The organism is Micromonospora sp. C31 (assembly GCF_018070575.1).
Lineage (GTDB): Bacteria > Actinomycetota > Actinomycetes > Mycobacteriales > Micromonosporaceae > Micromonospora.
Window position 1 is genome coordinate 173,015 of sequence record NZ_JAGPXN010000010.1, and the last position, 56,962, is coordinate 229,976.

The following is a 56,962-nucleotide window of genomic DNA, read 5'->3' on the forward strand; positions in this document are numbered from 1 at the left end:
CCAGGCCGGCCAGTCGTGCATCGCCGTGCAGCGGGTCTACGTGCACGAATGGCTCTACGACGCGTTCCTGCCCCGGCTCGTCGCGGCGGTGCAGGAACTGCGCGTCGGCGACCCGTCCGACCCGCTCACCGACGTCGGCCCGCTGATCTCCGTCGACGCCGCCGAACGGGTCGAGGCGTGGGTGGACGAGGCGGTCACCGCCGGCGCCACCATCGAGGTGGGCGGCCGGCGCGAGGGCACGACCTATCCGCCGACCGTGCTCTCCGGCGTGCCGGCGGACGCCAGGGTAAGCACCGAGGAGATCTTCGGGCCGGTGCTGGTGGTCGCCCGCGTCGCCCACGACCGGGCCGCCTTCGCCGCCGTCAACGACTCGGCGTACGGGTTGCAGGCGGGCGTCTTCACCCACCGCCTCGACACGGCCTTCGCGGCGCACCGCACGCTGGAGGTCGGCGGGGTGATCGTCGGTGACGTGCCGTCGTACCGGGCCGACCAGATGCCGTACGGCGGGGTGAAGGGCAGCGGCGTCGGGCGCGAGGGCCTGCGCAGCGCCATGGACGACTACACGGAGCCCCGGGTCATGGTGCTGACCGGCCTGACGCTGTAGGCGCTCGCCGGGCGCCGCCCGCTCACCAGGTGCCGTCGTCGCGTACGCGGGCCGGCGCCCGGCCGAGCAGCAGGGTGGTCAGCGCGGTGTCGATGTCCTCGCCGAGGAACCACTCGCCGGCCTGGTCCAACGCGAACACCCGACCCCGCTCGTCCACGGCGAAGATGCTGTCACCGTGCTCGGACCCGGCGGGAAAGAGTCTCGCCCCGAGTACGGCGGTGAAGTCGGCGAGCGTGTCGGCCGAGTGCGCGCTCCGGAGCGGATTTGTCGTGAACCGACTGATCCACACCTGCTCGCCGGGACCCCGGCGGCTGCTCACGATCGCGGGGAAGGCGGTCAGCGCCCGCTCGGCCGCAGGGAAGGACTCGTGGCGGTGTCGCTGGCCGGCAACCTCGCACGTCTCCCGAATCGCCCCAGCGGCTAGGGCGGAGTTGAACTCGCTGTCTTCCCAGCCGGCATCCATGAGCGCGTCACCGACTGGGGACGGGAAGCGGCCCGGTTGATGCGAGCGCTGCGGCTGCGGGTGCCATTCCGAGGTGAAGGCCAGGTCCGCCCAGGACAACGCGTTGAAGTGGACCAGGAAGTTGAGGCACGAGTCGCAGGCTCTCTCCGCTCTGCCGCCACAGGGATCGCCCGGCTCCCGTATTCGGAACACCTCGAAGCGGGCGCCGCCCAGCAGCCTCTCAGCGTCGGCCATGCCGAGTGGCGCGATCCCCTCGGCGGCGCGGCGGTGGTCGTAGTGGTGCAGGACGTCGGAGACGACGATGAGCTCGGCATGCCGGTCGCCGCCGCGCACCAGGTGCCCCGGGGGCAGCTCGTCCAGATAGGACCGCACCAACGGGTGATGGTTCAGCGCGATGTCGCCCTTGGCGCCCTGCGCGCGGAACAGCCGCCCCTCGACCGTCAGGTGCGCCGCCGTGTTGGGCGTCGGCAGGCGGCGGAGCTCGCGGAGCAGTTGGCCCGCCGGATCGACCGTGCGGGGAGCGGCCGGACCCGCCGGCCGGCTGCGACGGTACATCTGCGCGACCGCGTCTACCGGCACGCGCGGCCACGTGGTCACCTCGCCGGTCAGCTTGTCCACCACGGTGGTCGGCAGATCACCGGGCACCGTCCTCGCCTCGACGGGCACGGTGGACGTGAAGACGTAGCCGAGGTCAAACTCGTCGACGCTCGAGTGACAGTCGTGTCCCAGGCGCTGTGACTCGCGGCGGGCCCACACGGCGGCGAGTTGCTCGGCCTGCTGGCGGTCGATCACGGCTTGAAAGTACCGGACCCCACGGATTCGTGGCGCCCGGTATGGTTCGCCCTACCGACGGTAACCGGGGGAGGGTGGCGTTGGCCGAGAGTGTGGACCGGGACGCCAATCACGCGCTGCGGGCGCGGTTCGACGAGGTGTACGGGGACTACCGGCGACTGAGGTCCGGTCTGGACGAGTTGCAGGGGCGGCTCGCCGAGGTGCGGGTGACCGAGCGCTCCGAGGACGGTCGGGTGACCGCCATCGCCGGTCCCCGGGGTGAGGTGATCTCGGTGGAGCTGCACCCGTCCGTCTTCCACGACCGGGACGCGAAGGCGTTGAGTCGGCAGATAACCGCCACCGTCCACCGGGCCAGCGCCGCGGCGGTCGCTGCCACCCAGGAACTCGTGGCCGGCTACCTGCCCGCCGGCTCCGGGGCGTCGGACTTCCTGCGTACGGGTGACTTCGGTTCGTTGCTGGGCCGGGCCGACGCCGTGCTGCGGCGGAGCGAGTGATGGACGGTCAGCTCTGGCTCGACCCGCAGCGTGCCCGGCGCGGGGGCGTCGACCTCTCGCTGTCCGGCGCGGCGATCACGGCCCGTCGCCGCCAGGCGGGCGGCGCGATCGCGGCAGCGAGCGACCGGTCGCCGTGGGGCAAGGACGACATCGGGGCCGCGTTCGAGCAGAACTACCGCGGCTTCGAGGAGCTGGTCCTGCGCACGTGGGAGGGCGTCGGCCGGCACCTGGAGGGTCTCGGCGCCGACGTGGTCCGGTCGGTGGGGGCCAACCTGCGGACGGACGCGGCGAGCGCGGGCCGGCTCGGCCGCGTCGGCGACCGGCACCAGCAGCGCTGATCCGCTGAGGAGACCCGGATGAGTCTGTTGCCGAGCCCCATCCCGCACCCGCTCGACTACTCGCCCTGGCAGTTGCCCGGCTGGGTCTACGAGGCCCTCGACTGGGTCATCGGTGTCGAGTGGCCGGAGGGGAACGAGCGCGCGGTCTGGGACCTCGCCGACCAGTGGTACGCGGTGGCCACCGCCCTGGCCGGGCCACGGGCCGACGCCGTTGCCGCCGCTGGCGAGGTGCGTGGTGGCTACGGCGGCGTCGGCGCGGTCGCTGCCGCCTTCGACACCGCCTGGCGACGGGTGGCGGAGGGCGACGAGGCGCCGCTGCCGGTGCTGCTCGCCGTCAGCACCGAGTTGGGTCGGCTGGTGGAGGAGTGCGGCTGCGACATCGAGGGCGCCAAGCTCGAGGTCTGGATCGAGCTGGGCATCCTGGTGGTCGAGCTGCTGGCACTGGCCGTCGCGACCGTGCTCACCGCGGGCGCGGCCTCGCCCGCCGCCGGGGCGGCGATCATGGCCACCAGACTTGTCGTGCAGCAGATCTTCAAGCGGCTGATGGCGCAGCTGGCCCGCAAGTCGCTCAAGCAGGGGCTCAAGGAGGCCGGCGAGCGGGCGGTCAAGGAGGTCACCGAGGGCGGCGTGCGAGGGTTCAGCCGCCGCGCGGCGCTCAGCGGTGTCTCCGAGGCGGCCGAGGAGAGCGGCATCAACCTCGCCACCCAGGCTTACCAGAACTCGACGGGCCGCCGGCACGGGCTGGACGTGACGGAGTTGGGCACCACGGCGCTCGGGGGCCTGGCTGGCGGGGCGGTGGCGCCGCTGGCCGGTCTCGGGCGGCACGCCACCGGCCGGGGCGCCCGGATCGGGGAGCACCTCGGCCGCGAGATGACCGGCGAGGTGATGGCCGACCAGGCCGCGAGTCTCGCCACCGGCCAGGGACTCATCTCGGTGGAGGACGCGGCCCGCGCAGCCGCGTCCGGTGCCCGGGGCTCCGCCACCGCGCAGGCCGACGCGGCGTTGCAGGCACGGCTAAACGGCCAGCTCAGCGCCCTGGCCGGGATGCCTTTCACTCCGCTGGACGGTGGGGCTTCCGCGCAGCCCTCAACCCCGATCACCGGCTCGACCCCAGGCATGGAGGCGTCCCGACACCCACACTCGATGCCAGACGTTGCTGCGCCTCGGTCGGTCCCTGCCTTCGGTAACGATGGCGCGTCGGTCGAGCCCAGGGCGGCGACGGGGACGTCTGCGTTCCCCGATACAGGAACATCCGATTCTGGCAGCGGCTTTACCGAGCAGCGCGGGACGCCGTCCAGCACACCGTCCCCGGCTGTCGACGCCGTCCAGGTGGTCGGCCCGGTAGTTGAGGGTGGGCTCGCGGAAGCACCAAGCGCTCCAACGCCCGCCCCTGGGATCGACCCCGGGGAAAGGTCCGTATCCCCGGATCCGCAGGTCGACGCGTCGAGGGCTCCGCTCGATCCGACGCTCTCCTCCGTCGCGCAGGCGGCACCGTTGACGGCTGCTCCGGCCGCGTCGACCGTCCCTGGCCCCGTCAGCGAATCCGCATCCAATGCAGGGCCGGCCGCGCAGCACACGGGCGCCATAGCAACCGCTCCGCCGACGAACGGCGGGCCTGTCCCCTATGGTTCAGCGGCCAACTCGTCGCTTGCCACCAGCCCGGCGCAGGCCTCCTCGGCGGCCATCACGAGGCCGGCGGAGTCAGGCAAAACGGTGGCGGGAACGGCCGGCCCACCAGTGGGATCCCCGTTCAATCCGAACGAGACGCGAGGCGTAGCCGCAGACCGGTCATCGACTGACCGAACGGCCGAGGAGGCACCACACACGTCAGAAGTTGCGGGGCAGCCAACTCCGCGTCCGCGCAGCCCGGAGTGGTACGCCGCCAGATGGGCCGCGGACCAGGACGCGTTCGAACGGCGTCGTTACCGGGGGCACTTCGAGTTTCAGCGCACGAATCATGAGCAGAATCGCCGTCTGGACAGCGCGGCGCGACTACGCCAGGCCGCAGAACGGAGTTATGACGAAGCCCGGTGGCTGGTCGGCGAGGGCCGTCGTCTGGCACAGGCCGGGCAGCGCGCTGCCGCAGAGCATTACTTCTTGGGCGCCCGTGCCCGGGAGCGCTGGTATCACCAGCAGAACGACATGGCGGAGAAGGTCCTCGCCGGGGTGGCCACTCCAGGCGTCGTTGCCGTCGGTGGTGCGGACTTCCGGCGGATCAACGACGACGTCGGCGACCTGGCGTACGGTGCCGTGGAGACCGCCGACCGTTCGGCGTTGACGGGCGACGACCATCCGCCGCCGGTCGACCGGTCACGAAGCTACGGACGGCCCGGCGGTCTGCGTCCGCCGCTTGCCCTGCACCAGACCGACATCGAACGGCAGGTGCCCCGGGAGCCCGACGGAAGCGTGCGGCGGAACGCCGACCCGCGAGTGGGTAGCTGGTTCGGTTTGGTCAACGACGGCGGACCGCAGGCCGACCCGACCCGCGGCATCAACTGCATCGACTGCACCCTGTCGCTGTTCGACACCTGGACGCACGCCCGCCCCCGCGTCGCCGCGCCCCGCACCTTCGACGCCTACGTCGCGGGCGACGTAACACGCCCCATCAACGGTGAACACGACGGCATCGGGCGGGTGGAGGACATCACAGGGGGACGCTTCCAGCGCCTTTGTCAGCCGACCCAGGACATCCAGGGTGTCGAGCGGCAGCGGGCGATCGACACGGGGTACCGCAACCTCCACGACCAGCTCCGCCTCGGCGGCCACGGCAGCTTCGCCTTCGTCATCAACAACTGGGAGCAGGGCGGTTCCCACATCTGGGTCGCTCTCAACCAGAACGGCACCATTCTCTACCTCGATCCGCAGACCGGGGCCGTGTCGACCGCGCCCCTTTACCGGCACCACGGCGTCCCGCATCCGCACAACGCCGTCGACACCGAGGTCCTGGTGATCGGCCCGGACGGCAGACCAATGCCGCTGGGTGGGCTGCGGCGGGGGCGGTTCAGCCAGCGACCGGACCTGCCGGAGTACCCACCCGTCGAGACCGACCAGGGGTACGGCGAACTGTTCCTCAACCGCATGCACCTGCTGGACGGAACGGGCACTGCGCCCCAGGGAGCGGAACAGACGGGCACGCCTTCGGGCTCGGCGACTCGCGATGTCGACGAGCCCGATCCGGAATGGAACCGGGCTGAGGCGTTGCTCCCGTGTGATGATTCCGGGTACAGAATTCAACGCCGGGACTGCGAGTTTCTGGGATTGACGCCTGACGCCGTAGTCGGGTGGGCGGAAAGACGCGCTCCACTCGGCCTGACACCGCCGGCCTTCGAGCAGATGGCGGCGGCATTATTCGACGCTCTGGAGGCAGACGGCGTCCGTCATGATCAGGTCGACATCAGGCTCCAGGGTTCTTCGTCGAACTTCTTTTCCGGAGCGCACAAGAGGTTGCCCACGGAGGAACAGATTTCCGATCATCCAGAGGCAGTCGAGCGAATGAGAGCATGGAGGGGCGGCGGTGTGCTGCCGGTGCGCCGGCCCTTCGACTCGATGTACAAGCTGGGTTTGGAAGAGCCCAGTGATTTCGACTTCCAAATCTCATCAGACGTTATGGTTGAAAGAGCTGTCGCCGTCGGCAATAGCGACTTTCCTGACCTTTGCGTAGTCAACAAGAGTTATGGTTTTGTCACCAAGAAGGTTGCAAGGAAGTGCTTCCCCGCGCTCTTCGCCTGGGCGGAAGAATATAGCAAGCTGTCGGGTCGTGAGGTGGTTCCAGCGGTGTTTCCTGGGGTTGGTCCGCCGAACCGATCAGCTGACGGTGTATCGTCCCACTTCAGGCCGGCGGACTGGATCATTGAGGACAATCGTGACCGATAGTTGGGTGTTGAAAGTGTCCGGAACTATTGACGGTCACACGCTTGATCGACTGCGAGCGGAGCTTGGTCTGAGCCGGCTCGGTCGACTGGCAGACGATTGGGACGAGCTGTTCGGAGAAGTGGCGTGGGAGGTTCAGGGGCAGGCGGTCCGGATCGAGTTGTGGCGTGATGTCGACTCGCTGGAGTGGCGCCTCGATCTGGAAGCTCCGGCCCCGCTGGCGGAGGCTGTGAGCGCAAGCGTGTTGGCGCGAGTCGAAGCCGCATTGCGGTCGACGGGGCTCGGAGTAGCTTCCGTGTTCAAGCGCCCTTGAGTGTCAGCCTGACCACGCCACCGCTGCCCCTCCAGCCCTGAGCCGAACTGCGCCTCCTGCTCCGAGGTCGACCGGCAGTCGCCGTCGTGGAGATCGCGGAATCCGGGCGGGTTGTCGGGCTCGAATATCATGGCGAAATGGCTGAATCAGACACCGGGCAGAAGCCATCCGGCCCGGGGAGGTGGCAGGCCAACGCCTGGGCGTGGCCGGTCGGCCTCATGCTCGGCCTGGTCGTTGGCCTGGCAGCCCTGGATGGGGCCGCCGGCGTGGGCGTCGGCATCGCCATGGGCGTGGCCTTCGCCGTCGCCCTGGGAGCCGGCAGCACCCAGGACACCGACAGCGATGACGAGGACGACGACAGCGCCAGCGATGCGGCCGACAGCAAGGGCCTCGACAGCGAGGACGCCGTCGGCCGGAACGCCGCCAGCAGGGGCGTCGAAAACTGGGAACAGGCCGTCCAGGACACCGGCAGCCCTGGCTCCGGCGGGCAGGGCGCGCACGGGCAGGACGCGCACGGGCAGGACGCGCACGGGCGACGCACCGACCGGTCGTCGTGACGTCGGGGGGACCGCTCGACGTGCTGGTGGAAGGGCCCGGGGCGTCGGACGCCCGGATGGTCGTGCCCGGCAGCGTGGCGGAGGCGTTGGCCGTACAGGAGCGGTTGCGGCCACTGGTGGACCTGGTCGGGCCCGGCCCGGCCGAGCCCGCGACGGTGGCCGGCCTGGACGTGGCGTACGCCGAGGGCGGTGACCGGCTCGCGGCGGCCGTGACGGTGCTCGATGCCCGCACTCTCGCGGTGGTCGACTCGGCGGTGAGCGTGGGCCGGCCGGCCTTCGAGTACGTCCCCGGGCTCTTCGCCTTCCGTGAACTACCCGCGCTGCTCGACGCGCTCGACCGGCTCACCGTGCGGCCCGATCTGCTGGTCTGCGATGGTCACGGGCTGGCCCACCCACGCCGCTTCGGGCTCGCCTGCCACCTGGGCGTGGTGACCGGCCTGCCGGCGATCGGCGTGGGCAAGACGCCGCTGCTGGGCGAGTGGACGCCGCCGGCCGACCGCCGGGGCGCGTGGGCGCCGCTGCGTGACGGGCACGAGATCGTGGGCCGGGTGCTGCGTACGCGCGACGGCGTCAAGCCGGTGTTCGTCAGCGTCGGCCACCGGACGAGTCTCGACGGGGCGACCGCACGGGTGCTGGCGTTGACGCCGCGCTACCGGCTGCCGGAGACCACCCGTACCGCCGATCGGCTCTGCCGCGACGCCCTGGCCGCCGCCGGACCGACCGCCCGCGTCCACCCGAGGTCGCCGGTTCGGTGAACCCGGGCAGCGCCCGCGCCGCCTGAGGCCGCCGATTCGGCAGCCCGGACAGCGCCCGCGCCACCCGGGGCCGCCGCCGGTCCGGTGACCCGGACCAGCGGGATCGCCGGATGGGGCCGCCGCCGGTGGGTGGCCCCCGACCAGCGGGCTTGCTACGGTCCCGACCGGCCAGGTCGGTCGACCGGGCCGCGGGGTAATACGGCGCACATCCGGAGCGCTCGATGACCTGGCCCTGACAGGCCCCGGTAGTAGCCTGACCGGCGGACCCCCGTCGGGGGAGGAACGGCGAGGTGATCATGGCGGTACGTCGGCACGCGGCGCGGCTCGCGACGGTATGCGCGTTGCTGGGCGGCCTGGTGGCGCTCGGCGCGACGCCGGCGCTGGCCGCTGGCGACTCGGTGCGGGTGCGTTCGGCGGGCAGCTTCACCGCCGGCGGTCCCGCCGGGGGTGTCTCGATCGAGGTGCGCAAACGCAGCGACGGCTGCGTGCTGCTGCGTACCGCACTTGGGTTGCGCCTGGCCGGCCTGCGCGCCGACCAGGCCAGCGTGCAGGTCAACGTGGGCGGCCGCTGGTTCCCGGTGCCGCTCTCGGGAAGGTCCGGCAGCGCGGCCACGTCGGCCACCTCGCCGCTGAAGCCGAGGCTCTGCAAGGGTAAGGCCATCACCGTGCGCTACCGGGTGGCGTTCGCGGCGGAGGCGTCGGGCGGCCGGCTGACCGTGAGCGGCGTGGCCAGCGACGCGCTCGGGCGGGCCCTGGGCCGGGGCGCGGAGGCGTCCCGGGTGGTCGGCGGCCGGGCCACGGCCTCGCCGACGCCGAAGCCGTCGAAGAAGCCGTCACCCACCCCGAGCGCGGCCGCCACCGAGGTGCGGGCCGGCGCGGCGGACCCGAGCCTGGACGCCGGCCAGGGCGCCGGCGCCGTCAGCAACGCCGCCGAGGAGGAGTCCTCCGGCGGCTCGGTGGTCATGTTCTTCGGCATCGCCATGGTCGCCGTCGGGATCCTGCTCATCGTGCTGCTGTTCCGCCGCTCGCGGGCGGACAAGGAGCCGGTTGACCCGGGCCAGGTCCCGCTGCCCCGCAACCCCGGTGGCACCACCTACCGCTCCGGGCAGGGCCCGGCCGCCGCCCCCGGCCCGCCCGGCCAGATGTACGGGCAGCAGCCGCCCGCCCCCGGCCTGTACGGTGGCACGCCCGCGCCCCGCCCGGCGGGCGGCGTGTACGGCAGCCGCCCGGCGCCGGAGGCCACCCAGGTGGTGCCCGGTGCGCCCGCCGCCCCGCCCGTCTCGGCCCCGCCCGCCAGCCCGAGGTCGGCACCCCCGGCACCCGGGCAGTACGGGCCGCCCCCGGCACCCGGGCAGTACGGGCCGCCGCCGTCCGTGCCGCCCGCCGGGGGTAGGCCCGGCGACCCGCCGCCGGAGGGCGGCGGCGGCGACCACACCGTCTTCATGCCCCGGCTCCCTGGCTGAGCCGGGCCGCGCGGTACCCCTCCGATACGCTCAGGCCGTTGAGGACCTGCGGCGCGAGGAGCGAGACCGGTGTCTGATCTGTCCCAGATCGTGAAGGCCTACGACGTCCGTGGGACGGTGCCGGACCAGTGGGACGAGCGCACCGCCGAGGCGCTCGGCGCGGCCTTCGCGCAGGTGCTCAACGGCTTCGGTGAACGGGACGAGGCGGTGCTCGTCGCGCACGACATGCGTGCCACCGGTCCGGCTCTGGCTGCCGCCTTCGCCGACGGCGTACGCGCGGAGGGGCGCGCGGTCGTCGAGTTGGGCCTCGCCTCGACCGACATGCTCTACTACGCCTCCGGCGAGCTGGGGCTGCCCGGCGCGATGTTCACCGCCAGCCACAACCCGGCCCAGTACAACGGCATCAAGATGTGCCGCTCCGGGGCCCGCCCGATCGGTCAGGACAGCGGGCTGGCCGACATCCGCGAGCGGGCGCAGGCCCTGCTGGACAGGGGCGAGGACCGCCGGGCCGACCCGTCGGCCGCGCCGGCCGAGCGCCGCGACCTGCTGGCCGACTACGCGGCGTACCTGCGGCAGTTGGTCGACCTGTCCGGCATCCGTCCGCTGAAGGTGGTCGTCGACGCCGGCAACGGCATGGGCGGCTACACCGTCCCGGCCGTGCTCGGCGACGCCGTCCTGCCGGCGCTGCCGTTGGAGATCGTGCCGCTCTACTTCGAGCTGGACGGCACCTTCCCCAACCACGAGGCCAACCCGTTGGACCCGGCCAACCTGGTCGACCTCCAGCGCGCGGTGCTCGAGCACGGCGCCGAGATCGGCCTGGCGTTCGACGGCGACGCCGACCGCTGTTTCGTGGTCGACGAGCGGGGCGAGCCGGTCTCGCCGTCGGCGATCACCGCCCTGGTGGCGGCCCGTGAGCTGGCCAAGCACCCCGGCTCGACGGTGATCCACGGCCTGATCACCTCCAGGGCGGTGCCGGAGATCATCCGCGAGCACGGCGGCGAGCCGGTCGTCGCCCGGGTCGGGCACTCCTTCGTCAAGGCGGAGATGGCCCGGACGAACGCGATCTTCGGTGGCGAGCACTCGGCCCACTACTACTTCCGGGACTTCTGGTTCGCCGACACCGGCATGCTCGCCGCGCTGCACACGCTGGCCGCCCTGGGCGAGCAGTCGCTGCCGCTGTCCGTGCTGGCCGGCGAGTACGAGCGGTACGTCGCCTCGGGCGAGATCAACTCGACGGTGACCGACCAGGCCGCCAAGGTGGCCGAGGTGCGGGCCGCGTACCCGCAGGCCGACGCCGACGAGATGGACGGGCTGACCCTGCGCTTCCCGGACGGCGCGTGGTTCAATCTGCGCGCCTCCAACACCGAGCCGCTGCTGCGGCTCAACGTCGAGGCCCCGACGCGGGAGCGGATGGCCGCCCTCCGTGACGAGGTGCTCGACCGGGTTCGCCGATAGGATCGCCTGCGCCGGTCGGCACCGTCGATCGGTGAGACCGCATACGTGGAAGGAGCCGCGCCGTGGCCCTGGACCCGCAGTTGCTGGAAATCCTCGCCTGTCCGGACACGCATCACGCCCCGCTCGACTACGACGCGCAGGCGCAGACGCTGACCTGTACCGAGTGCGGCCGGATCTTCGAGGTCCGCGACGACGTGCCGGTGCTGCTGCTGGACGAGGCGCGCGGCCCCGCGGAGCAGTCATGATCGACGGTACGGCCGGGGTCAGCGGCCGTCGCGAGCCCGCCGAGGCACTCCTCGACGACCCGGCCGCGCTGGCCGAGCACGACCCGGGCGGCATGCTGCGGCACACCGCCTCCGCCGGGGCGCAGGTCCGCGAGACGGCCGCCCTGGCCGCCGAGGCCAACCTCCAGGTGCTCGCCGACGAGGGCCGCCCCCGCGCGGTCGTCATCGCCGGCATCGGCACCGCCGGGCGTACGGGCGACGTGCTGGCCACCGTCGCCGGGCCGCGCTGCCCGGTGCCGGTCATTCCGCACCGCAGCGCCGGCGTGCCCGGCTGGGTGGGCGCCGCCGACGTGGTCATCGCCGTCAGCGCCTCCGGTCGCAGCCCCGAGGCGCTGGGCGCCGCCGAGGCCGCGCACCGGCGGGGGGCCCGACTGGTCGCCGTCGGCGCGCCCGACTCGCAGTTGCAGTCCGTGGCCGAGCGGGCCCGGGCGCCGTTCATCCCGGTGCCGCGGCGCGCCCCGGCCCGGGCCAGCCTCTGGGCGCTCACCGTGCCGGTCCTGCTCGCCGCCCGTACGCTCGGCCTCGTGAAGGTCAACGAGGCGGACCTGGCGGAGACCGCGGCCCGGCTGGACGCGGACGCCGACCGCTGCCGCCCGACGGCCGAGTCCTTCGTCAACCCGGCGAAGTCGCTGGCCCTGGGCCTGGCCGGCTCGGTGCCGATCGTGTGGGGCTCGTCGCCACTGGCCACCGTCGCGGCCCGTCGCTTCGGCGACACCCTCTCCGCCAACGCCCGCTACCCGGTGGTCAGCGGGGCGCTCGGCGAGGCGGGCCGCGGTCGGGTGGGTCTGCTCGACGGCGTCTTCGGCGGCCTGGCCGAGGGGGAGCGGGACATCTTCGCCGACCCCGACGAGGAGGAGCCGTCGGGCACCCGGCTGCGGTTGGTGCTGCTGCGCGACGGCGGGCTGAACCCGGAGGACGACGCCGACGAGCCGCTCGACGTCGAGGAGCGTCGCGCGGACGCCGTGCAGACCCTCGCCGAGCGGCGGGGTGTGCGCTGCGACGTGGTGACCGCCGAGGGCGGCTCCGCGTTGGAGCGGCTCGCCTCGCTGGTCGCCGTGCCGGACTTCGCCTCGATCTACCTCGCCCTGGCACACGGACTGGACCCGATGGCCGTGCCGGCCATCACCGAGATGAAGGAGCTGGCAAACCAGTGAGCGCAAGCAGGGAGCGGGTCGAGCGGCGTGCCGCGTCGAGGCCCGATGGTGCCGTGCGACCCGACGGAGCGACGGCGTGAGCGCCAACGGTGGTACGAAGGCGATCGTCGCCGCCCTGCTGGCCAACACCGGCATCGCCGTCACCAAGTTCGTCGCGTTCCTGCTGACCGGATCCTCGTCGATGCTGGCCGAGTCGGTCCACTCGGTCGCCGACGCCGGCAACCAGGGGCTGCTGCTGCTCGGCGGGCGGCGGGCCAAGCGCGCGGCCACCCCCCAGCACCCCTTCGGCTACGGCCGCGAGCGCTACATCTACGCGTTCATCGTGTCGATCGTGCTGTTCAGTGTCGGCGGCCTGTTCGCCCTCTACGAGGCGTACCACAAGTGGTCGCACGCCGAGGGCATCACCTCGTGGCACTGGGTGCCGGTCGCCGTGCTGGTGGCCGCGATCGTCATGGAGGTCTTCTCCTTCCGCACCGCCATCCAGGAGTCCAACCTCGTCCGGGGCAACCAGTCCTGGGTGCGGTTCGTCCGGCGGGCCAAGGCGCCCGAGCTGCCGGTGGTGCTGTTGGAGGACCTGGGTGCGCTGGTCGGTCTGGTCTTCGCGCTCTTCGGCGTCGGCATGACGCTGATCACCGGCAACGGCCGCTGGGACGCGGCCGGCACCGCGATGATCGGTGTGCTGTTGGTGGTGATCGCGATCATCCTGGCCATCGAGACCAAGAGCCTGCTGCTCGGTGAGGGTGCCGAGGCGCAGGAGGTCGCGGCGATCGAGAAGGCGGTCACCGACGGTCCCGAGTTCGAGCGGATCATCCACATGAAGACGCTCTACCTCGGCCCCGAGGAGCTGATGGTGGCCGCGAAGGTCGCCGTGCCGGCCGGCGACAACGCGGAGGCGCTGGCCCGCAGCATCAACACCGTCGAGACCCGGATCCGCGCCGCCGTGCCGACCGCCCGGGTGATCTACCTGGAGCCGGACATCTACAGCGTCGCCGCCGAGCGGGCGGGCGCCGGGGTCGCGTCGCCCGCCGCCAAGCCCGGATCCGAGCTGAACGAGGCCGCCGGGCGGCCCGGGAGCTGACCGGTGGAGCTGCTGCACGGCCCGATCCGCGACTACGCCTGGGGCTCCCGCTCGGCCATCGCCGAGTTGCAGGGGCGGCCGGTGCCGAGCGACGGCCCGGAGGCCGAACTGTGGCTGGGCGCCCACCCGGGCGGTCCGGCCGCCGTCGACCGCGACGGCGCCCGGGTGAGCCTGACCGACCTGCTGCTCGCCGAGCCGCACCACTGGCTCGGCGAGCGGCTGGTCGGCCGGTTCGGCACCCGGCTGCCGTTCCTGCTCAAGGTGCTCGCCGCCGACGCCCCGCTGAGCCTCCAGGCGCATCCGGACGCCGAGCAGGCCCGCGCCGGGCACGCCGCCGACGCCGCCCGCCCCGACGGGCAGCGCAACTACGTCGATCCGTACCACAAGCCGGAGCTGCTGGTGGCGCTCTCGCCGATGGAGGCGCTCTGCGGTTTCCGGGATCCGGCGGCCTCGGCGGCGGCGCTGGCCGGCTTCGGCGTACCCGCGCTGGAGCCGGTGCTGACGGCGCTGCGTACCGGGCCGGCGGGCCTGCGTGACGCCGTACGGCTGCTGCTGACCTGGCCGGCCGACCGGCGCGACGCGCTGGTGGCGGCCGTGGCGTCGGCGCCGGTCGCGGGGCCGGACGCGGAGCTGGCCCGGGACCTGGCCGCCGCCTACCCGGGCGATCCGGGGGTGCTGGTGGCGATGCTGCTCAACCGGGTGCGGCTGGCGCCCGGCGAGGCGATCTGGATGCCCGCCGGCAACCTGCACGCCTACCTGCGCGGCACCGGTGTGGAGATCATGGCGGCCAGCGACAACGTGCTGCGTGGCGGGCTGACGCCGAAGCGGGTGGACGTCGAGGAGTTGCTGCGGGTGCTGCGCTTCGAGGTGCTGCGCGACCCGGTCGTGCCGCCGCTGGAGGTGGCCCCGGGCGTGGTCACCTGGCCGGTGCCGGTCGAGGACTTCTCGCTGCACCGGGTGACGGTGGGTGCCGGGCGGCCGCGGGTGACGGTCGAGGTGCCCGGGCCCCGGGTGGTGCTCTGCCGCGCCGGTGAGGTCTCGGTCGACGACGGGGCCGGCGCGGTGACGCTCGGGCCGGGGCAGGCGGCCGTCGGCGGCGCCGCCGCCGGAGCGCTGCGGGTGGGGGGCGCGGGGGAGGCGTACGTCGCGAGCTGCGGCCTGCGCTGACCGGCGCGCTGACCGGCGCGGGGCACAGCGCGCTGACCGGCGCGTGGAATGGCGCGCGGGACGGCGACACAAGTCCGACTTTTCCGTAATGGCTTGACTCCGCCCTGCCCCAGTGTGACTCTATGGGTACGCAGCGTTATCGCGACGACGGTCCGAGAACGCGCGAGGGGGAACCAAACCGGGGGGATGCACGGGGCGGGCGGCTGGTGGGCGGAACTCCGTCCACGACCGACCGCCCCGTGCGCTGTCGTGCTGTCTTCGTGCCCTCTTCACCGGCCGGTCCGCACGAAGGCGGCCCGCGAGCGTAAGGTGAATGGTCGCGCAGCACATCGTCCGACAGGAGACTTCATGACCAGCACCCTCCCGGCGTCCGCCAACGGCACGCCGTCCGAGGTCCGGCAGAGCACGCTCGCCGAGGGCGACTACAAGGTGGCGGATCTGTCGCTCGCCGAGTTCGGGCGCAAGGAGATCCAGCTCGCCGAGCACGAGATGCCCGGCCTGATGGCGATCCGTCGTGAGTTCGCCGACGCCCAGCCGCTCGCCGGTGCCCGGATCACCGGGTCGCTGCACATGACCATCCAGACCGCCGTCCTGATCGAGACCCTGGTCGCGCTCGGCGCGCAGGTCCGCTGGGCGTCCTGCAACATCTTCTCCACCCAGGACCACGCGGCCGCCGCGATCGTGGTCGGCCCGGACGGCACGACCGAGGCCCCGGCCGGCGTCCCGGTCTACGCCTGGAAGGGCGAGAGCCTCGAGGAATACTGGTGGTGCACCGAGCAGGTGCTCGCCTGGCCCGGCGGGCAGGGCCCGAACATGATCCTCGACGACGGCGGCGACGCCACCCTGCTGGTGCACAAGGGCGCCGAGTTCGAGAAGGCCGGCGCCGTGCCGCCGGTCGAGTCCGCCGACTCCGAGGAGTACGCGGTCATCCTCGGCGTGCTGCACCGCTCGCTCGCGGAGGACGGCCAGCGGTGGACCCGGATCGCCGCCGGCATCAAGGGCGTCACCGAGGAGACCACCACCGGCGTGCACCGGCTCTACGAGATGCACCGTGCCGGCACCCTGCTCTTCCCCGCCATCAACGTCAACGACTCGGTCACGAAGAGCAAGTTCGACAACAAGTACGGCTGCCGCCACTCCCTGATCGACGGCATCAACCGCGCCACCGACGTGCTGATCGGCGGCAAGATGGCGGTCGTGCTCGGCTACGGCGACGTCGGCAAGGGCTGCGCGGAGTCGCTGCGCGGCCAGGGCGCCCGGGTCGTGGTGACCGAGGTCGACCCGATCTGCGCCCTCCAGGCGGCGATGGACGGCTACCAGGTCGCCACCCTGGACGACGTGGTCGAGCAGGCCGACATCTTCATCACCGCCACCGGCTGCTTCGACGTCATCACCAACGAGCACATGGCCCGGATGAAGCACCAGGCCATCGTCGGCAACATCGGCCACTTCGACAACGAGATCGACATGGCCGGCCTGATGAAGCGTCCCGACGTGGAGCGGGTCAACATCAAGCCGCAGGTCGACCTCTGGAAGTTCGCCGACGGGCACGCCATCATCGTGCTGTCGGAGGGCCGCCTGCTGAACCTGGGCAACGCCACCGGCCACCCGAGCTTCGTCATGTCGAACTCGTTCGCCAACCAGACGATCGCCCAGATCGAGCTGTTCACCAAGACCGAGGAATACCCGATCGGCGTCTACGTGCTGCCCAAGCACCTCGACGAGAAGGTCGCCCGGCTGCACCTGGCGGCGCTCGGCGCCAAGCTGAGCACCCTCACCAAGGAGCAGGCCGACTACCTCGGCATCTCCGTGGAGGGCCCGTTCAAGCCCGAGCACTACCGGTACTGACACCCGTTGCGCCGACGGGCCGACCGCTCACTGCCAGCGGCCGGCCCGTCGGCGTTTCCGGGGCGGGCGTGCACCGCGCGCCGACCCGGTCGGCGTGCTCGTCCGGGCCCAGGGGCAGGCACGACGGCCGGCGCGGGTCGTCGTGCGGTCAGTCCCGGCGGACGCGGCGGCGGGCGGGGCGGACCCAGCTCCACACACACCAGACGAGCCAGGCCACCGAGACCACGGCGGCCAGCGCGCGCAGGCCCAGCGCGTCGAGCAGCAGCACCACGGCGAGGACGGCCAGCCACGGCCCGAACGCCCTCACGACCGCCACCGGCCGAGCACCATCCGGCGGACCAGCGGTGGAGCGATCCACGACCAGACGCAGAAGAGCATCCAAGCCAGGGCGAACAGGCCGCCGAGCAGGTTCAGGCCGGCGGCCGTGAGCAGCACGATCACGCCCACCGCGAGCAGCCAGGTGCGGAAGATCCCCAGCCGGTGGAGCGGGCGCAACGGCAGCAGCAGCGGATGCGCGTACACCCGGGTCTCCCAGGCGGCGTCGGCGTAGTCGGCGTCGGTCGGGTCGTGGGCCGCCGCCTGCCCGAAGGCGCGGTGCGCGGTGCCCACCCGACCGCGCTGGGCGGCGGCGACGCCGTGCAGCGCGAGCGCCACCGGATTGCCCGGCCACGCACCGACGAACTCCCGGGCGACCCGCTCGGCCGCCCGGTCGTCCCCCCGGGCGTACGCGAGCTGGAACCGTGCGGCGAAGACTGCCGGCGCTTCCGGCGCGACCGCCGCCGCGCGGGCCACCAGGCGTTCCGCCTTGTCCGTCTGGCCGACGGCCGAGCAGAGGTCGGCGTACTGGCAGAGCAGCCACGGGTGCTGCGGCTCGATGGCGAGCGCGTCGAGCAGCGCCCGCTCGGCGAGGGCGTGCTCGCGACGGTGGCGCAGCGCCAGGCCGAGCCGGCCCAGCAGTTCGGCGTCCGGGCCGTGCTCGGCGAGCCCCTGCCGGGCCACGGCCACCACGTCGTCCCAGCGGTCGAGCACGGTCAGCGCGCCCGCCCGCAGCCGGAACGCGAGCGGGCTGGTGGCCAGCGGGGCGGGCAGCCGGTCGACCTCCGTCAGGGCCTGCTCCGGGCGGTTCACCTCCAGCAGCTGGGCCACCCGGGCGAGCTGCCTCTCCGGGGCGGTCACGCGCCCGCCACCAGGAAGACCAGGACGGTCTCGGCGAAGCCGAGCAGGAGCACCGCGGTGAGGCCGGGCAGCCACAGCGACGCGGGCCGGCCGCCGCGCAGCTCGTACGCCCGGAACGGACGCTTCTGCGTGGCGGCGGCCGCGAGCCAGACCAGCCCGCCGGCCAGCGCCCCGACCAGCCGTACGGGCCGGTCAGCCTCCTCGTCGAAGATCGCGAGCGTGATGGTCAGCCGGGCGACCAGCCCGGCCAGCCCGGCGCCGAGCATCGCCAGCTGGGCCGGGCGGGACACCCCGAGCCGACGCCCGTTGACCAGGGCCAGCACGGTGACGGCCGCCGGACCGCCGAACACGGCGGGAAAGATCAGCGACTGGGGCCGCCAGGGCGGGCGTCGCGCCTCGTACGCCGCCGGCGCGATCGTGGGGGTGAACAGGTCGTCGGCCACGGTGATCCTGTCTCGGTAGGGGCGAGCCGGATCCTGCCACAGCCGGCGCCCGGCCCGCCTGCCCGGCCACCGCTCAACTACCGGGCGGTGGGCCCACGCCGGCCGGCGCGGGCCGACCCGGCACCAGCTCGGGCCAGAGTGTCGCGGCGGCCGTCCGGCCGAGCCCCAGCCGGTAGCGCGCCCGCCGGTGCCGCTCGCCGAGGACCGCGGCCAGGTAGACCGACTCGGGCATGCCCGCGGGCGGGGGCGGCGCGATCACCGCGGCGACCTCGGCCCACAGGCCGCGCCCCAGCCGCCCGCGCGCCGGCTCCGCGAGCTGGTGCACCCGGGCCAGGTACTGCCGGGCGGCCAACGCCAGGTCGTCGTCCAACCGGCTCAGGTCCACCGTGCACGCCCAGCCGGCCAGCGCGGGCACCGCCGTCGGGACCGGCCGCCAGGCGGTCGCCGCCCGGGTGTGCACTACCAGCGTGCCCGCGACCAGGTCGCCGAGCCGACGCCCGCGCCGGTCGGTCACCATCACCGTCACCCCGGCCACCCAGCTCAACAGCGGCAGTACCAGGCCGGGCCACTCCACGGCCACGCCGACCAGCGCCCGGGTCAGCGACTGCCGCGCCGCGACCGGTGCGCCGTCGGCGCTGACCACCCGCAGCCCCACCGCCATCTTGCCCAGCGTGCGGCCGTGGTTGAGCCGCTCGCACAGCACCGGGTAGCCGACCAGCACCAGGATCAGGCCCACCGTCGCGAGCCCGCCGGCCAGGGCGCCGTCGACCAGCCCCTCCGGCAGGTTGAGCAGCGCGATGCCGACGGTCATGGACAGCACCAGCATCAGGGCCACCTGGGCCAGGACGTCGAGCAGCAGCGCGAGCACCCGGGAGCCGATCCGGGCGGCCCGGACGTCCAGCTCCACGGCCTCCCCGCTGACCAGCCCGGCGTCCCCCCAGGGGGCGGGTCGGGCCGGCGGCCGCGGTTGTGCGCTCACCCCGACAGTGAACACTATGATCCCCGGACGGGGGTGACGGTGGATCTCGACGCGTACGTCGCGGAACACGGCGGACAGTGGCGGCGGCTGGAGGAGCTCTCCGGGCGTAGCCGGCTCGACGCCGCCGAGATCGACGAGCTGGTCGCCCTCTACCAGCGGGCGACCACCCAGCTGTCGGTGCTGCGCAGCCGCTCACCCGACCCGGCGCTGGTCAGCCAGCTCTCCCAGGTGGTGCTGCGCGCCCGGGCCCGGCTCACCGGCCGCCCGCGCCCGTCGTGGGCGGCGGTCGGGCGGTTCCTCGTGGCCGGCTTCCCCGCCGCGGTCTACCGCGCCTGGCCCTGGTGGTGCGGGGTGGCGACGGGTTTCAGCCTGCTCAGCCTCTTCCTGATCTGGTTCGTGGCGGGCAACCCCGAGACGGCGGCGGCCTTCATCGGCGACGAGGCGGCCGCCGACCTGGTCGAGTCCGGGTTCGCCGGCTACTACACCGAGTTCGCCGCGCCGACGTTCGCCTTCCACCTGTGGACGCACAACGCCTGGCTCGCCGCCCAGTGCCTCGCCGCCGGGGTGCTGATCGTCCCGGTGCTCTACCTGCTCTGGCAGAACGCCCTCAACATCGGCGTGGTCGGCGGAGTGATGGTCGCCCACGGCCGCGCGGACGTCTTCTTCGGCCTGATCACCCCGCACGGGCTGCTGGAGCTCACCGGGGTCTTCGTGGCCGCCGGGGTGGGCCTGCGCATCGGGTGGTCCTGGATCGCACCACCGACGCAGCTCACCCGGGGGCAGGCGGTGGCCCGGGCCGGCCGCGAGGGCGTCCTGGTCGCGGTCGGGCTGGTGGGGCTCTTCGCGGTGTCCGCCGTCATCGAGGCGTTCGTGACCCCCGCGCCCGTGCCGGTTGCGCTGCGTGTCGCCGTGGGCGCCGCCGTCTGGCTCGCCTTCCTGGCGTACGTGGTGCTCCTCGGCCGCCGCGCCACCCACCCAGATCTCGTTGATCATGAAGTTGTTGCCGTGACACGCCGGGTGGACGGGCAATAACTTCATGATCAACGGGGGGTATGTCGGTGGTGGGGTGGATGGGGTGGGTCAGAGTTGGGCCAGGGACTTCAGGCGGAGGTAGGTGTCGGCCAGGGTGGGGGCCAGGCGGCCCGCCGGGGCGTCCACGACCGTCACGCCGTGGCGGGCCAGGGCGGTGCGGACGCGGTCGCGTTCGGCCAGGGCCCGCCAGGCGGCCGCCGCGGCGTAGGCGTCCGCCGGGCGCTGCGGGACGGTGGTGGTGAGGGCGGTCAGCACCGGGTCGTGCGTCGCCGCGATCACCACCCGGTGCCGGGCGGCCAGCCGGGGGAGCACGGGCAGCAGCCCCTCGCCAAGGGCGCCCGCCTCCAGCGCGGTGAAGAGCACCACCAGGCTGCGCTGGCGCTGCCGGCGCAGCAGCTCGCCGGCGATCAGGTCGAAGTCCGTCTCCGCCAACGTCGGCTGGAGCGGAGCGAGGGCGTGCACCACGCGCGGGAGCAGGGCCGGCCCGCCGGTGCCGGTGACCGTGGCCCGGACCGCCGTGTCCGCGGCGAGCACGTCGACCCGGTCGCCGGCGCGGGCGGCGAGGGCGGTCAGCAGCAGCGCGGCGTCGATCGCGGTGTCCAGCCGGGGCTCGTCGCCGACCCGCACCGCCGAGGTCCGCCCGGTGTCCAGCACGCACAGCAGCCGGCGGTCGCGCTCCGGCCGCCACGTACGCACCAGCACGTCGGCCCGGCGCGCGCTCGCCCGCCAGTCGATCGAGCGGACGTCGTCGCCGACCACGTACTCGCGGAGGGTGTCGAACTCGGTGCCGTGGCCCCGCCCGCGGCTGACCTGGGTGCCGTCGATGACCCGCAGCCGGGACAACTTCTCGGGCAGGTGCCGGCGGGAGTCGAAGCGGGGCAGCACGCGCACCGTCCACGGCGGCGTGGCCGGCCGGCCGGCGCGTTGCCGGAACCCGAGCCCCAGCGGCCCGAACGAGCGCACCGTCAGCGCGACCGCCGGCCGGTCGCCCCGCCGCAGCGGGGTGAGCCGGCTGGGCAGCGCCACGGCTGCGCCCGGCTCGACGCGTACCAGCCGCGACGGGGGCACGTCGGGGCGGGCACCGGCGGAGGGCACCCAGGCGTCGCGGACCTTGGCCCGCAGCGTACGGCCGGAGGGGTTGTGCAGCAGCAGCGCGACGGTGGCGGTGCCGCCGAGCCGGACCGCGCGGTCGCCCTGCCGGGTGGCCGTGAGCGCGCCCGGCGGCGCGGCCAGCACCCGGTCGAGCAGCACCAGCAGCAGCACCGCCCCGGTCATCACCAGCAGCCCGGCGAACGGCGCCGGCCAGGCCGGCAGGGTCAGCGCGCCGACCGCCAGCAGGAGCGCCGCCCGCCAGGTCATCGCGGCGTCGGCACGGTGGCCAGCACCGTGTCCAGCACCGCGTCCACGCCGACGCCCTCCAGCTCCACCTCGGGACGCAGCCGCAGCCGGTGCCGCAGCGTCGGCCGGGCGACCGCCTTCACGTCGTCCGGTACGACGTGGTCGCGGCCGGCCAGCCAGGCCCACGCCTTGGCCGTGTTGAGCAGCGCGGTGGCACCCCGGGGCGAGGCGCCCAGCTCCAGCGCCGGAGTGTTGCGGGTGGCCCGGCAGAGGTCGACCAGGTACCCGAAGAGCGGCTCGGCCACGTGCACCCGGCCGACCGCGGCCCGGGCCGCCGCCAGGTCGGCCGCGTCGGCCACCGGCCGTACGCCGGCAGCGGTCAGGTCGCGTGGGTCGAAGCCGGCGTGGTGCGCGCGGAGCACCCCCAGCTCCTCGTCCCGGTTGGGCAGCGGCACGGTGAGCTTGAGCAGGAACCGGTCGAGCTGCGCCTCCGGCAGTGGGTAGGTGCCCTCGTACTCGATGGGGTTCTGGGTGGCGGCGACGATGAACGGGTCGGGCAGCGGCCGCCGTTCGCCCTCCACCGAGACCTGCCGCTCCTCCATGACCTCCAGCAGCGCCGACTGGGTCTTCGGCGGCGTCCGGTTGATCTCGTCGGCGAGCAGCAGGTTGGTGAAGACCGGCCCCTCGCGGAAGGTGAAGGCGGCGGTGTGCGGGTCGAAGATCAGCGACCCGGTGACGTCGCCCGGCATCAGGTCCGGGGTGAACTGCACCCGCTTCGACCCCAGGTCGAGGGCGGTGGCCACGGTGCGGATCAGCAGGGTCTTGGCCACGCCCGGCACGCCCTCCAGCAGCACGTGCCCGCGGCAGAGCAGAGCGATCACCAGGCCGGTGACGACCGCGTCCTGCCCGACGACCGCCTTGGCGACCTCGGCGCGCAGCCGGTGCAGGGCGGCGCGGGGATCGACGGGCTCGATGGTCGACGGCTCGGCGGTGCCGGCGGGTCGGGTCACCGGGGGTCTCCTTCGGCTCGGTGCGGATGCGGTCCGGCGGGCGGGGGCGGCCCCTCGGCGGGCGGTGCGGCGGCCGGGGGCGGCCCCTGGAACGGCACCGCGGCCGTGGGCGGGGCTCCGGCGGGCGGGTACGGTCCGGCGGCGGCGTGCGGGGCGACGGCGCGGGTCAGCCGGTCCAGCGCGCGGGCCAGGTCCAGCAGTTCCCGATCGGTCTCGGGCGCGGCGCCGTGCAGCACCTCGTCGGCCCACCGGGGGGCGTCGCCGGTGCGCTCGGCGATCGCGGCGGCCACGTCGGCCGGCGGCGCGGTCGGCGGCAGGTGCAGCCGGGACTTCAGCCGGTCGAGGGCGGCGGCCCGCAGCGTCCGCGCGGCCGCGTCCCGGGCGCCGGCCTTCTCGTACAGGCGGGCCCGGCCGAGCACCGTCTCGGCCGAGCGGACCATCACCGGCAGCGGCTCCGGGGCCGGCGGGCCGAGCCGACGGGCCCGCCAGAGCGCGGCCAGCAGGGCGGCCACGGCGAGCTGGGCGAGCAACGCCCACAGCCAGCCGGGGAAGGCGGACCAGAGCGGGTTCGGCGGGTCGGGCCGGTCGGCCCGCGAATCGTCCCCGGTGCCCTCGCTGTCGCTGTCGCCGTCGGAGTTCCCGCCGGGGCCGCCGGGACCATCGTCGCCGGTGCCGTCGCCGTCGCCCGGTCCGCCGACTCCGGTGGAGCCGCCCGGCGTGGGCGACCAGGCCGGGCGGCCGGTGCTGCCCTCGCCGAAGACCGGCGGGGGTTCGGGGCCGTCCAGGTCGAGCCACACCACCCGACCGGGCCCGCCGAGCAGCGCGGTGGCGAACGCCCGGTTGTCCCACTCGTCGATCCGCTCGTTGCGGAACGGATCGCTGGCGCCCACCACCACCATGCCGTCGGAGGGCCGGGGGAGCAGGGCGAGCCCGTCGCCGAAGCAGAACCGGACGGCCGAGGATCCGCCCGGGGCGACCGCGTAGCGTTGCAGCCCGACCGCCGCCCGCCCGAGCTGGCGCAGCTCGGGCAACGGGCAGGGCAGGTCCCGCGCGTCCGGCCCCACCGCCTGCGCGGCCCACCGGCGGCCGGCCGGTTCCACCGGTAGCCGGACCGCCTCCAGCACCCGGCGCGGCGGGTCCACCAGCACCAGCCTGGTGGTCGGGGGCAGCGAGCCCAGGGCGCCGACCGTGTCCGGGTGCAGCAGCGCCGGCGCGGGCACGAAGAGCGTGGCCGCCCCGCCGCGGACGGCCAGCAGCGCCCGCAGCGGGTCCGTCTCCCGCTGCACGGTGACGCCCCGCCCGCGCAGCGCGTCGGCGAGCCGGCTGCCGCCGTCGTCTCCGGTCGCGACCGGGGAGAGGAACCCCCGCTCGTCGGGGTCGGGCTGGTCGACCGCGTGGGTGACCAGGGTGGTGCTCAGCAGCAGCGCGGCCAGGCCCAGCGGGATCAGCAGCCGGTGGCGGCGGCGTCGACGCCGGGGAGCGGCGTCGGCCCGTCCGGCCGGTGGGGCGGCGGTGGCGTGTGCGCTCATGCTGGGGGCCCGTCCTCGGGTCGGCCGGTCAGCACCCGGTCCAGCTCGGCGGCGTGCTCCCGCATCCGGTGGTCGTGCTCGGCCGAGGCGGGGCGCTGGCCGTACCAGAGCTCGGAGAAGATCGCCCCGGCGGCGCCGAGCGGCGGGCCGATCCGCGGGCTGGTGTCCGTCGCGGCCCGCACCAGCTCGACGACCGTCATCCCGGGCTGCGGCTGCACCACGCGGTGGGCGGCCAGCTCCCGGACCATCGCCCGCAGCCGTTCCCGGACGGCCTCGGCGTACCGGCCCTCGGCGGCGAGCCGGTCCGCGAGGCAGACGTACGCGGCGGCCGGCAGCTCCGGCTCGCGGGGCGCGGGGACGACCGGCTGCGTGGCCGCCGGCGGCGACGGCCCGCGGCGGCGTCGGCGCAGCCGGGGCAGCCGCCGGGGGACCCAGGACGGGAACGTGTACCAGCCGGCCGCGACCAGCACCGCGGCGAGCACCAGCAGCAGCGCGACCAGGGGCAGCGGCACCCGGTCGCCGAGCGCCGCGGTGGTCTCGGTCCACCACCGGCTGAAGCTCATCGCCCGGCCGCCAGCAGGACCGCCTCGGGCGTGCCCGTCCGGGCCCGGGAGAGCCGGATGTCCAGTCCCTCGGTACGCATCCGGGTCTCCAGGTGCAGCACCGCGTCCAGGCAGGCCAGCGCCGGGTAGGCGACGCTGTTCACACCCGCCCAGACGGCCAGCGACAGCCAGCCGGCCCAGGCCCGGTCGACGAGGTCGAACGACTCCAGCCCGAGGTAGACGCCGATGCCGAGGCCCAGGCGGACGATCCACCACACCAGGTAGCCGAGCAGCCGGATCCAGCCGGCCCGGCCGGCGCCCCGGACGGCCAGGGCGGCCGAGCGCAGCGGGGCCCGCAGCGGGTGCACCCGGTCCACGACCAGCGCCGGCGCGACGGCGCCGAGCAGGGCGAAGCCGACGATCCACGCCGGCCCGAACAGCGCGAGCCCGCACATCACCGCGCCGACCAGGACGGCCAGCAGCAGGGTGGCGCCCCAGCGCGCGCCGGCCGGCCGGAGCAGCTCCCGGGGGCCGACCGCGCGGTCGAACAGCGCGGCCCCGGCGGCGCGGGCGGCCGGGTTGCCCAGCAGCAGGACGACCACCGCCTCGGTGGCCGCCCCCACCGCCAGCAGCAGCCAGTACGCCCCGAACCGCCCGAACTCCAGGAACCAGACGGGTGGCGCCGTGCCGGCGGCGAGGCGCAGCGGGTACAGCAGGAGCTGCTCGGCCACGGCCAGCGCGAGGGCGGCCGGCACCAGCACCCGGGCCTGGCCGCGCAGCAGCAGGACCGCGGAGTCCAGCAGCTCGCCGACCGTGAGGGGGCGGCGCGGGAGCACGGCGGTCGGGCCGGCGTCGGGCACGCGTACTCCTGGGGAGGGACGGCGGTGGCGCCTGACGGCGCACGCGGGGATCATGGTGACACGCCCGTTCCGATCGGGTGGACCCGCACGTCGGGGCGGCGACGCCGGGCACCTGCTGCTGGGCGGCGACGTCCCACGGCAGTAGCGTGCCGGGTGACGGGGATCCCACCGAACTGAAGGGGATGGAAACATTAACCCCATGAGAGCCCGGGTACTGGTGGTCGACGACGACCCCGCGCTTGCCGAGATGCTCGGCATCGTGCTGCGCAGCGAGGGGTTCCTGCCCTCCTTCGTCGCCGACGGCGAGCGGGCGCTGGCCGCGTTCCGCGAGAACCGCCCCGACATCGTCCTGCTCGACCTCATGCTTCCCGGCATGAGCGGCATCGACGTGGCGCGGTCGATCCGGGCCGAGTCGGGTGTGCCGATCGTCATGCTCACCGCCAAGAGCGACACCGTCGACGTGGTCCTCGGCCTGGAGTCCGGGGCCGACGACTACGTGGTCAAGCCGTTCAAGCCCAAGGAGCTGGTCGCCCGGATGCGGGCGCGGCTGCGCCGCGGCGAGGACGTCGCCCCGGAGATGCTGACCATCGGGCCGCCCGGCAACCAGATCACCATCGACGTGCCTGCGCACACCGTCAGCCGCGACGGCGAGGAGGTGAAGCTCACGCCGCTGGAGTTCGACCTGCTGGTCGCGCTCGCCCGTAAGCCGCGCCAGGTCTTCACCCGCGAGGTGCTGCTGGAGCAGGTCTGGGGCTACCGGCACGCGGCGGACACGCGGCTGGTCAACGTGCACGTGCAGCGGCTGCGGGCCAAGATCGAGCCCGATCCGGAGCGGCCGGAAATCATCCTCACCGTGCGAGGCGTGGGCTACAAGGCGGGCACCGGATAGCCTGGTCACACTGTGGCCACCTCCCCCATCCCGGACCCCCCGACGGCAGCTCCGCGCCGGCACGTCGCCGCGCGGGAGCTGTGGCGTGGCGTGCACGGCCGGTCCGCCCACCTGCTCGCCGGCCTGCACCAGGCCTGGCGGCGGTCGCTCCAGCTGCGGGTGGTGACCATCACACTGGTCGCGTCCAGCCTGCTGGTGGGCGGTTTCGCCTACCTGATCGCCGACAAGATCACCGGAATCCTGGTGGAGAACGTCGAGACCGACGTGCGGGTGCGGCTGGGCAGCGGCGCGGACTACGCGGCTAAGCAGTTCGGCCTCTACAACCAGCCGCAGGAGACGCAGCTCCAGGAGACCATCGAGGGCACGGTCAACTACCTGGCCGGCGGTGACCCGCAGCAGACCACCGGCGTGATCGTGGCGCTGGTCGCCGACAACCACGCCGACGCCATCCAGCCCCGCTCCTCGCCCGCGGTCAACGTCCGCCCGCTGATCAGCCCGGAGCTGCGCGAGACCGTCGCCGGGGGGAAGGTCGCCAGCCAGATCCGCACCGGCCGCCTCGGCGAGGAGCGCACGAAATACCTGGTCTACGGCTCGCCCGTGCCCACGAAGTTCGGTCAGGTGGAGCTCTACTACCTCGTGCCGCTGGCCCGGCAGGACGCCACGGCCGCCGACGTCCGGGACACGGTGGCCGCCACCGGGGCGGCCCTGGTGCTGCTGCTCGGCCTGCTCGCCGGCCTGGTCACCCGGCTGGTGGTGACCCCGGTGCGGGTCGCCGCCCGTACGGCCCAGCGGCTCTCCGCCGGCCTGCTCGACCAGCGCATGGTGGTCAACGGCGAGGACGACCTCGCCCTGCTCGCCGCGTCGTTCAACCAGATGGCGACCAACCTGCAACGGCAGATCCTGCGGCTGGAGGAGATGTCCCGGCTGCAACGCCGCTTCACCTCCGACGTCTCGCACGAGCTGCGCACCCCGCTGACCACGGTCCGGATGGCCGCCGACCTGATCTTCGCGGAGCGCGACGAGTTCGACCCGGCGGTGGCGCGCAGCGCCGAGTTGCTCCAGGCCGAGCTGGACCGGTTCGAGGAGCTGTTGACCGACCTGCTGGAGATCAGCCGCTTCGACGCCGGCTTCGCCATGCTCGACTCCGAGCCGACCGACCTGGTGCCGGTCGTACACCGGGTGGCCGACCGGCTGGCCGGCCTCGCGGAGCGCGTCGGGGTGGACATCGAGCTGGACGTCCCCGGCACCCCGGTGATCGCCGAGGTGGACCCCCGGCGGGTGGAGCGGGTGCTGCGCAACCTGGTCGGCAACGCCGTCGAGCACGGCGAGGCCAAGCCGGTGCTGATCACGCTCGCGGTGGACGACACGGCGGTGGCGATCACCGTCCGCGACCACGGGGTGGGGCTCAAGCCGGGCGAGGAGAAGCTGGTGTTCAACCGCTTCTGGCGGGCCGATCCGTCCCGGGCCCGGCAGACCGGCGGCACCGGGCTGGGCCTGTCGATCAGCCTGGAGGACGCCCGGCTGCACGGCGGCTGGCTGGAGGCCTGGGGCGCGCCCGGGCAGGGCGCCCAGTTCCGGCTCACCCTGCCGTCGCGGGCCGGTGACCGCTTGACCACCTCGCCGCTGCGGCTGGTCCCGGCCGACGCCGCGCTGCCCTTCGGCGGGCCCCGGGCGGGCGGGCTGCTGGCCATCGGCCCCGGCGCCGACGGCGCGCTCGCGATCGGTCCGGGCGCCGACGGCGCGCTCGCGATCGGTCCGGGCGCCGACGGCGCGCTGGCCGTCGGTCCGGGGCGGCCGGGCAACGGCGGGCACGCGGAGGTGGGATCGTGAGGCGTCGGCTGATCGCCGGGCTGCTCGGCGGCGCGCTGCTGCTGGGCGGCGCGGCCGGTTGCGGCATCCCGGAGAACACCGGGGTCCAGGTGAAGGGGCCGGGGCCGGCGGTGGAGGCGGGCTCGACCAGCGGCAGCCGGGGCGAGCCCCCGAGCCGGAGCGCGAGCGGCACCGACGCCGAGCAGTTCGTCGAGAACTTCCTCTCCGCCGCGGCCGGCGAGCCGGACCGGGCCTACCAACGCGTCCGGCAGTTCCTCGCGCCGAGCGACCGCGACCGCCTCCAGGTGAAGCAGGGCAGCGAGGTCACGCTGGCAGTCGTCCGGCTCACCGAGGAGCCGGTCATCGTCTACGCCCCGGACCGCACCGAGGTCACCCTCAAGGTGCAGCAGGTCGGGCAGCTGCGCACGGACGGCACGCTGGCCCCGCCGGAAACGAGCACCACGACCTACACCTTCGAGCTGCGCAGCCAGGCCGGGCGGGAGGGCCTCACGGACGGCGGTCTGTACGTGGCGAACCCGCCGACCGCGCTGCTGCTCAGCGTCGAGGCGCTGGAGACGTACTACCAGAGCCGGACGATCTACTTCTGGAACAACGACCGCAGCCGGCTCGTCCCCGACCAGCGCTACCTGCCCCTCGCCGTGCCGGACGAGCGACGGGTCAGCGAGGTCGTCAAGTGGTTGACCGCCGGCCCCTCGGCCTGGCTCGGCACGGCCGTACGCCGGCTGCCGGACGGCACCCGCCTGATCAACAACGCCACCCGGACGGACGGCCGCTGGGAGGTCGACCTGGAGATGCCGGAGGACAAGGTCCGGCTGGAGCAGCTCGGCACCCAGCTCGCCTGGTCGCTGCCGGACCTCGACGGGCCGCTCGACATCAAGATCCGCAATCAGTCCCAGGAGTTCATCCCCGACCTGGAGCGGCGCCGCCTGGAACGCCCGGTGCACCAGCTCCCGGAGAGCTTCCAGCGGTTCTGCGTCTACGAGGGTGCCGTGCACCCGCTGGCCTACACCGGTGAGCCGAGCGGCCCGGTGCCCGTGGACGCCAAGGCGAACCGGAACGTCGTCTCGGCCGGGCTCAGCCGCGCCGACAACCGGATCCTGGCGGCGCTGGTGGTCAGCGACGCCGACCGCCAGTGGCTCTCGGTCGGCACCGGCACCGATCAGGTGACCACGTTCACCCGTAGTGCCAAGGGCTACGCCGCCATGAGCCGACCCGTCTGGCTGCGCTCGACGTACCGGGGACAGTCGGCCGGGCTGGTGGTCGCCGACGGAAGCCTGTACCGCTTCGACACGCAGGCACAGCTCACCGCCGTGTCGCTGGGCGTACCCGGCCCGGTGACGGCGGTGGCGGCCTCGCTGGACGGCCACCGGATCGCCGTCATCGCCGGGGGCACGCTCTACGTCGCGGCCCTCAGCCCCGACGGTGCGGGGGGCACCCCGGGCCCGGCCCGTCGGCTGCACACCCGGCTGACCAGCCTGTCGGCCGTCGACTGGTACGGCGAGAACACCCTGGTCCTCGCGGGCGCGGTCGGTCGCCCGGCGGTCTACGAGGTCAGCGTGGACGGCGCCCGGGAGAGCCGGCTGGAGGACAAGATCGGCGCCCGGGTGACACACCTCGCCGCGTACCCGGCGAACGCCGTGGGCCGCCTCGGCGCCGCGATGTACGAGGCGAACGGGGTCGCGTACCGCAGCGGCCCGTTCGAGCGGATCCAGCCGGAGCAGGTGCAGGAGGTCACGCCGCCGTCGGCCGGGGCGCGTGCCGGCAACCCGACCGCCCCCTTCTTCCTCTACTGATCTCCGTGCGGGACCTCGGCGGGCTCTGGGCGGACCTCACCGACCTGGTGCTGCCCGTGGAGTGCGCCGGCTGCCGGGAACGCCGGCCGGGGCTGCGGCACGGCGTCTGCCCGGGGTGCGTGGCGGCGCTCGGCGCGCTGCGCCCCCGGGCCGTACGCCCCACTCCCGCCCCGCCCGGCCTGCCGCCCTGCGTCGCCCTCGGCCCGTACGGCGGCCCGCTGCGGGAGGCGCTGCTGGCGTACAAGGACCACGGCCGGCACGGGCTGGCCCGGCCGCTGGGGGCGCTGCTCGCCGAGGTCGTGGCGGCCGGGGTGGGCGAGGTCCGCCCGGTGACGCTGGTGCCGGTGCCGGACACCGCGGCGGCGGCCCGCGCCCGCTTCGGCGACCACCTCGGCCGGCTGACCCGGCACTGTGCGGACCGGCTGCGCCGGGCGGGCTGGCCGGTGCGGGTGCGCCGCCCCCTGCGGGCCCTGCCCCGCCCCGACTCGGTGACGTTGGACAGCGCCGGCCGGGCGGCGGCGGCGGAGTCGGCCTTCCGGGTCCGCCCGCGGTCACCGTCCGCGCCCGGCGGGGCGGTGGTGGTGCTCGACGACATCCTCACCACCGGGGCCACCCTCGCCGCGGTGGGGCGGGTGCTCGGCGCGAGCGGGCTGTCACCGACGGTCGCCGCGGTGCTCGCCGCGACCGAGAAACGGCACCGGCCGTAGCGCTGCGTGTCTCCGTTTCACCCGATGGTGTATGGGCGGTGAAAAATTGTGGGCCGTCCTGGCGGCCGGGGGTGACTGTCGGGCGAATTGGAGTTAGCGTTTTCGTGTCGGGGGTAGGGCTCTTTCCATCCGCCCCCGGCGGCGAAAGGAGGCGTAGCCGCACTGACCGGTCGACGCCGAGTGGGACCTCCCCCGGGGGCGCGCGACCGGATGTTGGAACGAACGACCGTCCGAACTAGGGAGGTCACATGGACATCGTGGTCAAGGGCCGTAACGTCGAGGTGCCGGATCACTACCGGGTGCACGTGGCGGATAAACTCGCGAAGATCGAACGCTACGACCACAAACTTATCCGTGTCGATGTAGAGCTTTTCCATGAGCGCAATCCGCGCCAGGCGGACCACTGCCAGCGCGTCGAAATCACCTGCGTTTCCCGTGGCCCGGTGATCCGGGCGGAGGCCTGCACGAACGACTTCTACAGCGCGCTCGACGCGGCCATCGCCAAGCTGGACACCCGGCTGCGCCGGGCGGCCGACCGCCGCCGCGTCCACCGTGGTCGACACGCGCCGCTCTCCGTCGCCGCCGCCACCGCCGGTCTGCCGGTAGCCGGTCTCGACGCACCGCTGGGCGCGTCCCCCGACGGCGCCGGCACGGCCACCGCCGTGGCCGAACGGGTCGAGGAGGAGGAGCACGACCAGCCCTGGCACATCGCGCGGGAGAAGGTGCACCCCGCCGAGCCGATGACCGTCGACGACGCCCTGTTCCAGATGGAACTCGTCGGCCACGACTTCTACCTGTTCCAGGACAAGGAGTCCGGCCGCCCGAGCGTCGTCTACCGGCGGCACGCCTACGACTACGGGATCATCTCCCTCGCCCTCTGATCCTGCCGGGCCGTCAGCGGAGTTCGTCGGGGAGCAGCCCGAAGACCAGGTCGTCGAGGCGGGTGCCGGACAGCCCCGGCAGCCGCCCGCGCAGCAGGCCCTCCCGGCGGAATCCCACCCGCTCCAGCACCCCGTGCGAGGCGGTGTTGTCGGGCACGGTGCCGGCGACCAGCCGGGCGAGCCCAGCCGGGCCGAACGCCCAGCCGGCCAGGAGCCGCACCGCCGCGGTGGCCAGTCCGCGTCCCCGCCGCTCGGGCAGGAGCGCGTAGCCGACCGACCCCTCACCGGCCTCCGGATCGGAGATGCTGAGCCCGCAACTGCCCGCCGGCTCGCCGGTGACCGCGTCGAGGATCAGCAGGCGGGCGATGGCGCCGGTGAGCCACGCGCTCTCGGCCAGCAGGCAGCGTCGCTCGATGGACGCCCGGGCCGGCGGCACCGGCGGGGCCTGGTTCGCCACCACCTCCGGAAGCGAGTGCAGGCGGAACATCAGGTCGACGTCGTCCGGGCCGAGCCGGCGCAGGGTCACCACGCCGTCGGTGAGCCGGCCCTCGGGCAGGTCCGGCAGCGGCCGGTGTGCGGGACCGGGCGGGTCGTCGGCGAGCCGTACCCACGCCAGCAGGTCCGCCCGGCCGCCGCCGCGCAGCTGGCCGGCCGCCCGGCGTACCCCCTCGTGGCGGAAGCCGGCGGCGAGCGCCACCCGCTGGCTGGCCGGGTTCTCGGCGTGGGTCAGCAGCTCCAGCCGGTGGAAGCCGTGCCGCAGCGCGGAGTCGGCCAGGGCCCGCGTCGCGGCGGTGGCGATCCCGCGCCGCCGGGCCCACGGCGCGACCCAGTAGCCCACCTCCGCCTGCCGCCGCGGCGTCACGACCTGGCCGATGCCCGCGCCGCCGGCCAGCCGGTCGGTGGTCGGGTCGGCGATGGCGTACGCGGCCCCGCCGGCGGCCCAGGCCGCCGGGGCTCCCTCGGCGATCCACCACCGGGCGTCGGCCTCGGTGTACGGCTGCGGCATGCCGGGGTTGAACCGCAGGTTGACCGGGTCGCCGCAGCCGGCGGCGAGGTCGGCGGCGTCGCCGGGGCGGAACTGCCGCAGCCGCACCCCGTCGGCCTCGATCACCTCCGGCGTCACGTCAGGTCTGCTGCGAGCAGCGCGCCGACCCAGACGTCCACCCGCTGGTCGCGGTGGGTGAGCCCGCCCCGGGCGATGCCCTCGACGGTGAAGCCGGCCTTCTCGGCGACCCGGCGGGAGGCGGTGTTGCCGACGTTGGCCCGCCACTCGATGCGGGCCAGGCCCAGCGTGGTGAAGCCCCAGGTGCCGAGCGCGGTCAGCGCGGCCGACAGGTGGCCCCGGCCCCGGGCCCGGGGGTCGGCCATGAAACCCACGTCGGCCAGCAGCGGGTCGGCGGCGGAGAGCCGCAGGTCGATCGTGCCGACGTACCGGTCGTCGGCGTCGGCGACCACGAAGCAGGCGCTGCTGCCGCCCGCCCAGGTGCCGCGGGTGTGGTGGAGGTACGACTCGGCGTCCGCCCGCTCGTACGGGTCGGGCACGCTGGTCCAGCGGATGGTCTCCGGGTCCCGGCAGGTGTCGACGATCGCGTCGAGGTCGTGCTCCTCCATCGGGCGCAGCCGCACCTCGGTGGCCCCGGTGGTGGCGAAGAGGACGGGCGGCGGTGCGCCGAAGACGGCGGCGCGACGGGCCTGGAGGGTGCCCGGGCCGGCCGGACCGGTCTCCCCGGGGGCGGGCACCTCGCCGGGGAGCAGCGAGCCGATCCAGCCCTCTGGGCTGCCGCCGGGGGCGGGGTCGGCGAGCCGCAGTCGGCCCTCGACGCGGAAACCCGCCCGGAACGCGACCAGGCGGGAGGCGTGGTTGCCCACCTCTGCCTGCCAGATCAGCCGGCGCAGCCGCAGCGAGGCGAAGGCCCAGCGGGCGACGGCCCGGGCGGCCCGGACGCTCACGCCCGCGCCCCGGGCCCAGGGCGCGGTCCAGTAGCCGATCTCGCCGGAGCGCAGGATGGGGTCGATCGAGACCAGCCCGCAGGAGCCGACCAGTTCGCCGGTTGCGGCGTCGCAGACCGCGAACGGTGCCGCGATGCCCGCCGCCCAGTCCGTCGTGGCCGCCTCGGTCACGAACCTGTGCGCGTGTTCGGGCAGGTATGGACGCGGTACGGTGGTCCAGCGCTGGATGTCCGGGTCTTGGCACGCCCGGTGCACCGCGTCGGCGTCGGTCGCCCGCCAGGGTCGCAGCAACAGACCGTCCTCGGTGATCTCGACAGGTTCCACCCGAGCCATCGTGCCGGACCGTTCGCGGACGGCGTAACCGGATTTCGGCCGGGCGGCGCGAGTCGGGCGTGTTATGTCGGTTTCGCCGGCTCGGAGGGCCGCCACCAGTGACCATCGCGCCGATGGAGCGCCTACGATGGTTCGAGACTGTCTAGGGGAGCGTTGATCCGTGTCGATTCTGGAAAAGGTCCTCCGCGCGGGCGAGGGCCGTATGGTGCGCCGGCTCAAGGCGATCGCCGCCGCCGTCAACTCGATCGAGGACGACTACGTCAACCTCACCGACGACGAGCTGCGCGGCATGACCGACCAGTTCAAGGAGCGGCTCGCCGACGGCGAGACCCTCGACGACCTGCTGCCGGAGGCGTTCGCGGTGTGCCGCGAGGCGGCCGCCCGGGTGCTCGGCCAGCGGCCCTACGACGTCCAGGTGATGGGCGGCGCGGCGCTGCACTTCGGCAACATCGCCGAGATGAAGACCGGTGAGGGCAAGACCCTGACCTCGGTGATGCCGGTCTACCTCAACGCGCTCTCCGGCAACGGCGTGCACGTCATCACCGTCAACGACTACCTGGCCCAGCGTGACGCCGCCTGGATGGGGCAGGTGCACGAGTTCCTCGGCCTCACCGTCGGGGTGGTGCTGCCCAACCGGCCGGCCACCGAGCACCGGGCCGCCTACGAGTGCGACATCACCTACGGCACCAACAACGAGTTCGGCTTCGACTACCTGCGCGACAACATGGCGTGGTCGAAGGACGAGCTGGTCCAGCGCGGGCACAACTTCGCCGTGGTCGACGAGGTCGACTCGATCCTGATCGACGAGGCCCGCACCCCGCTGATCATCTCCGGCCCGGCCGAGCACTCCGCCCGCTGGTACGGCGAGTTCGCGGGCGTGGTGGCCCGGCTCCAGCCCGGCAAGGACGGTGAGGGCGACTACGAGGTCGACCACGCCAAGCGCACCATCGCGGTCACCGAACGCGGCGTGGCCAAGGTCGAGGACCGGCTGGGCATCGACAACCTCTACGAGTCGGTCAACACCCCGCTGGTGGGCTACCTCAACAACGCCATCAAGGCCAAGGAGCTCTACAAGCGCGACAAGGACTACATCGTCAGCGACGGCGAGGTCCTGATCGTCGACGAGTTCACCGGCCGCATCCTGCACGGCCGCCGCTACAACGAGGGCATGCACCAGGCCATCGAGGCCAAGGAGGGGGTGGAGATCAAGCAGGAGAACCAGACCCTGGCCACCATCACCCTCCAGAACTACTTCCGCCTCTACGACAAGCTGTCCGGCATGACCGGTACCGCCCAGACCGAGGCGGGCGAGTTCAACAAGGTCTACAAGGTCGGCGTGGTGACGATCCCGACCCACCGGCCGATGGTCCGGCAGGACCGGCCGGACGTGATCTACAAGACCGAGAAGGCCAAGTTCAACGCCGTGGTGGAGGACATCGCCGAGCGGCACGCGATGGGTCAGCCGGTGCTCGTCGGCACCGTCTCGGTCGAGAATTCCGAGATCATCTCCCAGCTGCTGCGCCGGCGCGGCATCCCGCACTCCGTGCTGAACGCCAAGTTCCACGCCCGCGAGGCCGAGATCGTCGCCCAGGCCGGGCGCAAGGGCGCCGTCACCGTCGCGACGAACATGGCCGGTCGTGGCACCGACATCCTGCTCGGCGGCAACGCCGAGTTCCTCGCCGCCAACGAGCTGCACCAGCGCGGCCTCGACCCGGTCGAGCAGGAGGAGGAGTACGCCAAGGCGATGGAGGAGGTCCTGCCCCAGTGGAAGCAGGCCTGTGACGCCGAGGCGGAGGAGGTGGCCGCCGCCGGTGGCCTCTACGTGCTGGGCACCGAGCGGCACGAGTCCCGCCGTATCGACAACCAGCTGCGCGGCCGGTCGGGCCGGCAGGGTGACCCGGGCGAGTCCCGCTTCTACCTCTCCCTCCAGGACGAGCTGATGAAGCGCTTCCGCTCCGGCGCCGTCGAGGCGGTCATGGAGCGCTTCAACATCCCGGAGGACGTGCCCATCGAGTCGAAGATGGTCACCAAGCAGATCAAGAGCGCGCAGGCCCAGATCGAGGGCCAGAACGCCGAGATCCGCAAGAACGTCCTCAAGTACGACGAGGTCATGAACAAGCAGCGCCAGGTGATCTACGCCGAGCGGCTGCGGGTGCTCAACGGCGAGGACCTCTCCGACCAGGTCCGCAACATGATCGACGACGTCGTCGAGGCGTACGTGCGGGGGGCCACCTCCGACGGCTACGGCGAGGACTGGGACCTGGAGCAGCTCTGGGCCAGCCTCAAGCAGCTCTACCCGGTGGGCGTCACGATCGAGGGGCTGGAGGAGGAGGCGGGCGGCTCGCGGGCCGGCATCGACGCGGACTTCCTGCTCTCCCGCCTCAAGGATGACGCGCACGCCGCGTACGACCGGCGCGAGGAGAAGCTCGGCGAGGAGGGCACGCGCCAGTTGGAGCGGATGGTCCTGCTCCAGGTCATCGACCGCAAGTGGCGTGAGCACCTCTACGAGATGGACTACCTCCAGGAGGGCATCAGCCTGCGGGCGTACGCCCAGCGCGACCCGGTGGTGGAATACCAGCGCGAGGGCTTCGACATGTTCGCCACCATGATGGACGGCATCAAGGAGGAGACGGTCGGCTTCCTCTACAACCTCGAGGTCCAGGTCAACGAGCCGGAGCCCGAGGCCGAGGAGGTCCAGCTGCTCGACAAGCCGGTCGAGATCCGGGCCAAGGGCCTGGGCCGGGCGCCGCAGCAGCAGGGCCTGCAGTATTCCGCGCCGACCATCGACGGCGGCGCCGGCGCCGGCGCGGTGACCGTCGAGCGCGCGGAGCAACAGGCGCCGGCGTTGGGCGTCGGTGGCCCGGCCCCGGCCGCGCCGGGGACGACCGCCCCGGCGGCGCCGCAGCGCCCGGCTTCCGGCCCGCGCGTCCCGGCCGCCAACAACCGGCGGGCGGTGTCGGGGCAGGCCGAGGCCGGCAACGGCCCGTCCCGCAACGCGCCGTGCCCGTGCGGGTCCGGCCGGAAGTACAAGCGCTGCCACGGCGCCCCCAACGGCGGCGCGTGACCAGCAGTTGAGCGGGCCTGCGCCCGTCCGGAGCAGTCGAGCCGCGGTCGTTCGCCGACCGCGGCTCGCCCTCGTCTCAGAGGACCTGAAGCGCCGTGCAGAGCCAGCTGCCCCGGCGGTGCTCCAGGCGCAGCGCCATCGCCCAGCTGTGCCCGCCCGCCCCGGCGAGGACCGCGGCGACCTCGACGGCGGCGGCGCGCGGTTCGCAGACCCGCAGCCGACGCAGGTGTACGGCGGGCCGAGTCGACCGGCGGCGGACCGGAGCGGAGCGGGCGGTGGCGCGGGCCAGTTCGGGCAGCAGCCCGGCCGCCCGGGTCGGGTCGAGCAGCGGCCTGAGCTGCCCGGGCGGGCGGTAGCCGTTGAACACCTCCAGGCAGGTGCGGACGAAGCGTTGGGCGGCCCGGGTCGCCTCGGGGGTGGCGGTCACCAGGGCGTCCAGTGGCAGCGGTGCGGCGGTGTGACGGCCGGGACCGGTCGGCGTGGGCCGCTGCCGTCGGCCGGGCGGCCGGTCGGTCTCGCGTCGGGCCGGCTCGAAGAGGCCGAGCACGAGTTGGGCGTGGCCCGGAGCTGGCCAGTGGGCGGCGTCGTCGTCGGTGAACGGCGGCTCGAACGAGGGGGCGGGACGCAGCCGGACGGGAGGCCGTGCCGGCCCGGGACGGCGGGGGTCGGTCACCGTGAACCTCCCATGATTCCTGTGTTTGCCTTCGTTTGCCTTCGACAGGCTCCATTCTCGGGCACGGCAGAGCCTCCGGTCAATGCCTCTGCGGATCGGTACGGTTACTCGGGGTCGCGCTCGGCAAGGGGGTTGCTCCGCACCCACTCGGCCGTCTCGGCGTACTTGCGCTCGATGTACTCCTCCAGTCGGGCGCGCTCCACCCGCCACTGGCCGCGCCCGCCGATCTTGATCGCGGCCAGTTCGCCGCTGCGCACCATGTGGTAGACCTGCGAGTCCGACACGTTCAGCTCGGTGGCCACGTCGGAGAGCAACAGGAACCTCGGCTCCACGAGAACCCCCGGGGTTGACGTCGTTTGCTTCAGTTTGCCACCGACCACCGACGTGGCCCAGCCGGCGGGGCGCGACCTCCCGCGACACGCCACAAGGAAACACCGGCGGGACACGTCCGGCCGGTAGGTGCGCGATGTGCGAGGGTCCCGCATAGGGCATGATCGGCCGGGACCGGCGCAGGCCGGCGCGGAACCTGAGCGGGGAGACGACCGGTGACCGAGCAGCTTGTCCGGGTGTACGTGCCGGCGACCGTCCCGATGCTGACCCTACTGCGAGGCCCCGGGCTGCCGGTGGCCGCCGCGCACGCCGTGACCCCCGCGCTGCGGGAGTGGTACGCCGAGGGCGACGAGGAGGAGCTGGAGTACGTCGCCTTCACCCGGGCCGCCCAGGACGCGTTGCAGCTGCTCCGGGCCGACCCCGACGCGCCCCGCCGCCGGGTCGTCGTCTCGGTGGACCTGCCCGCCCCGGCGGTGGGCCGGGGCGACGGCGAGCTGGGCTCCAGCGCGGTCGAGCTGGGCGCTCCCGTGGCGGTGGGCGCGGTCGCGGCCGTCCACGTGGACGGCGCCGACGCGGTCGAGGACGTCTCCGCCGCGACGGAGGTGGTCACCGAGGCCCTGGCCGGCGACCCGGACGCGCAGTTCACGGTCGACGGTGCCGAGGACCACGAGCTGGAGTGGTACGACGTCACCGAGCTGGACCTGCTGCTCCGCGCCTCCTGACCGCCGCGGGTCGCCTGCGGCACCCGCCGACGGGGTGCCGGCCAGCGCCGGGCGACGCCCGTGCCGGCGGCGTGGGCGGTCGCCGGGGTCAGCCCGGAGGGTCAGCCGGCGGGGGCGGCCTCGACCGGCTCGTCGTCGTCGCCGTGGGCCGGCCCCAGGGTGCGGCCGAAGGCGATCACCGCGGTCAGGGCGCCGACGAAGAGCACCCAGATGGCGTTGTCGATCCGGGAGGTGCCAAGCGCGGTCTGGGCCACCGCGTCCGCCTCGCTCAGCGCCCCGGCCAGGTCGAGCAGGGACCGGCCGCCGATCCGGATGATCACCTCGGCGGCGAGCAGGAGCAGGCCCGAACCGGCGCCGGCCAGCAGGTAGGCCGGCCAGCGGGGCGCGGGCGCCGCCGCGTCGTGCCGGGCGGCCCGGCGGCGGGCCAGGGTCAGGTATGCGAAGGCCAGCAACCCGGCCACCAGGCCGGCGAGCAGGGACTCGGTGCGGGACACCCACTTGGCCGCGCTCAGCAGCGACTCCTGGGAGTCGCCGTCACCGAACAGGTCGAAGAGCGGGTCGCGGGCCCGACTGAAGGCCACCACGAAGATCAGCGTGCCCAGGGCGGCGGCCACCACGGCCCCGACCACGGGCCCGCTACGCGCGCCGGCGACGGCCCCGCCGATGGTCGCGGCGGCGGCGGTGGTGGCGGCGATCACGTTGGTGGTCGCGTTGTCGGCGTACGTCAGGTTGATCGCGAACGCGGCGGCGAGCCCGACGAGCAGGCCGGTGCCGATCGCCGCCAGGAAGCGCAGGGTGACCCGGTCGCTGCCCCGGCGGGCGAGCAGGTCGACGCCGAACAGGGCGAAGCCGGCGCCGGCGACCAGCGCGGCCGAGATCACCCCCGGCAGGGCGAACGCGGAGAGGCTGATGGCGGTGAGCCCGGCGGCCGCCGAGCTGATCACCTCGCGGGTCGACCAGAGCATCGCGGCCAGCCACCCGAGCGCCAGGAGCGCGAGCACCGCCGCCCCGGGCGCGAGCGCCGGAGCCGTGCCGTCGTGCGGGCCGGCCGAGCGCCCGCTCCCGGCCTCGGTCTCGCCGGTGGTGTCCGCCGCCTCGCCGGTGGCGCCGCCGGTGGTGTCCGGCTCCGCGGCTGCGGAGCCGCCGGGCTGCTTGGTCATCGTGTTCCCTCCGACGGACGCCCGGCCCCGGTCGGCCGGCAGTTCACCGGCCACCCAGCGTACGCGCCAACGGCCCCGTTCCCCGTCGCCCGCCCCGCGGCTCCCGAGCGGGGGCTCGGGTCACGAGCCCGCCGTTGCCGGAGGGGACAGCGACCCTGGTCGACGAAGCCGGGCACGGTGCGCCGGGCGGCGGCGACAGGGACGGGTGGGACGGCGGTGAACGTGGGGCGTGGGAGAATCGGGAAAGGTCCCGCTGCCGTGACCGGTGAACCCGGCGCGGCGTCGGCGCCGGTCGCCCGGCCGGTGCCCGCGGGGCCGGTTTCGCCACCGCTGTCGAGATCGCCAGGAGCCTTGATGGACGCTGTGTTCTCCGTGCCCGAGCCCCGCAACGAGCCGGTACGCAACTACGAGCCGGGCAGCGCCGACCGGGAACGGCTCCAGCGGCGGCTGACCGAGCTGGCCGCCGAGCGGATCGACCTGCCGATGACCATCGCCGGTGAGCAGCGGATGGCCGGCGGCGAGTCGATCGACGTGGTGCAGCCGCACAGGCACGCGCACGTGCTCGGCGTCACCGCCCACGCCACCCACGACGACGCCCGCGCCGCGGTCAAGGCCGCCAAGGACGCCGCCCCGATGTGGCGGGCCCTGCCGTTCGAGGAGCGGGCGGCGATCTTCCTGCGCGCCGCCGAGCTGCTCGCCGGCCCCTGGCGGGACACGCTGAACGCGGCCACCATGCTCGGCCAGTCGAAGACGGCGATCCAGGCCGAGATCGACGCGGCCTGCGAGTTCATCGACTTCCTCCGCTTCAACGTGCACTTCGCGCGGGAGTTGCTCGAGGCGCAGCCGATGTCGTCGCCGGGGGTGTGGAACCGTTTCGACCACCGCCCGCTCGAGGGCTTCGTCTACGCGGTCACCCCGTTCAACTTCACCGCCATCGCCGGCAACCTGCCCTCCGCGCCGGCCCTGCTGGGCAACACCGTGGTCTGGAAGCCGGGCCCCACCCAGCAGTTCGCCGCGCACTTCACCATGCGGCTGTTCGAGGCGGCCGGCCTGCCCCCCGGTGTGATCAACATGGTCACCGGGCGCGGCGAGGAGGTCTCCGACGTGGTGCTCGCCGACGCGGACCTGGCCGGCATCCACTTCACCGGCTCCACGAAGGTCTTCCAGCACCTGTGGCGGACCGTCGGCGAGAACATCTCCCGCTACCGTGGCTACCCCCGGCTGGTCGGCGAGACCGGGGGCAAGGACTTCGTGGTCGCGCACACCAGCGCCGACGTCGACGCCCTGCACACCGCCCTGATCCGCGGTGCCTTCGAGTACCAGGGCCAGAAGTGCTCGGCGGCGTCGCGGGCGTACGTCCCGCGTTCGCTGTGGGAGGGCGGGCTGCGCGACCGGCTGGCAGCCACCGCGGAGTCCCTCACCTACGGCGACGTCACCGACTTCGGCAACTTCGGCGGCGCGGTGATCGACGCCAGGGCCTTCGACCGGCACACGGCGGCGCTGGAGCTGATCGGCGGCGACGACGCGTGCCGGGTCCTCGCCGGCGGCACCGCCGACGACTCGGTGGGCTGGTTCGTCCGGCCGACGCTCTTCGAGTGCACGGACGCGGCACACGAGACGTTCACCACCGAGTACTTCGGGCCGATCCTCGGCGTGCACGTCTTCGACGACGGCCGCTTCGACGACGTGGTCGGCCAGGCCGAGTCGATCGCGCCGTACGCCCTGACCGGGTCGATCTTCGCGACGGACCGCCGGGTGGTCGACGCGGTGGCCGAGAAGATGCGGTACGCCGCCGGCAACTTCTACATCAACGACAAGCCGACCGGCGCGGTGGTCGGGCAGCAGCCCTTCGGCGGCGCCCGGGCCAGCGGCACCAACGACAAGGCCGGCTCCTGGCACAACCTCGTCCGGTGGATGTCCCCCCGGACGATCAAGGAGACCTTCGTCGCGCCGACCGACCACACGTACCCACACATGGGCTGAGGCGTAAGGAAGGGCCCCTTCTTAACGCCTCGTGTATAGGAAGGGTCCCTTCCTTGCCGGCGGGCGGGGGTGGGGCGACGGCGGTACCGTGGCCGCTGTGACCCACCCCACCCCCGCGCATGATCCCCACTTCGGCGAGCAGGGTGGCCTGCTCACGTACACCGACTACCTCCGGCTGGCCGACCTGCTGGCCGCCCAGGTGCCGGAGTCCGATCCGGCCTCCCATGACGAGCTGCTCTTCATCACCATCCACCAGGTCTACGAGCTGTGGTTCAAGCTGCTGCTCGCCGAGCTGACGGACGCCCGGGACCGGCTGCTCGCCGGCGAGACCTACCTGCCCCGCGTACGGCTGGAACGCTGCCACGTGGTGGAACGGGTCCTGATCGGTCAGGTCGACGTGATCGACACGATGACGCCGCAGGACTTCCTGGCCTTCCGCACCAAGCTCGCCCCGGCCTCGGGCTTCCAGTCCGCCCAGTTCCGGGAGATCGAGTTCCTCTCCGGCCTGAAGGACCCGGACTACCTGCGCCGCTTCCGGGGGCTGCCCGACGTGGAGCGGGAGCGGTTGGAACGGCGACTGGCCGAGCCGAGCCTCTGGGACGGCTTCCTGACCGTGCTGGGTAAGGCCGGCTTCGACGTCGCCGAGGAGGAGGCGCGCTTCGCTGCTTACGCCACGATCGCCGAGGACCGGGAGCGGTTCGGGCCGCTGTGGGACCTCGCGGAGGCGCTGGTCGCCCACGACCAGGCGTTCTCGCTGTGGCGGGCCCGGCACGTGCTGATGGCCGAGCGGCAGATCGGCACCAAGCCCGGCACCGGGGGCTCGGCCGGTGGGGCGTACCTGCGCTCGCGGGTGGAGACCCGGTTCTACCCGGAGCTGTGGGAGATGCGTAGCCGGCTGTGACCGGCCCGGCGGCCCGTCGTCCCGGCGGCCCGTCGTCCCGGCGGCCCGGGCATCCCCCGGGGTGGACCGTCCCGGTGCTCCCGGGGGGACCGTCCCCCGTCTCCCCGGCGGACTGTCTCGCGCCGACAGTGCACATAGGAACCCGACCGGGTGGCGAAAATGCCAAATCCTGGACGCCGCGTCGGCAAAGTGGCAGCGTAATGGGCATGGCGGATTCCGGAGTCAACCCCACGGCGGCGGCCCTGCTCGGGCTCCTCCACGAGGGCCCCATGACAGGTGGCCAGTTGATGGCCGCCGCCGAGCGCCGGCTGGCGCCGTACTGGTCGATGACGCGCAGTCAGGTCTACCGGGAGCTACCGGTGCTGGCCGAGCGTGGCCTGGTCCGGATGGGCAAGCCCGGCCCGCGCTCCAGCCAGCCGTACGCGATCACCGCAGCGGGAAAACGGACATTCACCCGTTGGCTGGCCGAGGAGCCGGGGCGGGACACCATCCGCAACCCGATCGCCCTGCGGATCGCCTTCGGCGAGCTGCACTCGGCCAGCCAGCTCAAGAACCTCCAGGCCGCGGCCAACGACTACCACACCGAGGCCCTGGCCAAGGTCCGGGAGCAGGTCAAGAACGCCAAGAAGGAGGGCGACGCGTACGACGCCAGCGCGCTGGAGTTCGCCGTCGCCTACCACAAGGCCGCCCTGTCCTGGCTGAAGAGCGCCCCGGTCGGCTGACGAGCTGGACCTTTTTGGCTCGTGACTGCGGGGCTCGGGAGCGTAGTCCTCGCACGAGCTGGACCTTTTTGGCTCGTGACTGCGGGGCTCGCAAGCTCACTCCTCGCATGAGCAGTACCCTTGTCTGTCGTGACCGCTGCCGATTACGCCGAACAACTCAAGAGCCTCGACGCCACCCTGCGCAACATCGAGGCGGTGCTCGACATCGACCGGCTGCGCGCGGACAAGGACCGCCTGGAGCAGGAGGCATCCGCGCCCGACCTGTGGGACGACCAGGCGAAGGCCCAGCAGGTGACCTCGCAGTTGTCGTACGTCAACGGCGAGATCAGCAAGCTGGGCAGCCTCCGCTCGGGGCTCGACGACGCCAAGGTGCTGCTGGAGTTGGCCGAGGCGGAGTCCGACCCGGGGGTGCTCGTCGAGGTCGAGACGGAGATCGCCGGGCTGGGCAAGGCCATCGAGGAGATGGAGGTCCGCACCCTGCTCTCCGGCGAGTACGACTCCCGGGAGGCGCTGGTCGCCATCCGGGCCGGCGCCGGCGGCGTGGACGCCGCGGACTTCGCCGAGATGCTGCTGCGGATGTACCTGCGCTGGGCGGAGCGGCACGGCTACCCGACGGAGGTCTACGAGACCTCCTACGCCGAGGAGGCGGGCCTGAAGTCGGCCACCTTCACGGTCAAGGTGCCCTACGCCTACGGCACACTCAGCGTCGAGTCGGGCACCCACCGGCTGGTGCGCATCAGCCCCTTCGACAACCAGGGTCGCCGGCAGACCAGCTTCGCCGGCGTCGAGGTGTTGCCGGTGGTCGAGCAGACCGACAGCATCGAGATCCCCGAGAACGAGATGCGGGTCGACGTCTACCGTTCGTCGGGGCCGGGCGGGCAGAGCGTCAACACCACCGACTCGGCCGTGCGGCTCACGCACATCCCGACCGGCATCGTGGTCACCTGCCAGAACGAGAAGTCCCAGCTGCAGAACAAGGCGTCCGCGCTGCGGGTGCTCCAGGCCCGCCTGCTGGAGCGCAAGCGCCAGGAGGAGCAGGCCAAGCTCCAGGGCCTGAAGACGGACGCCGCCGGCTCGTGGGGCGACCAGATGCGCTCGTACGTCCTGCACCCGTACCAGATGGTGAAGGATCTCCGAACCGAGCAGGAGACGGGCAACCCGACCGCCGTCTTCGACGGCGACCTGGACAAGTTCCTGGAGGCGGGCATCCGGTGGCGCAAGCAGCAGCAGCTCGCCGGCGACGCTGCGTGATCGACCGTGGGCGGAGCGCGTCGTCGATCTCTCCGGTACGCCCGAATTGGATGACGCGACTCGCAACGGCGGGGCGTGGGGCTTGGCTCCCCGGTTACACCGCGTAGACTCACCACCCGTGATTCAGCTTGAGCAAGTGACGAAGACGTACCCGAAGGCGTCCCGGCCTTCGCTCGACAACGTGTCCGTCTCGATCGAGAAGGGCGAGTTCGTCTTCTTCATCGGTCCATCCGGCTCCGGCAAGTCCACCATCATCAAGTTGCTGCTGCACGAGGTCTCGCCCAACAAGGGCCGGGTCGTCGTCAACAGCAAGGACGTCACGTCGATGCGTTCCTGGAAGCGACCACACTTCCGGCGTTCCATCGGCTGCGTCTTCCAGGACTTCCGGCTGCTGCCGAACCGCACCGCGTACGAGAACGTGGCGTTCGCCCTCGAGGTGATCGGCAAGACCAAGGCGGTCGCCCGCCGGGTCGTGCCGGAGGTCCTGGAGCTGGTCGGGCTCGGTGGCAAGGAGCACCGCTACCCGCACGAGCTCTCCGGTGGTGAGCAGCAGCGGGTCGCCGTCGCCCGGGCGTTCGTGAACCGTCCGCTGATCCTGCTCGCGGACGAGCCGACCGGAAACCTGGACCCGGACACCTCGATCGAGATCATGCGCCTGCTGGACCGGATCAACCGCACCGGCACGACCGTCGTGATGGTCACGCACGACTCCAACATCGTGAACCAGATGCGCCGCCGGGTCATCGAGATCGAGAGTGGCCGCATCGTGCGCGACCAGGCCCGCGGCGTCTACGGCTGAGCCGACGCCACCCCTGCGCAGCCTGACGACGAACACCTCATGCCGGAGACCCGGAGGAAATCCCGATGCGCGTGAAATACGTCCTGTCCGAGGTACTGGTCGGACTGTGGCGCAACGTGACCATGACCATCGCGATGATCATCACGATGGCGGTCTCGCTGACCATGCTCGGCGCCAGCGGTCTGATGTACCGCCAGGTCGACGACATGAAGGACCTTTACTACAAGAACATCCAGGTCTCCATCTTCCTCGACCAGGAGGTGAGCCCCGAGCAGCGTGACGCGCTGGCCGCCCAGCTGGAGGGCGACCCGCTGGTCAAGGAGAGCATCTACGTCAACAAGGACGAGGCGTACAAGCGCTTCCAGGAGATGTTCCAGGACGCTCCGGACCTGCTCAGCGCCGTCAAGGCCGACAGCCTGCCCGAGTCGTTCCGGCTCACGCTGAACGATCCCGAGCAGTACAAGAGCATCTACGACCAGTACAAGGACACCGAGGGCGTCGACGAGATCGTCGACCAGAGCCGGCTACTGGACAAGATCTTCGACATCCTCACGGCGATCCAGAACATCGCCCTGGCCGCCGCCATCGTGATGGCCGTCGCCGCGCTGCTCCTGGTCGCCAACACCATCCAGGTGGCCGCCTACAGCAAGCGGCGTGAGGTCGCGGTCATGAAACTGGTCGGCGCGTCGAACTGGTTCATCCAGGCGCCGTTCGTGCTGGAGGCCGTGGTGGCCGGCCTCGTCGGCTCGCTGCTCGGCCTGGTGGCCCTGATCGCGGCGAAGTACCTGCTCTTCGACGGGTCGCTCCAGGCGCTCCAGGGCCTGCTCTCGCCGGTGAGCTGGGGCGACATCCTGTTCATGTTCCCGCTGATGGCCGGTGCCGGTGCCCTGGTCAGCGCGGTCACCGCCTGGGTCACGCTCCGCTTCTACCTGCGGGTCTGACGCCCGTACGGCTCGACGAGAGGGCCCTCCCGCGCCGGGAACAAACGGCGCGGGAGGGCCCTTGTCGTTCGGGTAGCATGATCTCCGCCCCGCGGCCGGTGACGTCCGGCGCGGATCACCGGAAAGGGGGTGGCGCCGATGCCACGGGAAAAGGGACGCAAGGTCGTCGCCTCCAACAAGAAGGCCCGGCACGACTACGCGATCCTCGACACCTACGAGGCGGGCATGGCGTTGACGGGCACCGAGGTCAAGTCGCTGCGGGCCGGGCGCGCGTCGCTGGTCGACGCGTTCGCGCAGGAGCGCAACGGCGAGCTCTACCTGCACGGGATGCACATCCCGGAGTACACGCAGGGCACGTGGACCAACCACGAGCCCCGGCGTACCCGCAAGCTGCTGCTCAAGCGGCTGGAGATCGACCGGCTGATCGGCAAGACCCGCGAGGGCGGCCTGACCATGGTGCCGTTGCAGGTCTACTTCTCCGACGGCTGGGCGAAGGTGGAGATCGCCCTGGCCAAGGGCAAGAAGTCGTACGACAAGCGGCAGGACCTCGCCAAGCGGGACGCGGACCGGGAGATCGCCCGGGTCGCCGGACGGCGCGGCAAGGGCATGGACGACTGATCTGTCGCATTCGTCCCGGTCGGCTCGTCGGCCCCGGGGCTCGGGATGAAACCCGTTGCGGCAGGCGTTAGGCTTGTCAGTGCCGCCACACCGGCGGCCTGTCGAGGGGGTGACTGGTTTCGACTTCGTACGCAGCGACAGGGGAAGCGAGCCGAGGAAGCCGACGTCGTCTCGAGAATCGTTCGTCGGAAACCAATAAGCGCCAAGAACAATCGCGCTGACTTCGCTCTCGCCGCCTGAGGCGAGTAGTGAGTCTGTCGGCCTGGGAGTGCCTTCGACCCAGTTTGCCGGCATCAGCTAGGAGGCTGGCCAATCGGACCCGGTCGCGGGGTCCGTGCGGCGAGATCAATCAGCGACTGGGCCCGTCACACCAACTCGCTCGCGTGAGCGGTGGGGCCGAGTAGAGGCATAGCGAGCTGCGCTCGGAGAAGCCCTGACAAACCGGCGAAGGACCCGGGTTCGATTCCCGGCACCTCCACCACCAGACGATGCGCCCCGGTCCACCGGACCGGGGCGCATCGTCGTCCCTGGCCCCCCGGCCCGTACGCCGAACTGCTCGGCCAGGCACCCCGGCTGGAGCGTGGCGTACGACTGCTGGCCCGGGAGGACACCGTGATCACCGCCGCGCCGGCTGCCCTCCAGCACGCGGTGGAGGCGCCGGACGCCTCGGTCGACGACCTGCTCGGCCGGGCCGCGCACCTGCTGCGGGCCCTCGCCGGGCACCGGCAGCGCGGCGCGGACCTGCTCTGGGAGGCGTACGAGACGGATCCCGGCGGGGAGACCTGACCGCGGGAACCGGCGTGGCCGTGCCGGCGTCCAACCGACATGCGCCGAACCGCTGCCCTGCTGGGCCTTCCACTGTTGATGATCGCCGCCGGGTGTGCGCCGGCCGGCTCCGATCCCGCCGGCGACGCGCCCGGCTCCGACCCGCGCCGGGACGCCTTCGCCCAGCGGGCCGCCGAGGTGGCCGACGCGTGGCGACCCGTCCCCGCGTGGACGTCCGGCTACGTGCCCATGCGTGACCCGACGGTGCTGCTCGGCGACCCGGGCTTCACCGAGGAGACCAAGGTCGCCTTCCTCAGCGGCTGGTACCGCGACCAGATCGACCTGCCGGCCGCGAAGCCCGCCGAGGGCACCATCCGCTTCCCGGACGGCACACTGACCGTTCCGCTGGTCAGCGCCGCCACCGCGTACGGGCAGCTCGACCAGGGTGACCCGCCGCCGTGCGCCGGCCGTCCGAAGGATCCCGGGCCGAAGCGCCCCGGCGGTGGTCCCACCATCGAGCCGGGGCCCGACGGCCCGGTGAGCAGCGCCCCGCAGACCGCCTGCGTCGCGCTCACGGTCACGGCCGCGAAGCTGGGCACCGCGCCGGTGCACACGAGCCGGGGTGAGGCGCAGGTGCCGGCGTGGCTGTTCACCGTCGAGGAACTCGCCGCGCCGGTGGCCCGTCTCGCCGTGGCGCCGCAGGCCGTCACCGCACCGCCGCAGCCCGCCCCGCCGGCCGGCCCGGCCCCGCAGGGCGTGGTCGGTGCTCAGGACCTACGGTCCGTGGACGGCGCGGAGCTGACCTGGCGGCTCGGCGTGGGTAGCTGCGACACCGGGATCACGCCACTGGTGCAGGAGCGCGACGACGTCGTGGTGGTTGGCGGCAGCGTGGTCACCGCCACCGGTGTGTGCGACGCGATGCTGAAACTCGAGCCGGTCACCGCCACGCTGAAGGCGCCGCTGGGCAACCGGCCGGTGCTCGACGTGCTCACCGGCACGCCACTGCGGCTCGTGGCTAGCTGAGCGGCGCGAGCTGAGCCGGCGCGGACCGGGCGGCGGCTGACGGCTACCCGGCCCGTGCGGTACGGACCGTCTCGGGGCGCGGCAGCGGGCTCGCCGGGCGGCGGCTCACAGGAGGCGGGGCACCTCGGTGCTGACCGGCACCGGCAGTACCGTCGGGCCGTCCGCGCGCAGCCCGGCGGTCAGGGCGTCGCCGAACTGCTCCGGGGTCTCCGCGACGGTGGCGGCGCAGCCGTAGCCGCGGGCGATGGCGGCGACGTCCAGCCCGGGCAGGTCCAGCCCGGGCACCCCGGGCGTGTCCTTGAACTCGGCGAAGGCCTTCAGGATGGCGTACTGCTGGTTGACCGGCACCACGACGACCAGCGGCAGGCGCAGCCGCGCCGCCGTCCACAGCGCCTGCACGGAATAGTGGAACGACCCGTCCCCGATGACCGCCACCACCGGCCGTCCCCGGCCGGTGTCGCGCTGTGCGAGCGCGACGCCGACCGCCGCCGGCAGGCCGTACCCGAGGCCGCCGCTGGCCATCGTGAGGTACGACCCGGGGCGGGTGCTGCGCAGCCGGCGACGCAACGCCGGCAGGCTGGACGGCGACTCCTGGACCAGGATCCCGTCGGCCGGCCAGTGCCGGGCCAGGGCCGCGAAGAGGGCGTCCGGGGCCAGCGGCAGCCCGTCCGCCGGCGGGGGCGGGTCGGGGCGTGCGGGCGGCGCCGGCCGGTCCGTAGCCGGGAGCAGGTCGACCAGGGCGGCCAGGGCCAGCCCGGCGTCGCCGAGCAGGCTGTCGCCCACGGGGGCGCGGGCCGCCTCGTCCGGGTCGTCGGTGACGTGCAGCAGGCGGGCTCCGGCGGGCAGGTGCTCGCCCGGCACGTGCGGGTAGTAGCGGAACACCGGCGCCCCCACGACCAGCACGGTGTCGTGCCCGTCCAGCGCCTGCGCCAGCGGCCCGATCGCGAAGGGGAGCACTCCCCGGAAGTGCGGGTGGTCCTCGGGGAAGACGGCCCGCTCCGGGGCGGGTGCCGACCAGACCGGCGCGGCCAGCCGCTCCGCCAGCGCCACGGCGGCGGGCCAGCCGTCGGCCCGGTCCACGGCCGCGCCGAGCACCAGCGCGGGCGCGCTGCTGGCGGCCAGCACGTCGGCGAACTCGCGCAGCCGGTGCGGGTCGGGCGCGAACCGGGTGGCCACCGTACGCACCGGCGGCGGGGGGTCGGCCGGCTGCGCCCAGTCGTCGAGGGGCAGCGAGAGGAAGACCGGCCCGGCGGGCGGCTGCACCGCCGTCGCGTACGCCCGCATCAGCGCCGCCGGGACGTCCTGCGCGCGGACCGGCTCGTGGCTCCACTTCACGTACGGCTGGGGCAGTTCGGTGGCCCGCCGGCTGGTCAGCCGGGGCTCGGTCAGCAGCATCTCCCGGGTCTGCTGGCCGGCGGTGACGATCAGCGGGGTGCGGTTGTGCCACGCGGTGACCAGGTTGCCCATGCCGTTGCCCGTGCCGGGGGCGGTGTGCAGGTTGACGTGCGCCGGCCGGCCGGTGGCCTGGGCGTAGCCGTCCGCCATGCCGACGGCCGACGCCTCGTGCAGGGCGTGCACGTAGTGGAAGTCGTCGGGGAAGTCCCGCAGGAACGGCTCCTCGGTGGAGCCCGGGTTGCCGAAGACGGTGGTCAGGCCGAGAGCACGGAGCAGGTCGTACGTGGTGTCGTGGACCGTTGCCATCGCCCCCCAATCTATCGGGACGACTCGGATGGTCCGGGCCTTTCGCCGCTCCCTCTTCTCAGGGGAGCGCGAAGGGCAGGGTGATGCCGTCCAGCGCGCGCCCACAGGCGCAGTCCCGTTCGGCCGGCAGCGTGGCGACGGCTGCCAGCAGCAGGCCCCGCAGCCGGTCGGTGTTCTCCCCGAAGACCCGGAACACCTCCTCCTGCGTCACCGCTCCGCCGCCCGCCACGCCCGCGTCCAGGTCGGTGACCAGGGCGATCGAGGAGTAGCAGAGGGCCAGCTCGCGGGCCAGCACCGCCTCCGGATGGCCCGTCATGTTGACCACCGTGCCGCCGATCGAGGCGTACCACCGCGACTCGGCCCGGGTGGAGAAACGCGGGCCCTCGACCACCACCACCGTCCCGCCGTCCACCGCCGGCACGTCCCGGCGGGCCGCGGCGGCCAGCAGCGTACGCCGGCCGGCCGGGCAGTACGGGTCGGCGAAGGTGACGTGCACGGCGCCCCGGTCGTAGTAGGTCTGCGCCCGCCCGTTGGTGCGGTCGATCAGCTGGTCGGGCACCACGAACGTGCCCGGCCCGAGCTCCGGGCGCAGGCCGCCCACGGCGCAGGGGGCGAGCACCTGGCGTACGCCGAGCGAGCGCAGCGCCCAGAGGTTGGCCCGGTAGGGGATCAGGTGCGGCGGGTGGCGGTGGTCGCGGCCGTGGCGGGGCAGGAAGGCCACCCGCCGCCCACCCACCTCGGCCACGGTGACGGCGTCGGACGGCGGCCCGTAGGGCGTCTCCACCACATGCTCGGTCGCGCCGTCGAGCAGCGCGTAGAGCCCCGAACCACCGATCACCGCGAGTTCCGCCGTGGGACCCATCGGTCCTCCCTCGTGTCCGTCGATCAACCGACCGTCAGACCTTAGCCACCGCCCCGGGGGCAAGCTATGGTGCCAGGCATGGCGTTCACAGCGCGGATGACACCGGTGCCCCCGGGTGTCCCGGTCCGGCCGGTCTGACGGGGTGTCCGGCATGCAGGGAGAGGGGCAGGCCATCGGCGGGCGGGCGACGGAGTCGATGGCCGGGCGGCTGCTGGTTGCGACGCCGGCGCTGAAGGACCCGAACTTCGACCGTACGGTGGTGCTGCTGGTGGCGCACGAGCCCGGCGGCGCCCTCGGCGTGGTGCTCAACCGGGCCACCGAGGTGCCGGTCGCCGACGTGCTCGGCGACTGGAGTGACCTGGCCCGCGACCCGGCGGTGCTCTTCGAGGGCGGCCCCGTGCAGCCCGACTCGGCGATCTGCCTGGCCCGGATGCGGCACCCGGTGCAGCGGCTCAGAGGGTTCCACCAGGTCTCCGGGGCGGTCGGCACCCTCGACCTCTCCGTCGACCCGGGGCCGCAGCGGGAGGGCATCACCGGCATCCGGGTCTTCGCCGGCTACTCCGGCTGGGGCACCGGGCAGTTGGAGCAGGAGATCGAGGACGGCTCCTGGTTCCTGCTGGACGCGCTGCCCGGCGACGCCTTCGTCGACCGGCCGGACGACCTGTGGCCGATGGTGCTGCGCCGCCAGGGCGGCATGATGGCGGCGGTCGCGCACTTCCCGCCGGACGTGGCGCTCAACTGAACCGCGTACGGGGTGGCCCCCCGCGAGATGACCATGCGGCGGGCGCTGTGTATAGTTCTGTCGTGCCCGGGCGACCGGGACGAGGCAAGGGGCCGTGGCGCAGCTGGTAGCGCACCACACTGGCAGTGTGGGGGTCAGGGGTTCGAGTCCCCTCGGCTCCACCCTTGCGAAAAGCCCTGGTGGGGGATCATGATCCCCCACCAGGGCTTTCGGCTTTCCGGGCGCGTTCCGCACCGCCGTCCGCCGACGGCGGCCGGAATAGGGGTTCCGTCCCACGAATGAGGCGTTGTCGCCCGTCGGCGCCCGTGCCACGATCGCCGCACTGGAGGTCCTTCCCCCGCCCGGTGGTTGGGCTCAATCCCGTGCGGCCAGCGAAGGAGCCGATGGTGGACCACCCCCACGCGTTGACAGCCGAGCAACTGGACCAGTTCCGGCGCGACGGGCACCTGATCCTGAGAGGCGTGCTCCCGACCGGGACGCTGGACGCGCTGCACGGCTCGTTCAGCCGCGTCGTCGACCACCTCGCCCGGCAGTGGCAGCAGCGGGGGGTGACCACCGAGACCTTCGCCGACCTGCCGTACGACCAGCGCTACCTGCGCCTGATCGAGTCCAGCCAGGTGCGCGTGCCGGCCGCCTGGCGGCGGATCCTGGTGGGACGCCCGGTGTACGACCTGTGGCGCACCCCGGAACTGCTCGGTCCGGTGCGCAGCCTGATCGGCGACGAGGTCTACGCGCACGGCGTCTGGAACGCCCGACCGCGCGACCCCCACGGCCGCACCCAGCAGGTCGCCTGGCACCAGGACGCGTACTACTACAAGGGTTGGGACGCCTCGGTCGGGCCGCTGCTGTCGATGTGGATCCCGCTGGTGCCGGTGGACGAGGACACCGCCTGCCTCCAGTTCGTCACCGGCTCGCACACCCGGGGCTGGATTCCCCGCGACCGCCTGCCGAACGGCGAGTACGGCACGTCGGACGAGGCCGTCGGGGACGGCCCGGTCAGCACCGCCCGGATGGAGCCCGGCGACGTGGTGATCTTCACGGACACCACGCTGCACCGCTCGACGCCCAACGTGTCGGACCGCATCCGGTGGAACATCGACATCCGGTTCGCCCCGGCCGTCGACGAGGTGATCCGGAACTCGCCGCGCGGCTACCGCTGCTTCAGCGCCGCCGACCCGGACCGGGTCGAGTCGTTCGAGACCTGGGCCGGCCGGTACCGGTACGAGCCGGAGGACCTGCTGACCGAGCTGACCAACTTCGAGGAGGGTTACGACCTCGACGCGCTCAGGGCGTTCTCCCGGGCGTCGCCGTACGCCGACATCTACTGAGTCAGCCGAGGTGGCGCTCGATCTCGGTCAGCTCCTCGGCGCCGAGGTCGAGGTTGTCCAGGGCGGCGACGTTCGCCTCCAGCTGCGGCACGCTGCTCGCCCCGATGATCAGGCTGGTCATCCGCGGGTCGCGCAGCGCCCAGGCGAGCGCGAGCTGGGCCAGCGACTGGCCGCGCCGCTCGGCGACCGCGCCGAGTGCCCGGATGGTGGCCATCTTCTCCTCGCCGAGGTCGTTCTCGTTGAGGATGACGCTGGTGCGTACCCGGGAGTCCGCCGGGATGCCACCCAGGTAGCGGTCGGTGAGCAGGCCCTGGGCCAGCGGGCTGTACGCGATGCAGCCCGCGCCGACCCGCTCCAGCGTGTCCAGCAGGCCGTCGTGCTCCGTCCAGCGGTTGAACATCGAGTACGACGGCTGGTTGACCAGCAGCGGCGTACCCAGGTCGCGCAGGATCGCGGCAGCCCGCTCGGTCTGCGCGGAGTCGTAGTTGGAGACGCCGACGTAGAGCGCCTTGCCGGCCCGGACGACGGCGTCCAGGGCGCCCATCGTCTCCTCCAGCGGGGTGTCCGGGTCGAAACGGTGCGAGTAGAAGATGTCGACGTGGTCCAGCCCGAGGCGGCGCAGCGACTGGTCCAGCGAGGAGACCAGGTACTTGCGGGAACCCCACTCGCCGTACGGGCCGGGCCACATCAGGTAACCGGCCTTCGTGGAGACGACGAGTTCGTCCCGGTACGGCCTCAGGTCGGTGGCGAGCATCCGGCCGAAGTTCTCCTCGGCGGCGCCCGGCGGCGGCCCGTAGTTGTTCGCCAGGTCGAAGTGGGTCACGCCGAGGTCGAAGGCGCGGCGGACGATGTCCCGCTGCCGCTCGTACGGCCGGTCCGGCCCGAAGTTGTGCCACAGTCCGAGCGAGATGGCGGGCAGCCGCAGGCCGCTGCGCCCGCTGCGCCGGTAGGTCATCTGGTCGTAGCGCTCGTCCGCGGCGAGATAGGTCACGGTCACCGACCCTATCCCCGCCGGCCACGGGCGTGCCCGGCGAACGGGCCTGCGGCGACGGACACCGGGGTAGTTTCGGGACCATGCGTTTCGTCCCGCTCGACACCCCCAAGCCCATGTCCAAGATCGGCCTCGGCACCTGGCAGTTCGGGTCCCGGGAGTGGGGCTACGGCCCCGAGTACGAGCGCCGGGCCGCCGACATCGTCCGGCGCGCGGTCGACCTCGGGATCACCGTCTTCGACACCGCCGAGCTGTACGGCTTCGGCCGCAGCGAACGGATCCTCGGCGAGGCGCTCGGTGACGACCGGCAGAAGGTGGTGCTCGCCACCAAGATCTTCCCGATCCTGCCGGTCGCCCCGGTGGTGCAGCAGCGGGCGGTCGCCTCGGCCGCCCGACTCGGCGTCACCCACCTCGACCTCTACCAGGTGCACCAGGCCAACCCGCTGGTCGCCGACCACACCACCATGCGGGGCATGCGCGCGTTGCAGGACGTCGGGCTGGTCGGCGAGGTCGGCGTCAGCAACTACGGCCTGCGCCGGTGGCAGGTCGCCGAGGCGGCGCTCGGCCGGCGGGTGCTGAGCAACCAGGTCCGCTACAGCATGGTCGACCGGGGGCCCGAGCACGACCTGCTGCCGTACGCGCAGCAGGCCGGCCGCGTCGTCATCGCGTACAGCCCGCTCGCCCAGGGCTTCCTCTCCGGCCGGTACGACGCGAAGAACCCGCCGAGCGGGGCGGTGCGCCGGGCCAACCCGTACTTCCTGCCGGAGAACCTGGAGCGCGGCGCGACGCTGATCGACACGCTGCGGCAGGTGGCCGACGCGCACGACGCCACCCCCAGCCAGATCGCCCTGGCCTACCTGCTGCGCCACCCGAACGTGCTGGCCATCCCCGGCGCGTCCGGCGTGGAGCAGGTGGAACGCAACGCGGCGGCCGCCGACATCGACCTGACCGACGACGAGCATGCCGCGCTCGCGCGGGCGGCCAGGGAGTTCCGCCCGATCACCGGGCTCGCGGCGGCGCCCCGCCTGCTGCGGGCCCGGGCCGGAAGGTGAGCCGGGCACCGGGTTGACCGTCCGTTGGGCCGGCCGCGTCGTACCGTCGCCCGCCGGGCCGGCCGCGCCGCGCTGTCGCCCGCCGGGCCGTCCGCGTCGCCCGCCCGCCGGGCTGACTGCTCGGCGGCGTCGCCCGCCCGCCGGCCGGGCCGCCGATCTCCCCGACGCGGGGGAGTCGGTGCCGGGTGCGACCGGGACAGAATGGGCGGGTGGAAGCCCGCACGGTCCTCGCCCCGCTGGTGGCCGGCAGTACCTGGCGGCGCGGCGTGTTCCTGCTGCTCGGCGGGGTGCTCGCGCTGCCGTACGTGCTGCTGGCGGTGGCCTTCACCCAGATGCTGACCCGCTCGGACGTGCCCCGGCCACTGGTGCTGGCCCTGCTCGGCGTCGCGGCGACCATCGCGGCGGCCCCCGTTTTCCTCGAAGGCCCCCGGGCCCTGGAGATCGCCGCCGCGCGGGCCCTGCTCGGCGTCGACCTGCCGGACCCGGCGCCCGGGCACGCCGCCGACCGGGAGACCCGGCTGCGCTCGGCGCTCTGGATCGCGCTGCACCTGGTCAGCGGCGGGCTCGTGGTGGCGGCCCTGTTCAGCGCCGTGCCGATGGCGCTGGCCTTCATCGGGCAACAGTTCGGCCTCGACACCCAGCTGACCGGCGGCGACCGGTTCGGGCCGTTCGACGGGCGGGACACCGGCTGGCTGACCCTCACCGGCCTCGTCGTGCTGGTGGCGCTCGGCTACGCCGTGGCCGGGCTGGGCGCGCTGGCGGTGTCGATGGCCCCGGCGCTGCTCGGCCCCGCCCAGGCGGAACGGATCGCCGCCCTGGAGGCGCGCACCACCCGGCTCGCCGAACGCAACCGGCTGGCCCGCGAACTGCACGACTCGGTGGGCCACGCCCTCACCGTCGCCACCCTCCAGGCCGGCGCCGCCCGCGAGCTGCTGGACCGGGACCCGGAGTTCGTCCGGCGCGCGCTGGGCGCGATCGAGGAGGCCGGGCGCAGGGCCATGGACGATCTTGACCACGTGCTGGGGCTGCTGCGCGAACCCGACGGCCGGCCGGTGGCGCCGGCGCCGCAGCGTACGCTCGCCGACCTGGACCGGCTCGTGGCCGACACCCGCGCGGCCGGCCTGCCCGTCGACGCCCGGTGCACCGGCGACCCGGTCGACCTGCCGGCGGCGGTCTCCCGGGAGGGCTACCGGATCGTCCAGGAGGGGCTGACCAACGCCGCCAGGTACGGCCGGGGGCCGGTCGCGCTGCGCCTCGACGTGCAGGCCGACGCGCTGGAGCTGGAACTGGCCAACGCGCTGGGCCGACCGCGTCGCGCCGACCCGGGCCGGGGCGGCCGGGGCCTGGACGGGATGCGGGAACGGGTGCTGCTGCTCGGCGGCCGGCTGACCGTCGGGCCGGACGGCG

At 73.5% G+C, this 56,962-nt stretch carries 53 protein-coding genes, 1 tRNA gene and 1 other RNA gene (2 of these 55 cut by a window edge); 37 read left to right on the forward strand and 18 right to left on the reverse strand.

Annotation, left to right across the window (positions count from 1 at the left end):
• Positions 1-604, forward strand: partial view of an aldehyde dehydrogenase family protein gene (locus tag KBX06_RS15875; RefSeq protein WP_210835484.1) — the 3' portion only. Its footprint begins 836 nt before the window's first position; only the last 604 of its 1,440 coding nucleotides appear in the window; its start codon lies off the left edge, out of view; its stop codon occupies positions 602-604.
• 22 nt (positions 605-626) lie between these two features.
• Here KBX06_RS15875 and KBX06_RS15880 read toward each other — a convergent pair whose 3' ends face one another.
• The gene (locus KBX06_RS15880) at positions 627-1,859 is read right to left on the reverse strand and encodes an SUKH-3 domain-containing protein (RefSeq protein ID WP_210835486.1); all 1,233 of its coding nucleotides are present in this window, start codon (positions 1,857-1,859) and stop codon (positions 627-629) included.
• 74 nt (positions 1,860-1,933) lie between these two features.
• On the opposite strand from KBX06_RS15880, the gene KBX06_RS15885 reads away from it, so the two are divergent.
• From KBX06_RS15885 to ahcY, 13 genes are all read left to right on the forward strand, one after another.
• Entirely contained in the window at positions 1,934-2,353 is a 420-nt protein-coding gene (locus KBX06_RS15885; RefSeq protein WP_307854645.1) for a YbaB/EbfC family nucleoid-associated protein, read from the forward strand.
• On the forward strand, positions 2,353-2,691 hold the full coding sequence (locus tag KBX06_RS15890) for a hypothetical protein (RefSeq protein ID WP_247685975.1): 339 nt from the start codon (positions 2,353-2,355) through the stop codon (positions 2,689-2,691). Before KBX06_RS15885 ends, KBX06_RS15890 begins: the two co-directional genes overlap by 1 nt.
• 18 nt (positions 2,692-2,709) lie before the next feature.
• Positions 2,710-6,564 carry a toxin glutamine deamidase domain-containing protein gene (locus KBX06_RS15895; RefSeq protein ID WP_210835491.1) on the forward strand — a complete coding sequence of 1,285 codons (3,855 nt, stop codon included), beginning with the start codon at positions 2,710-2,712 and terminating at the stop codon, positions 6,562-6,564.
• Complete coding sequence (locus KBX06_RS15900) at positions 6,554-6,874, forward strand: hypothetical protein (protein ID WP_210835493.1); 321 nt, start codon at positions 6,554-6,556, stop codon at positions 6,872-6,874. Before KBX06_RS15895 ends, KBX06_RS15900 begins: the two co-directional genes overlap by 11 nt.
• A gap of 137 nt (positions 6,875-7,011) precedes the next feature.
• A complete protein-coding gene (locus KBX06_RS15905) occupies positions 7,012-7,431 on the forward strand; it encodes a hypothetical protein (protein WP_210835495.1) in 420 nt (139 codons plus the stop codon).
• Between the two features lie 56 nt (positions 7,432-7,487).
• Positions 7,488-8,186 carry a deoxyribonuclease V gene (nfi, locus tag KBX06_RS15910; protein ID WP_210835639.1) on the forward strand — a complete coding sequence of 233 codons (699 nt, stop codon included), beginning with the start codon at positions 7,488-7,490 and terminating at the stop codon, positions 8,184-8,186.
• Positions 8,187-8,482: 296 nt separating this feature from the next.
• Positions 8,483-9,649: a hypothetical protein gene (locus KBX06_RS15915; RefSeq protein WP_305798296.1), complete on the forward strand. Its 1,167-nt coding sequence runs from the start codon at positions 8,483-8,485 to the stop codon at positions 9,647-9,649.
• 69 nt (positions 9,650-9,718) lie between these two features.
• A complete protein-coding gene (locus KBX06_RS15920; RefSeq protein ID WP_210835498.1) occupies positions 9,719-11,104 on the forward strand; it encodes a phosphomannomutase/phosphoglucomutase in 1,386 nt (461 codons plus the stop codon).
• Between the two features lie 62 nt (positions 11,105-11,166).
• A complete protein-coding gene (locus KBX06_RS15925; RefSeq protein ID WP_089001904.1) occupies positions 11,167-11,349 on the forward strand; it encodes a Trm112 family protein in 183 nt (60 codons plus the stop codon).
• Positions 11,346-12,542: an SIS domain-containing protein gene (locus KBX06_RS15930; RefSeq protein WP_210835500.1), complete on the forward strand. Its 1,197-nt coding sequence runs from the start codon at positions 11,346-11,348 to the stop codon at positions 12,540-12,542. Before KBX06_RS15925 ends, KBX06_RS15930 begins: the two co-directional genes overlap by 4 nt.
• Before the next feature lie 76 nt (positions 12,543-12,618).
• Positions 12,619-13,620, forward strand: coding sequence for a cation diffusion facilitator family transporter (locus tag KBX06_RS15935; RefSeq protein WP_210835501.1), 1,002 nt, complete (start codon positions 12,619-12,621; stop codon positions 13,618-13,620).
• Positions 13,621-13,623: 3 nt separating this feature from the next.
• A complete protein-coding gene (gene manA / locus KBX06_RS15940) occupies positions 13,624-14,787 on the forward strand; it encodes a mannose-6-phosphate isomerase, class I (RefSeq protein ID WP_210835503.1) in 1,164 nt (387 codons plus the stop codon).
• Between the two features lie 348 nt (positions 14,788-15,135).
• On the forward strand, positions 15,136-16,635 hold the full coding sequence (gene ahcY, locus KBX06_RS15945) for an adenosylhomocysteinase (protein ID WP_210835509.1): 1,500 nt from the start codon (positions 15,136-15,138) through the stop codon (positions 16,633-16,635).
• 148 nt (positions 16,636-16,783) lie between these two features.
• Here ahcY and KBX06_RS15950 read toward each other — a convergent pair whose 3' ends face one another.
• From KBX06_RS15950 to KBX06_RS15965, 4 genes are all read right to left on the reverse strand, one after another.
• Positions 16,784-16,951 carry a hypothetical protein gene (locus KBX06_RS15950; protein WP_210835647.1) on the reverse strand — a complete coding sequence of 56 codons (168 nt, stop codon included), beginning with the start codon at positions 16,949-16,951 and terminating at the stop codon, positions 16,784-16,786.
• Positions 16,939-17,811, reverse strand: a complete 873-nt coding sequence (locus KBX06_RS15955) for a tetratricopeptide repeat protein (RefSeq protein WP_210835510.1) — start codon at positions 17,809-17,811, stop codon at positions 16,939-16,941. The genes KBX06_RS15950 and KBX06_RS15955 overlap by 13 nt, the downstream gene beginning before the upstream one ends.
• Positions 17,808-18,254: a hypothetical protein gene (locus KBX06_RS15960; protein WP_210835511.1), complete on the reverse strand. Its 447-nt coding sequence runs from the start codon at positions 18,252-18,254 to the stop codon at positions 17,808-17,810. The genes KBX06_RS15955 and KBX06_RS15960 overlap by 4 nt, the downstream gene beginning before the upstream one ends.
• Positions 18,255-18,327: 73 nt before the next feature.
• On the reverse strand, positions 18,328-19,233 hold the full coding sequence (locus tag KBX06_RS15965; protein WP_307854646.1) for an RDD family protein: 906 nt from the start codon (positions 19,231-19,233) through the stop codon (positions 18,328-18,330).
• Positions 19,234-19,266: 33 nt separating this feature from the next.
• Between KBX06_RS15965 and KBX06_RS15970 the strand changes: the two genes are divergently transcribed.
• Positions 19,267-20,265, forward strand: a complete 999-nt coding sequence (locus tag KBX06_RS15970) for a stage II sporulation protein M (RefSeq protein ID WP_307854647.1) — start codon at positions 19,267-19,269, stop codon at positions 20,263-20,265.
• Between the two features lie 48 nt (positions 20,266-20,313).
• Here the strand turns inward: KBX06_RS15970 and KBX06_RS15975 are convergent, their stop codons facing one another.
• The 5 genes from KBX06_RS15975 to KBX06_RS15995 are packed head-to-tail and all read right to left on the reverse strand — an operon-like array spanning position 20,314 to position 25,544.
• Positions 20,314-21,624 (reverse strand): DUF58 domain-containing protein, encoded by a 1,311-nt coding sequence (locus KBX06_RS15975; protein WP_210835514.1) that lies wholly within the window; start codon positions 21,622-21,624, stop codon positions 20,314-20,316.
• Complete coding sequence (locus KBX06_RS15980; RefSeq protein WP_210835516.1) at positions 21,621-22,613, reverse strand: MoxR family ATPase; 993 nt, start codon at positions 22,611-22,613, stop codon at positions 21,621-21,623. Before KBX06_RS15980 ends, KBX06_RS15975 begins: the two co-directional genes overlap by 4 nt.
• The gene (locus KBX06_RS15985; RefSeq protein ID WP_247685976.1) at positions 22,610-24,142 is read right to left on the reverse strand and encodes a DUF4350 domain-containing protein; all 1,533 of its coding nucleotides are present in this window, start codon (positions 24,140-24,142) and stop codon (positions 22,610-22,612) included. The genes KBX06_RS15980 and KBX06_RS15985 overlap by 4 nt, the downstream gene beginning before the upstream one ends.
• On the reverse strand, positions 24,139-24,705 hold the full coding sequence (locus KBX06_RS15990; RefSeq protein ID WP_210835518.1) for a DUF4129 domain-containing protein: 567 nt from the start codon (positions 24,703-24,705) through the stop codon (positions 24,139-24,141). Before KBX06_RS15990 ends, KBX06_RS15985 begins: the two co-directional genes overlap by 4 nt.
• Positions 24,702-25,544: a hypothetical protein gene (locus tag KBX06_RS15995; protein WP_210835519.1), complete on the reverse strand. Its 843-nt coding sequence runs from the start codon at positions 25,542-25,544 to the stop codon at positions 24,702-24,704. The genes KBX06_RS15990 and KBX06_RS15995 overlap by 4 nt, the downstream gene beginning before the upstream one ends.
• A 199-nt stretch (positions 25,545-25,743) precedes the next feature.
• On the opposite strand from KBX06_RS15995, the gene mtrA reads away from it, so the two are divergent.
• The 5 genes from mtrA to hpf all read left to right on the forward strand — a co-directional run bounded on the left by mtrA (position 25,744) and on the right by hpf (position 31,644).
• Positions 25,744-26,433 (forward strand): MtrAB system response regulator MtrA, encoded by a 690-nt coding sequence (mtrA, locus tag KBX06_RS16000; protein WP_210835520.1) that lies wholly within the window; start codon positions 25,744-25,746, stop codon positions 26,431-26,433.
• A 12-nt stretch (positions 26,434-26,445) separates the two neighbouring features.
• A complete protein-coding gene (gene mtrB, locus KBX06_RS16005; protein WP_210835521.1) occupies positions 26,446-28,263 on the forward strand; it encodes an MtrAB system histidine kinase MtrB in 1,818 nt (605 codons plus the stop codon).
• The gene (locus KBX06_RS16010) at positions 28,260-30,056 is read left to right on the forward strand and encodes an LpqB family beta-propeller domain-containing protein (protein WP_210835522.1); all 1,797 of its coding nucleotides are present in this window, start codon (positions 28,260-28,262) and stop codon (positions 30,054-30,056) included. The genes mtrB and KBX06_RS16010 overlap by 4 nt, the downstream gene beginning before the upstream one ends.
• A gap of 5 nt (positions 30,057-30,061) precedes the next feature.
• Positions 30,062-30,763, forward strand: coding sequence for a ComF family protein (locus KBX06_RS16015; protein WP_210835524.1), 702 nt, complete (start codon positions 30,062-30,064; stop codon positions 30,761-30,763).
• 248 nt (positions 30,764-31,011) lie between these two features.
• Positions 31,012-31,644, forward strand: coding sequence for a ribosome hibernation-promoting factor, HPF/YfiA family (gene hpf, locus KBX06_RS16020; RefSeq protein ID WP_210835526.1), 633 nt, complete (start codon positions 31,012-31,014; stop codon positions 31,642-31,644).
• 13 nt (positions 31,645-31,657) lie between these two features.
• Here hpf and KBX06_RS16025 read toward each other — a convergent pair whose 3' ends face one another.
• Together KBX06_RS16025 and KBX06_RS16030 are read right to left on the reverse strand one after the other, a co-directional pair.
• A complete protein-coding gene (locus tag KBX06_RS16025; protein ID WP_210835528.1) occupies positions 31,658-32,767 on the reverse strand; it encodes a GNAT family N-acetyltransferase in 1,110 nt (369 codons plus the stop codon).
• On the reverse strand, positions 32,764-33,927 hold the full coding sequence (locus KBX06_RS16030) for a GNAT family N-acetyltransferase (protein ID WP_247685977.1): 1,164 nt from the start codon (positions 33,925-33,927) through the stop codon (positions 32,764-32,766). Before KBX06_RS16030 ends, KBX06_RS16025 begins: the two co-directional genes overlap by 4 nt.
• Before the next feature lie 160 nt (positions 33,928-34,087).
• Here KBX06_RS16030 and secA point away from each other — a divergent pair, with 160 nt between their 5' ends.
• On the forward strand, positions 34,088-36,991 hold the full coding sequence (gene secA, locus KBX06_RS16035; protein ID WP_210835530.1) for a preprotein translocase subunit SecA: 2,904 nt from the start codon (positions 34,088-34,090) through the stop codon (positions 36,989-36,991).
• Between the two features lie 76 nt (positions 36,992-37,067).
• On the opposite strand, the gene KBX06_RS16040 is transcribed toward secA, so the two are convergent.
• Both KBX06_RS16040 and KBX06_RS16045 read right to left on the reverse strand, forming a co-directional pair.
• On the reverse strand, positions 37,068-37,664 hold the full coding sequence (locus tag KBX06_RS16040; protein ID WP_210835531.1) for an Rv3235 family protein: 597 nt from the start codon (positions 37,662-37,664) through the stop codon (positions 37,068-37,070).
• Positions 37,665-37,768: 104 nt separating this feature from the next.
• The gene (locus tag KBX06_RS16045; RefSeq protein ID WP_210835532.1) at positions 37,769-37,996 is read right to left on the reverse strand and encodes a helix-turn-helix domain-containing protein; all 228 of its coding nucleotides are present in this window, start codon (positions 37,994-37,996) and stop codon (positions 37,769-37,771) included.
• Positions 37,997-38,209: 213 nt separating this feature from the next.
• Here KBX06_RS16045 and KBX06_RS16050 point away from each other — a divergent pair, with 213 nt between their 5' ends.
• Complete coding sequence (locus KBX06_RS16050; RefSeq protein ID WP_210835533.1) at positions 38,210-38,716, forward strand: hypothetical protein; 507 nt, start codon at positions 38,210-38,212, stop codon at positions 38,714-38,716.
• A gap of 101 nt (positions 38,717-38,817) precedes the next feature.
• On the opposite strand, the gene KBX06_RS16055 is transcribed toward KBX06_RS16050, so the two are convergent.
• A complete protein-coding gene (locus KBX06_RS16055; protein WP_210835534.1) occupies positions 38,818-39,876 on the reverse strand; it encodes a hypothetical protein in 1,059 nt (352 codons plus the stop codon).
• A 354-nt stretch (positions 39,877-40,230) separates the two neighbouring features.
• Between KBX06_RS16055 and pruA the strand changes: the two genes are divergently transcribed.
• From pruA to KBX06_RS16105, 10 genes are all read left to right on the forward strand, one after another.
• A complete protein-coding gene (pruA, locus tag KBX06_RS16060; protein ID WP_210835538.1) occupies positions 40,231-41,859 on the forward strand; it encodes an L-glutamate gamma-semialdehyde dehydrogenase in 1,629 nt (542 codons plus the stop codon).
• A gap of 97 nt (positions 41,860-41,956) precedes the next feature.
• The gene (locus KBX06_RS16065; protein WP_210835539.1) at positions 41,957-42,760 is read left to right on the forward strand and encodes a tryptophan 2,3-dioxygenase; all 804 of its coding nucleotides are present in this window, start codon (positions 41,957-41,959) and stop codon (positions 42,758-42,760) included.
• A gap of 206 nt (positions 42,761-42,966) precedes the next feature.
• Positions 42,967-43,482 (forward strand): PadR family transcriptional regulator, encoded by a 516-nt coding sequence (locus tag KBX06_RS16070; protein ID WP_210835540.1) that lies wholly within the window; start codon positions 42,967-42,969, stop codon positions 43,480-43,482.
• A 129-nt stretch (positions 43,483-43,611) separates the two neighbouring features.
• On the forward strand, positions 43,612-44,733 hold the full coding sequence (gene prfB, locus KBX06_RS16075) for a peptide chain release factor 2 (protein WP_210835541.1): 1,122 nt from the start codon (positions 43,612-43,614) through the stop codon (positions 44,731-44,733).
• 118 nt (positions 44,734-44,851) lie between these two features.
• Positions 44,852-45,532, forward strand: a complete 681-nt coding sequence (gene ftsE / locus KBX06_RS16080; protein ID WP_089001878.1) for a cell division ATP-binding protein FtsE — start codon at positions 44,852-44,854, stop codon at positions 45,530-45,532.
• A 65-nt stretch (positions 45,533-45,597) separates the two neighbouring features.
• The gene (gene ftsX / locus KBX06_RS16085; RefSeq protein WP_210835547.1) at positions 45,598-46,473 is read left to right on the forward strand and encodes a permease-like cell division protein FtsX; all 876 of its coding nucleotides are present in this window, start codon (positions 45,598-45,600) and stop codon (positions 46,471-46,473) included.
• A 138-nt stretch (positions 46,474-46,611) separates the two neighbouring features.
• Positions 46,612-47,091 (forward strand): SsrA-binding protein SmpB, encoded by a 480-nt coding sequence (smpB, locus tag KBX06_RS16090; protein ID WP_088979560.1) that lies wholly within the window; start codon positions 46,612-46,614, stop codon positions 47,089-47,091.
• Between the two features lie 105 nt (positions 47,092-47,196).
• Positions 47,197-47,572: a transfer-messenger RNA gene (gene ssrA, locus KBX06_RS16095) on the forward strand.
• A gap of 131 nt (positions 47,573-47,703) precedes the next feature.
• The gene (locus tag KBX06_RS16100) at positions 47,704-47,877 is read left to right on the forward strand and encodes a hypothetical protein (protein WP_210835549.1); all 174 of its coding nucleotides are present in this window, start codon (positions 47,704-47,706) and stop codon (positions 47,875-47,877) included.
• A gap of 39 nt (positions 47,878-47,916) precedes the next feature.
• Positions 47,917-48,879: a hypothetical protein gene (locus KBX06_RS16105; protein ID WP_210835551.1), complete on the forward strand. Its 963-nt coding sequence runs from the start codon at positions 47,917-47,919 to the stop codon at positions 48,877-48,879.
• A gap of 105 nt (positions 48,880-48,984) precedes the next feature.
• On the opposite strand, the gene mdlC is transcribed toward KBX06_RS16105, so the two are convergent.
• Positions 48,985-50,580, reverse strand: a complete 1,596-nt coding sequence (gene mdlC, locus KBX06_RS16110) for a benzoylformate decarboxylase (protein WP_210835553.1) — start codon at positions 50,578-50,580, stop codon at positions 48,985-48,987.
• A gap of 58 nt (positions 50,581-50,638) precedes the next feature.
• Positions 50,639-51,442, reverse strand: a complete 804-nt coding sequence (locus KBX06_RS16115) for an S-methyl-5'-thioadenosine phosphorylase (RefSeq protein WP_210835559.1) — start codon at positions 51,440-51,442, stop codon at positions 50,639-50,641.
• Between the two features lie 151 nt (positions 51,443-51,593).
• Between KBX06_RS16115 and KBX06_RS16120 the strand changes: the two genes are divergently transcribed.
• The 3 genes from KBX06_RS16120 to KBX06_RS16130 all read left to right on the forward strand — a co-directional run bounded on the left by KBX06_RS16120 (position 51,594) and on the right by KBX06_RS16130 (position 53,512).
• Positions 51,594-52,184, forward strand: a complete 591-nt coding sequence (locus tag KBX06_RS16120; RefSeq protein ID WP_210835561.1) for a YqgE/AlgH family protein — start codon at positions 51,594-51,596, stop codon at positions 52,182-52,184.
• A gap of 88 nt (positions 52,185-52,272) precedes the next feature.
• Positions 52,273-52,345, forward strand: a tRNA-Ala gene (locus KBX06_RS16125).
• A gap of 225 nt (positions 52,346-52,570) precedes the next feature.
• On the forward strand, positions 52,571-53,512 hold the full coding sequence (locus KBX06_RS16130; protein ID WP_210835563.1) for a phytanoyl-CoA dioxygenase family protein: 942 nt from the start codon (positions 52,571-52,573) through the stop codon (positions 53,510-53,512).
• 1 nt (position 53,513) lies between these two features.
• Here the strand turns inward: KBX06_RS16130 and mgrA are convergent, their stop codons facing one another.
• Positions 53,514-54,509 (reverse strand): L-glyceraldehyde 3-phosphate reductase, encoded by a 996-nt coding sequence (gene mgrA / locus KBX06_RS16135; RefSeq protein WP_307854648.1) that lies wholly within the window; start codon positions 54,507-54,509, stop codon positions 53,514-53,516.
• A 77-nt stretch (positions 54,510-54,586) separates the two neighbouring features.
• Between mgrA and KBX06_RS16140 the strand changes: the two genes are divergently transcribed.
• Complete coding sequence (locus KBX06_RS16140) at positions 54,587-55,555, forward strand: aldo/keto reductase (RefSeq protein WP_210835565.1); 969 nt, start codon at positions 54,587-54,589, stop codon at positions 55,553-55,555.
• A 209-nt stretch (positions 55,556-55,764) separates the two neighbouring features.
• Positions 55,765-56,962, forward strand: partial view of a sensor histidine kinase gene (locus KBX06_RS16145; RefSeq protein WP_210835567.1) — the 5' portion only. It continues 47 nt past the right edge of the window; the window shows 1,198 of its 1,245 coding nt (coding positions 1-1,198); it begins with the start codon at positions 55,765-55,767; the stop codon falls past the right edge of the window.

What these genes read in the sequence shown, in the direction of transcription:
- pruA (WP_210835538.1), top strand. Translation starts at nt 40,231, where the DNA reads ATGGACGCTGTGTTCTCCGTGCCCGAGCCCCGCAACGAGCCGGTACGC.
- KBX06_RS15985 (WP_247685976.1), bottom strand. Translation starts at nt 24,142, where the DNA reads ATGAGCGCACACGCCACCGCCGCCCCACCGGCCGGACGGGCCGACGCC.
- KBX06_RS15905 (WP_210835495.1), top strand. Translation starts at nt 7,012, where the DNA reads ATGGCTGAATCAGACACCGGGCAGAAGCCATCCGGCCCGGGGAGGTGG.
- ahcY (WP_210835509.1), top strand. Translation starts at nt 15,136, where the DNA reads ATGACCAGCACCCTCCCGGCGTCCGCCAACGGCACGCCGTCCGAGGTC.
- KBX06_RS15895 (WP_210835491.1), top strand. Translation starts at nt 2,710, where the DNA reads ATGAGTCTGTTGCCGAGCCCCATCCCGCACCCGCTCGACTACTCGCCC.
- nfi (WP_210835639.1), top strand. Translation starts at nt 7,488, where the DNA reads ATGGTCGTGCCCGGCAGCGTGGCGGAGGCGTTGGCCGTACAGGAGCGG.
- KBX06_RS16070 (WP_210835540.1), top strand. Translation starts at nt 42,967, where the DNA reads ATGGCGGATTCCGGAGTCAACCCCACGGCGGCGGCCCTGCTCGGGCTC.
- KBX06_RS15890 (WP_247685975.1), top strand. Translation starts at nt 2,353, where the DNA reads ATGGACGGTCAGCTCTGGCTCGACCCGCAGCGTGCCCGGCGCGGGGGC.
- mtrA (WP_210835520.1), top strand. Translation starts at nt 25,744, where the DNA reads ATGAGAGCCCGGGTACTGGTGGTCGACGACGACCCCGCGCTTGCCGAG.
- KBX06_RS15930 (WP_210835500.1), top strand. Translation starts at nt 11,346, where the DNA reads ATGATCGACGGTACGGCCGGGGTCAGCGGCCGTCGCGAGCCCGCCGAG.
- KBX06_RS16140 (WP_210835565.1), top strand. Translation starts at nt 54,587, where the DNA reads ATGCGTTTCGTCCCGCTCGACACCCCCAAGCCCATGTCCAAGATCGGC.
- KBX06_RS15975 (WP_210835514.1), bottom strand. Translation starts at nt 21,624, where the DNA reads ATGACCTGGCGGGCGGCGCTCCTGCTGGCGGTCGGCGCGCTGACCCTG.
- KBX06_RS16120 (WP_210835561.1), top strand. Translation starts at nt 51,594, where the DNA reads ATGCAGGGAGAGGGGCAGGCCATCGGCGGGCGGGCGACGGAGTCGATG.
- ftsX (WP_210835547.1), top strand. Translation starts at nt 45,598, where the DNA reads ATGCGCGTGAAATACGTCCTGTCCGAGGTACTGGTCGGACTGTGGCGC.
- KBX06_RS16105 (WP_210835551.1), top strand. Translation starts at nt 47,917, where the DNA reads ATGCGCCGAACCGCTGCCCTGCTGGGCCTTCCACTGTTGATGATCGCC.
- hpf (WP_210835526.1), top strand. Translation starts at nt 31,012, where the DNA reads ATGGACATCGTGGTCAAGGGCCGTAACGTCGAGGTGCCGGATCACTAC.
- KBX06_RS16115 (WP_210835559.1), bottom strand. Translation starts at nt 51,442, where the DNA reads ATGGGTCCCACGGCGGAACTCGCGGTGATCGGTGGTTCGGGGCTCTAC.
- KBX06_RS16055 (WP_210835534.1), bottom strand. Translation starts at nt 39,876, where the DNA reads ATGACCAAGCAGCCCGGCGGCTCCGCAGCCGCGGAGCCGGACACCACC.
- KBX06_RS15915 (WP_305798296.1), top strand. Translation starts at nt 8,483, where the DNA reads ATGGCGGTACGTCGGCACGCGGCGCGGCTCGCGACGGTATGCGCGTTG.
- KBX06_RS16030 (WP_247685977.1), bottom strand. Translation starts at nt 33,927, where the DNA reads ATGGCTCGGGTGGAACCTGTCGAGATCACCGAGGACGGTCTGTTGCTG.
- smpB (WP_088979560.1), top strand. Translation starts at nt 46,612, where the DNA reads ATGCCACGGGAAAAGGGACGCAAGGTCGTCGCCTCCAACAAGAAGGCC.
- KBX06_RS15990 (WP_210835518.1), bottom strand. Translation starts at nt 24,705, where the DNA reads ATGAGCTTCAGCCGGTGGTGGACCGAGACCACCGCGGCGCTCGGCGAC.
- mdlC (WP_210835553.1), bottom strand. Translation starts at nt 50,580, where the DNA reads ATGGCAACGGTCCACGACACCACGTACGACCTGCTCCGTGCTCTCGGC.